Below are 57,671 nucleotides of genomic sequence, written 5' to 3'. Positions count from 1 at the left end.
TCCTCCCGAAATAGTGGTTCAAACTTCTTCAGAAAATATTCCGCCAATTGTCCATAGCCATGAAGTGCAATGATGATTTCCTTTTCATCTCTATTTGGAAGATGGGACATACTGTAATGCCCCCTATGGCGGTAAGTTACGGAGGCTTTCATCAAAGGTGAAGATTATGGAATCTAAACGGCAAAAGTTGCTCGATGCCGTCTGCTTTTAAAACCTCCTCCTTCCCGTTTAGCATCAGGATCTCAATTTTCCCACCGAATTTCACTTCATATTCATTGATAGTTTGCCGGCACATGCCACAAGGCGTCACGTATGCATAACCTTTTTCATTCATCCTCCTTGCGGCAATGGCTATCTTGAGCGGTTTCAAATTGGGAAAATTACCCATCACATAACTTAGGACGGCCCTTTCGGCACATATTCCAACAGGAAAAGATACATTTTCTTGGTTGTTTGCCACGAAAATTTCACCGTCTTCAAGCAATACTGCGGCACCCACCATGAATTTGGAATATGGGGCATGTGCGGATTCCAAAATTTCTTTTGCGCTAGCGATAAGCTTTGATTCCAACTCCGTCAATAGCCCAATGGGAATCACTTCAAGTGAGGCTGTCACTTCTATTTTTCTATTCATTAATTCGTTTAAAAAGGAATGGAATTAACAAAAAAAAAATGGAAATCCCGCTATTTATCTATTTTACACCATTTGATTTTTAGCCTTCAACCTTTTTTTACAATTTACGCCACCGTTAATCTATCCATTCCATTATGCAGAGCATTTTGATTTTAGGCGCAGGAAAATCATCGACCTATCTGATTGATTTTTTATTGGAAAGTGCCGGACCAAAACAAAGGACAGTAACCGTAGCTGACGTATCAGAAAAAATTGCTGCCGAAAAAGTCAAATCCAACCCTTTTGCATCCGCAGTGGCCATTGATATTGACAATGTTCAAGCCAGACAATCCCTGATCCAAAAATCCGATTTGGTTGTATCTATGTTGCCTGCATTTCTGCATCCGATCATTGCCAAAGACTGCCTTGATTTGGGCAAGCACTTTTTTACAGCCTCGTACGAATCCGAAGAACTCAGAAAATTAGGATCTGATATCAAAGCCAAAAACTTACTTTTTTTGAATGAATGCGGGTTGGATCCGGGGATTGACCACATGTCTGCGATGAGAATCATTGAGCAGGAAAAAAAAGAAGGCAATGAAATCCTTTCTTTCAAATCCTATTGCGGTGGTGTCCTTGCGCCTGAAAGTGAAGACAATCCATGGAAATACAAGTTTACCTGGAACCCACGAAATGTTGTACTTGCAGGACAGGGAGTTTCGAAGTATATCCAAAACGGCCAAAACAAATTTATACCTTATCACAAATTATTTGAAAGAATTGAAAAAGTGAGTTTCGGGAAAGTCGGAGATTTTGATGGATATGCCAATAGAGATTCCCTGAGGTATAGGTCCATCTATGGTCTGGAAAGTATTCCGACCATGTTGAGAGGGACGCTCCGCAGGTCAGGTTTTTGTCAGGCATGGAATGTTTTTGTCCAATTGGGGATGACGGACGATTCATTTGAATCGGACTTTCCGGAGGATATTACTTATAGCGGATTTCTGAATTCATTCTTGCCTTTTCACCCCTCAAAAACCACCGTCGAAAAACTCAGGGAGTACCTTCCAGGTATAGATCAAGAAGTAATGTCAAAGATTGAGTGGCTAGGATTGTTTTCAAACAACAAACTTCCTTTGACCAAAGGAAGCCCTGCTGCTATTCTTCAGAAAATATTGGAAGCAAAGTGGCAACTCAACCTTACAGACAAGGACATGGTGGTCCTGCAACATCAATTTGAAGTCAAAGGAAGTTTTGGCACCAAAGAAATTATTTCCAGCCTGGTTTGCAAAGGTGAAAACCAAGAATATACCTCCATGGCCAAAACTGTAGGACTTCCTCTTGCCATTGCGATTGATTTGTTTTTGGATGGAAAAATCAAATATAGAGGACTACAGATTCCTGTACAGAAAGAATTTTATGAACCCATATTGAATTCCCTTGAAGAGAAAGGAATTGTTTTCGAGGAAATCGAAAAACCCAAAAAACCGTGAATCATTACCAAAGTAACCATTGACACCTCCCGAAAAAAATTGCTGATAGGTATCAAAAAAAAAAGGCAAGGAACCAAATCCATGCCTTTCAGAATTTCTTTCAAAACCAATCAGTTATCCGGATTCCAACCTGCCGGAGGATCCAAGGTGGCCCCTCTCACGGTTAAGCAATCATCGGGAATAATTTTTGGAGTCTGACGTACTTCAAGATTGTTTCGCTGGATATATACCTCTTTTTTTGAAACAGAAGCAGCGATAAAAAACCCAAGAACGGTTTCATCAGGGTTATCAAGGCTGATTATATTCCCGCGTATATTGGCCGGAGGCTGGTCAAAAACACTTCCTGTAAGGTTTATTTGTTGGTCAATCAATCTCAGAAACCGATGTGCTTCCCTTGAAACTGACATTTGCTGTATTTCTGCCCGATACATACTCTTAAATCTCAACCCATCATCTTCAATGAATGCAACCGGTAGATTTTGACTCAACCCATTAAAATCCTGGTCCGAAGCCACAGAAAAAGTCTGAAGTCTGGACTGTTCCTGGAGATAACATGTAGCGCAACAATCCTTTGGCGCAGGACCTCTTGGGTTGGTAGGATGGTCAGGAGGCAAAGTGAATAATTCCGGATTGGCCACCAAGACATAAGAACCCCTTCCCTGTCTCCAATAGTAAAAATTGGTCTGATCACTTGGGTCCCTGAACTGGGTGAAAATCTGCACTCCTACTCTATTTTGGAGTCTGTTTGAAGTTTGGATTTCGATGGCCCTGTAAGATAAAGATTCGATTTCAGGAACCGAATTCACCATTTCAGGTAATGAAGTATAAGACTTCCCATTCTGCAGCTCAATGAGAAGAGAATAGGAAATTCCCACTCTAGCCCGAAAATCGGCCGGAGTTTCATAAACTCCCCTTTCCTCAGTTTCGGCAAGGAAAACCACATTCCCCTCGCTGTCCCTGACAGCAACACTAGCTTGGGATACAGGCCGGATCAGTCCTTCAAACACACTGCCATAGGTGTCACTTCTGGTCAATCTGATCGAATGCGGACCAGGCTCGGTCGTCACAAATCCATCTACGGTAAGCAGCTGCTCTCCCTCAGGAAGCTCTACTTTGTAGGGTTCAATACATGAAACCGTAATCAGGAATAAAATATATACCAATCTTTTTAACATCACTGTCAGAATTTAAGCGAATAACTCAAAGTAGGGAAAGGCACACCAAGGATTGCCAAAATGTAAGACTGGGGTGGCGATCCGGTTTGGTCTGCAAAGAAAACGGAAAATGGGTTCTTTCTTCCATAGACGTTCATCACTGCGAATGTCCAATCCCCATCGTAGAACTTGGTGTTTCCTTTTAGTTTAAAATTCAATGAAAGGTCCAGCCTGTGAAAATCAGGTATCCTCTGGGTATTTCTTTCATTGAAAAATGCGAGAGAGTTTCCGGCAAAATCAAATTTGGCCTCCGGAAATGAAACCGGCCTACCAGTGCTGTAGGAGAATGTTGCCGAAATTGACGCATTGGTTGCCAATTTGTAATTACCGATCAATGTCAGGTCGTGAGGTTTGTCAAAATTGGCAGGAAACCATTCTCCATCATTGATAATTTCTTCTTCAAAGGGAGTAATAACCCTTCTGAGGGTCCTGGAATAAGTATAACTTGCCCACCCGGTGGTTCTTCCAAGGTTCTTCTTGACATATACTTCCACCCCATAGGCTTGTCCCTGACCGGGAACAACCTCTGTTTCAAGATTTTGCTGAAGCAGTAGCCGTGCCCCGTCTTTGTATTCCAACACGTTTTGGATATCCTTATAGTATACCTCTACAGATGTTTCAAATATATTTCCTTTTAAGTTTTTATAAATCCCTAAGGAATATTGGTCAACAATCTGAGGCTTAAAAAACTGATCACTCAACTTCCACACATCTGTAGGCGCAATGGTAGCGGTATTAGAAATCAGGTGGATAAATTGATACATTTTGTTGTAACCTGCTTTTATTGAAGTTTTGGAATCCAAAGAATACCTCAAGGAAGCCCTTGGACCCCATCCATCATAGGTCTTAATCGTTTCACCCGCTGCATAGGTTCTTTCTCCAATAACATTTCCTTCATTCAGAGGCAGGTTGGGAGCATATTCACGCACTGTCCTTGGTCCAAAATATTGGTACATATCATACCTGATTCCGTATGAAACCCCGATTTTTTCACCGAATTCAAGCTCATGCTGCAAATAAAACCCTGATTCCCTTCCAAATTCATCTTGTACTTTTTTGGGTAAAACACTCGATTCACCCTCCGAAATTCCAGGAATAAGCTCACCCGGCCTAATGGTAATTTCTTTGGTATCACCCCCAAAAGAAATCCTGTTATTCTCTCCAAGCGCATAGGTGAAATTCAGCCTCAATCCGATATCTGTTATTCCGGATTCCAGATCAAAATTGTTTATTCCGGATTTATTGAAAATGGTAAAATCATACTTTGAATAATACCCTACGACATCTGCCGCCAACCTTTCAGAAAATTTCCCTTGGTATCTGACCGTATGGCTCATATTGGTCCATGATATCGTGGTATCTGAAGCAAGGGCAAAATCATCATAACTCCTATAAAAACTATAGGTTACATTGTGGTTTTCATTGATTTCTCCATAAACTATTCCGTTCACATCATTGAAATTGGCCTGACTGGAACGTAGGTCAGGGTTGTTCATAGCTCCCAAAAGCCAGTTGATGTAAGATCCCCTAAACCCAATTTTAGCAGAAACTTTATTTTTGATGATGGGGCCGTTCAATGATAATTTACCTGATACCGTACCCACCATCATATCTCCGCCGTACTCGGTGAGACTTCCTGACTTGGGGGTGATATCCAAAATCGAAGATCCCCTTCCGCCAAACTTCGTCGGAATGATCGCTTTGTACAAAACAAAATCATTGACTACATCAGGATTGAAAGCTGTAAACAATCCGAAAAGGTGGGAAGGATTATAAATGGGTGCTCCTGCAAACAAAATAAGGTTTTGGTCAGCCCCACCGCCCCTAACATTGAGACCGGAGGAAGCTTCACCCACCTGGCTTACACCCGGAAGGGTAGCAAGTGACCTGATGATATCCACTTCACCAAGGAAAGGAGGGAGTTCCTTCAGGGTATTCATACTCACACTGATGGCTCCCATGTCAGTGCTCCTGATGTTTTTTTCTGGGTCCCGACCGTAAATTACAACGTCATCCAGCGTAAAATCTTCCTGAATCATGGTGAGGCTTATCCTCCCATCACCAACTGCCACAAAAGGATAGATGACTGTTTCGTATCCCACATACCTGATCTCAAGAATATATTCGGCCCTGTCAAGAACCAAATTGAAACTACCATTTGAATTGGTGATTTCGGTTTTATTGAGCTCCTTAACAGTAACAGTCGCTCCCACAAGAGGCTCTCCGGAGATTTGATCAATTAGCCTCCCGCTGATTTTGATGTCTTTCAATTGGCCGATATCCCTGCCAACAATATTTTTTTGTTGAGCTAAAAGCTCTCCGGAAACAAGGAGGAGAAATAAGAAAATATAGGGTAAAGTTTTTTTCATACATCAATAATTAAAGGCCAAACGGATCTAGTACCCAAAATTCCATCGGTCCAGGCACTTGGACCTCCCCACTTCTAAGTATATATATCAAATTATCATGGACAAATGTTGCAGCATTCCTTGCGATTGGATTTCCAGGGAAGGAATTTTTGCGTACCCAAATTCCTGTGGAAATGTTCAGTTCCCAAATCTCCTGTGACCTATTGGCCATGCCGGTAATCACCCGGTCACCTAAAGTCACGCCAAATGCGGAACCGGAATTGATGTCTCCGGGGTAGATTCCAAAAAATGACCAGGTCTCTGTAGATCCATCTATAGAATATATTTCCTTTGAGACCGGATTTACTAAATATTGCTTATTCCCATGCTGAAAATTTAAGACAGTACGGTTGACCGCAAAAGGTATGTTTCCTATTTTTTGCCATTGGCCTGTGGCAATGGTATACCTGAAGGCGTCAGTTCCGGATCCGGAGGCACCACCCATGACAAACAATTTGCCGTTCAATTCAAAAGAAACTGCATCTGTTGCAGGGAAAGTCAAATCAGGAAGCTTGACAAAACCATTATTCTCAAATTTCCAAAAATCGCTAGACGGAGACGATTGGCCATTTTGGCTGATAACCCTTGCGCCTCCTCCAAAAAAACTTCCCGCACTAAAAGCCTTCCAAAGGCCCGTACCGGGAAACACAACCTGTGTCCAGTTTTTGGTCGCCAAACTATACTTCCAGATTTGTGAATTAACTGATTGCCCATTATTGGCTCCCAAACCGGCGAAAAATTCTTCCCCACTTTGAAAATAGATATTGTCAAATAACTTGAGACCTGTAGGAAAATTTGACAGCTGGGTAAATTTTCCTGTGGTATATTCAAACTTATCGTCCAAAAGAATCTCCTGATTCTGAACTACCACCTTCACTTCCTCCAAAGCGACTGTCCCACTCGCAGGCACTATTGCTGTGATTGAAGATTCAAAATCTATTTTGAGTACCTGTGCTTGGCGATCTCCCACAAATACTTTGGTGTCAGATGTGAAATTTTTACCCAATATGGTTATTGTGGTTCCTACCGGTCCATTTTGGGGAGAAAAACCAAAAGCATCAGGTGATAGTGTAGTGATTTCCAGGATATTGCCAAATTGGATTCCATCGGGCAATGAAATGAAAGACTTTACATAATATCTTTTTTGTATATTCAATCCGCTGGTTTCACCGATGAATCTACCCGGCGCTACTCTTTCCCCCAAGGAAACAATTATCGGCTGTGAAAAAGCCTCATTTTCTGAAATATAGAAACCGTGATCACTTGCTTCCACATTTTGGGTGGTAATGATCCTACCCAAAATCCTGGCTCTTTCCCCACTGAGGTAGATGACTTCTTCGGTTATCAGGGAGGTGGTCACAGAAGTTTCCTCTTCACAAGAAGAGAAAAACCCAATAATCACCACAAGCAATGAAATGATACCAATTTTACTTTTATCCATGTAATCTAAACTTAATGCAGGGCTAAAAATACACCAATATTGGATTTAAAAAAAGATTCAGACGGGATGTGGATATTTATTAAACTAAAAAACAATCAGAAATTCTTTCAATAATTCAGAATAATCATTTGAAAAATAACCATTTTCATCCTTGATAAATATGTCCTTTTCATTTACAGTTCGACTATAAAATGAAAATCTATAAATTTTCCTAAGAATATTTTTTGAAGGTTTGTCTTTTACTGCTATTTTCCAAATTGCATTTAGCCCTAATGACAAAAGAATTTTTTCTAGTTCTCCCATTTGGTCAGGTGGCAGGATAACCCAAAACTCTCCTTCAGAATGAAGCAGGGCCAAAACACCTTTTGCCAAATCATGAAATGGAAGGGCTTCGGCATGCAATGCCAAATTCCTTTTGGGATCGGGAGATTTCAGGTAATTGGAAAAATACGGAGGGTTACTGACGATCAAATCAAATTTGGTCAGGTCTTGATGACAATATTCCTGAAAGGATTTATTAAAAAAATCAATTCGTCCATTCCATGGACTTTTTTGGGCGTTTTCGGTAGCCTGTTGCCATGCTGCATGGTCGATTTCTACTCCTTGGATTTTGGCTTCGGAAAATCTCTGCGCCATCATCAATGAAACCACTCCTGAACCTACTCCTATTTCAAGGATATTATGTGGAGATCCCGACCCGGCAATTGCTCCTAATAAAACGCCATCTGTACCCACCTTCATGGCGGTCCGGTCATGGTGTACAGAAAATTGCTTGAAGCGAAATGGAGTGTCAGCCATCGGGTTTAGGGGAGAAAAAGTCTGGAATTCAGGATTTCACCGAATTGGAATCATTGCTCTCCCTTTTCGTAAACCTCATCCGGGGGAAGGTTTGGTCCCTCAGCCGCAGCAACAGCCAACTGGTCACAACGCTCATTTTCAGGATGACCGGCATGGCCTTTGACCCAGACAAATTTTGGTTTATATCTTGTATGCAAAGGAATATAAATCCTCCACAAATCGGGATTTTTTTTATCCTTGAAGCCTTTTTTTTGCCAACCCCAAAGCCAACCTTTTTCGATAGCATCGACTACATACTTACTGTCCGAATAAATCGTGACAGGAATATCCCTGACTTTCAATTCCTGAAGTGCACGGATGACCGCCAAAAGTTCCATTCTGTTATTGGTAGTGAACCGAAAACCTTCAGAAAGTTCCTTTCGGTGTTGGTTATACTTCATCACTACCCCATAACCTCCCGGCCCGGGATTGCCTTTGGCTGCACCATCTGTAAATATTGTAATCATTTTTAATAAATCTCAGCTAAACTTAGGCCAATATCAATGAAAGGCCTTTTCATGGAAATTAGAAATCAATCCAACTCACCGGTAAATAAGGCTCCTTTGAAAATCTTAATGGCAATTGATAAAAGGATAATTCCAAAGATTCTTCTCAAAACGTCCAAACCTGTTTTTCCCAATTTCCTTTCCAACCAATTGGTGCTTTTCAAAACAGCATATACAATCCCAAGGTTGATGATCATCCCCACGGCAATATTCGCTTGGGTATATTCTGCTTTTAAGGTCAAAATCGTCGTCAGAGTTCCTGCTCCTGCAATCAGAGGAAATGCGATGGGTACTATAGAAGCACTTGTGGTTGAAGCTTCCGGGTCTGGTTTGAAAAGCTCAATCCCCAAAATCATTTCTGCTCCGATGGCAAAAATGATCAAAGCACCTGCAATGGCAAAGTCATCGACTCCGATACCAAACAATTTCAAGATAGATTCCCCAAAAAATAAAAAAAGGATCATCAGAAATCCTGCAGCTATGGTTGCTTTGCCTGATTGGATGTGGCCCACTTTTTTTCTGAGATTGATGACGATGGGAATTGACCCCAAAATATCAATCACAGAAAAAAGGATTAAGGTAACTGAGAAAATCTCTTTGAGACTGAACATTGGGTCAATATTTCTTTAGAAATTCCACCAACTTTGAAAATTCGGACTCATTGATGGCCGGGAAATTGGCAATTCTGAAGCTGGTCGGCTTCAGGGGACCATATCCACTTCCCAACTGCATTCCTTCCTTTTCTGCTGCTTTTTTGATTTCTGAGATGAATTCCTCCTTTCCTGAAATAGCCAAAACTGTACTGCTTCGGGCTTCGGGATTTTGGATAAGCATCCTCAGCTTTGAAGTATTTGCAATAGTATCTTCCAATTTCCTCATCCGGTCCCGGGTCTGTTGGTCGGTTTGCTGGATTTCAGGCATATCCTGCAGCACACGGTAAAGCAGGTATATTCCAAAAACATTTGGTGTGTAATGGGTCTGGTAGATTTCTGCATTTTCTAACATGAAATTCAGGCTGTTGTACCTGCCTTTTTCCCCTTTATCTTTTGCTTTGGCAATGGCTTTTGGAGAAACAATCAAAATCCCCAATCCTGCAGGAAGACCAAAGCATTTTTGAACTGAAGCATACCAAATATCAGCCAAAGTAAAATCGAGCTCGATCCCTGCCATGGAAGAAGTCGTATCTACAGCGATCATTTTTTCGGGATACTTGTTGGCAATCGCAGCGATTGTCTCATTCGTCACCTGGGTGGCATTAGAGGTCTCATTTTGGGTAATGGCGATCAGGTCAAATTCCTCTCCGATTTGTAATGATTCCACGTCGACAGTTTTGTCTGCATCAAGCTTGTGGGCAAATGTTTTGGGTTCGATATACTTGGCATATTCGTACCATTTTTTGCCAAAAGAACCAGAGAATATATGGTAACCCGCAGACTGCACAATGGATTGGGAAATTATCTCCCAATTTTCTGTAGCAGATGAAGTGAAAAGCAACTTATAATCTTGGGGCATGTGCAGCTTTTCTCTCATCAGGGTTTCTGTCTCCTGATAGAGGTTCATAAATACTGCCGAGCGGTGGTTGGCGCTCAAAATACCTTTTTCGAATGCTTCCTGCATGTATTTCGGAAGACTATCATAGACTTTGGAAGGTCCGGGAGCAAATGTTACCATGGTCAATTAATTGTTGAGAAAATAACGGATAGCCAATTCATAGCCTTTGAGTCCAAGGCCTGAAATCATGCCCACACATTCTTTGGTGATAATACTCTTGTGGCGGAACTCCTCCCGTTTATAAATATTTGAAATATGTACCTCCAAGACCGGAGTCTTTACTCCCGCTATCGCATCAGAAATGGCCACCGAAGTATGCGTATACCCACCGGCATTGAGCAAAATCGCATCATATGAAAAGCCCACCTCATGGATCTTGTCAATAATTTCTCCCTCAATATTACTTTGGAAATAGGAGAGATCGATTTCGGAAAATTTGGTTTTGAGTGTGTCAAAGAATTCTTCGAAAGAAGTGCTCCCGTAAATCTCAGGTTCTCTTTTACCCAAGAGATTGAGGTTGGGACCGTTGATGATGATGATTTTCAAGGCAAAATAGGTTTAGTGGTTATCTGAGTTCAAAGTTAAGGAAGGATTTGTTTTTAATGGATAAACCTTTTGATTTAAATAATTCTTATCAAATATTCATTACCGGTAAATCAATGTGTATAAAATTTGATATTTTTGTGTATAAATATCCAAACAAAATGAGAACAAATATTGAAATAGATGAAAAATTGATGGATGAAATTCTTCAAAAAACATCCATCAAAACAAAAAAAGAGGCCGTAGACACTGCGCTTAGGGAATTTCTAAGAAAGATCAAGTTGAAGGAATTGGCCGACCTTAAGGGAAAAATAAAATGGGAAGGAAACCTTGAAGAAATGAGATCAATGTAGAATATGGAAATTCTTGTAGATACTTCCAAGTGGATTTCTTTCCTGAATAATCCAGATGATAAAGATTCTGAATTGTTTCAAAGCCAACTAGTTGAGGACAAGATTTGTATTTGTCCACCAATTTTCCAAGAACTCCTCCAGGGTTGTAGGAATAAAAAAGAATTCGATCTTTTGGAGGATAAGCTTTCAGGTCTATTGCAGTTGGTTTCTGATCCATATCTTGCAGCAGTGGGAGCCGGCAAACTATACCTCGAAATGAGACAAAAAGGAGCTACGATCAGAAAAAGCAATGACTGTTTGATCGCTTGGTTTGCAATTGAATATAATTTACCGGTTTGGCATCTAGACAGGGATTTTGATACCATTTCAAAACATTCAAATCTTAAGATCTTTGGATGAATTTTTCCAATTAAATTCAAATATCATTTGATCCAATATCATGTCCAATCATTGGGATTCATCCCTTCGTCAGTTTCAACATTACCTTAAGCTAGAGCGCTCCCTAAGCCCAAACTCCATCCTAGCCTACCAACAGGATATGGAAAAACTGAGCCGTTATATGGTGAAGAATTTTCCGGACACCAAACCAACCGAAGTCAAATTACAGCATCTCCGCTATTTTGTCAATGGACTCGCAGAACTCGAAATCTCAGAATATACACAGGCGAGGATAATATCGGGGATAAAGGCATTTTTCCGATTCCTGATGTACGAGGACCGCATATCCGAAGATCCAGCCCAACTTTTGGAAGCTCCAAAGCTGGGCCGAAAACTTCCCGACATACTCAGTTATATCGAAATCACCCAAATTCTTGAAAGCATTCCACTTGGCGAGCAAGAAGGTCACCGCAACAGGGCTATGTTGGAGGTGCTGTACAGTTCGGGATTGAGGGTATCGGAATTGACTGACCTGAAGATTGGAAATGTCTATGCAGATGTCGGTTTTCTCAGGGTGATAGGAAAGGGCAATAAAGAGCGTCTTGTTCCCATAGGAAGGGATGCCTTGAAGTACCTGAAACTTTATGTCGAAGAGAAAAGAAAAGAGGTCGAACCGGTCAAAGGTCATGAACAATATGTTTTTCTAAACCGCCGCGGCAAAAAACTTAGCCGCGTGATGATTTTTCTCATCATCAAAAAACAGGTCGAGGCTATCGGGCTCAATAAAAATGTTAGCCCCCATACTTTTCGACATAGTTTTGCGACCCACCTGATCGAAGGCGGCGCCGATCTCCGTGCTGTCCAGGAAATGCTCGGCCATGAAAGCATCACAACCACAGAGATTTACACCCATTTGGACAGGGATTATCTGAGACAGGTACTCAATGAGTTTCATCCAAGGAAATAAGCCGTATTTTCTTCCGTTTTCCCGAGCAATTCCCTTAATTTAGCGAATTGAAAAAACCCCGATCATTGTGTATAAATCTTTGCTAAAACCAATACTTTTTGTCAAAAACCCGGAAGACGCGCATTATTTTACTTTTTCTTGGATAAAAAAAACATTCAATCTACCCCTCATCAAAAACATCATTGAGGGCATTTTTGATTACCAAAATCCTATTTTGGAAAGAGAGGTATTTGGACTTCACTTCAAAAATCCTGTCGGTCTTGCTGCAGGCTTTGATAAAGATGCCAAATTGATTGATGAAATGGCCATGTTGGGGTTTGGGTTTATCGAAATCGGAACCTTAACTCCAAAACCCCAGGAAGGCAATCCTCAGCCGCGGTTATTCAGGTTGCCAGAAGATGAGTCCCTGATCAATAGAATGGGATTTAATAACGGAGGCGTGGAAGAAGCCATCAAAAGACTCCAAGATGTAAAAACCGATGTCCTCATCGGAGGGAACATCGGAAAAAACAAATTGACTCCAAACGAAAAAGCAGCCGACGATTACCTTTATTGTCTCCATGCTTTGCATCCTTATGTGGATTATTTTGTAGTCAATGTAAGTTCACCAAATACGCCAAATCTGCGGGAACTTCAAGAAAAAGAGCCTTTAAAAAAACTTCTTATCGCTGTCAAAGAGGCGAATTCCAGAAAATCAAGACCAAAACCCATACTCCTAAAAATTGCCCCGGACCTCACCGTAGGCCAATTGGATGATATCATCGAGATCGTCATCGAAACCAAAATAGATGGCGTCATAGCGACCAATACCACCATTGACAGGTCACAATTAAAAACTGGCACTTCTAAGGTGGAGGCCATGGGTGCAGGTGGCGTAAGTGGAAAAGTTCTTGCCAAAAGAAGTACTGAAGTTATAAGATACCTTTCCAGTCAATCCAATAAAGCATTCCCCATTATTGGGGTAGGTGGTATTTTCTCTGCCCAAGATGCCATCGATAAATTGGAGGCCGGCGCTTCACTCGTTCAGGTTTACACCGGAATGATATATGAGGGACCAGGATTGATCAAAAATATTAATAAAGGATTGGTCAAATATTTGCAGGGCAAATCAAAATAATTCTCCCTGATTTTAAATACATCAAAGTTAATTCTTTACAATTGGTTTAAGGAATTTGTAAAACTCCTAGTTTTGAAATCTGTATATTTCGCGCATCTTCCGTTATTTGGAGATTGACAGTAAAAACTAAATATGGCTTCGGATACCCCAAAAACAAATACTTTCAGAAAAAAAGGTGATACCAAACCCAAAGCCCTGGAATCTTCTTCAGGAAAGTTCTCTATGGCCTTTGCAAAGGATAAAAGGATACCACTTGCCATCGGAATCATTCTGATGTCTTTTTCTGTTTTTTTGTTTTTTGCGTTTTTGAGTTACATTTTTTCAGGCAAAGCGGACCAAAGTCTTGTAGTGTCTGAAATGGAGGAAGGGATCAGGACCACGGCATCTGAAGCAAGGAATTGGCTTGGCCTTTTTGGAGCCAAAATGTCTGATATCTTTATCAGGAGGTGGTTTGGATTGGCGGCATTCTTACTTCCCCCATACTTGTTTTTCCTGGGTTTCAAAATGGCATTCAAGAAATCCCTTGTTTCTCTCTCCAGATACAGTGGCTTTGCGTTGTTTTTTGCATTTTGGATCGGGCTTGTAACAGGGTATTTTGTTCAGTTAGCAGATGGGTTCAGCACATTGGGGTACATAAGCGGTGGTTTTGGATTTGAACTCGGACTTTTGGCAGATGAATTTTTGGGATGGGGAACCATTATCTTGATTATAGGTTCCATCTTGGTTTTCATCATATTTTACTTCAATATCAATCAACTTGATTGGGCTTCGAACCCGATTTTTAACAGATCAAAATCAAAAGTTAACGAGCCTGAACCGGAAATTGACTTTAGGGATGAATTGGAAGAAACCAAAGATGAAATCGGTTTTGAAGATGACCTAGAGGAGATAGACCTGGAGGAAGAGGCAAGTTCATGGACAATCAAGTTTGAGGAAAAAGATAAAGTACTCCCCCCGGCAAAAGGACCAATTTTCAATATCCAAGGGGATGATGACTTGGAAGACGAACCGGTTATTGAAAAGATAGAGGAAAAGAAATTTGCGATCAACAAACCCAAAGAAGAAAAGACAGCGCTTGAGGTAGAAAACCTTGATCCCTATGACCCGACTTTGGATCTGCCGCATTATAAATACCCGACGTTGGATCTGCTCAATGAATATGACGTCCAAAAAGTGACCGTATCAAGACAAGAACTTGAGGAAAACAAAAACAAGATTGTCGAGACCCTCGTCAACTTTAAAATTGGAATCCAAGAAATCAAAGCCACCATCGGCCCGACTGTCACCCTATATGAAATCATCCCTGACCCTGGAGTAAAGATTTCCAAAATCAAAAACCTGGAAGATGATATTGCCTTGAGTTTGGCGGCACTCGGAATACGGATCATCGCCCCGATGCCCGGAAAAGGCACTATCGGGATTGAAGTTCCAAACAAAAACAGGGAATTGGTTCCGGCCAAAGCCGTTTTGGGAACAGAGAAATTTTTGCACAGCGACAAGGACCTGCCTGTCGCATTGGGTAAAACCATTTCCAATGAAGTATTTGTCATGGACTTGGCAAAAATGCCTCACCTGCTGATGGCAGGAGCGACAGGTCAGGGAAAATCAGTTGGTCTGAATATGATTTTGGCTTCTTTGGTGTATAAAAAGCATCCCTCCCAATTGAAGTTTGTACTCGTCGATCCCAAAAAAGTAGAACTGACTCTTTTCAATAAAATTGAAAGACATTTTCTTGCAAAACTTCCCGGAACGGATGAAGCCATCATTACTGACACCAAAAAAGTAATCTATACCCTTAATTCCTTGTGTATAGAAATGGATAACCGCTACGACCTGCTCAAAGATGCGGGTTGTAGAAATCTGAAAGAGTACAATGCTAAATTTGTAGCCAGAAAACTCAGTCCTGAAAAAGGGCACAAGTTTATGCCATACATAGTCTTGGTGATAGATGAGTTGGCTGACTTGATGATGACAGCCGGTAAGGAAATTGAAGCACCTATAGCCAGACTCGCACAACTTGCGAGAGCGATCGGTATCCACTTGGTAGTTGCTACTCAGCGACCATCAGTCAATGTCATCACAGGTATCATCAAGGCCAATTTTCCTGCAAGACTTTCGTTCAGAGTTACTTCCAAAATTGATAGCCGTACCATTCTAGATGCAGGTGGTGCCGAGCAATTGATCGGTATGGGAGACATGTTGCTTTCCCAAGGCTCGGATGTGACACGGATCCAATGCGCATTCCTGGATACACCCGAGGTCGATTCTATATGCGATTGGATCGGAGCCCAAAAAGGCTATCCCGACGCCTATTTATTACCTGAGTTTGCAGGTGAAGAAGGCGAAGGAAGTCTCTCTGATGTGGATTTGTCGGACAGGGATCCGCTTTTTGATGATGCTGCAAGACTGATTGTTTTGCATCAGCAGGGAAGTACTTCATTGATCCAAAGAAAACTGAAACTTGGCTATAACCGGGCCGGCAGAATAGTGGATCAGATGGAAGCCGCGGGAATTGTCGGTGCATTCGAAGGAAGCAAAGCCAGAGAGGTATTGATTCAGGATGAGGCGAGTTTGGAACGGTTATTGAACAATCTGTAAAAATCCGGATTAAAATGCCAGAAAAAATATATTCCTACTAACCAAAATGAAACAAATCGCATTCTCCTTCATTCTTTTCTTTTTCATCCTCTCTGTTGGCTTTTCTCAGACCAAAGATCCAAAAGCCAAAGCTGTATTGGATGGCGTAAGCCAAAAGTATGCTTCTATCAAAGGCCTAAAAGCAAGCTTCGATTTTTCTTATTCGGATGTTTCAGACAGCCGCGTCCAAAACCAAAGCGGGGAAATCGCCATCAAAGGGAACAAGTACCATCTCAAATTACCCGAGCAGGAGATTTTCAACAATGGGAAAACCGTTTGGACCTACATCGTATCCGACAATTACAAAGAGGTGACGATCAACAATGCCTCTGATATGGAGAATGAACTGACACCTTCTTCAGTTTATAACATTTACCAAAAAGGATTCAATTACCGATTGGTCGGTGAAAAAACAGAAGGCGGTATTGTCATTCAAGAAATTGAACTGACTGCTGAAAAATCAAACGCGCCTTTTAAGCGGGTAAAACTTTTTGTTGATAAAAACAAAAAAGACCTCATCAGTTGGGAAATCTATGATGACCAAGGAGGGATTTTCAAGTATAAATTCAAATCAGTCAATACCAATGTGGAACTGACAGATGACTATTTCACATTCAATCCGCAGAAATACGGTAAGGTAGAAATAATCGATCTCCGCTGATTTTGATTTTTATCCCTACTTTTGGGAAAAATATTTCAAAATGACCCGACAGGAACTATTTGAACAAATCAAAATCAAGCAATCCTTTTTGTGCGTAGGTCTTGACACGGACCTCAATAAAATCCCTAGCCATCTTCAAAAAGAAGCTGATCCCATTTTTGAATTCAACAAGCAGATCATTGATCAAACCGCAGATTTTGCTGTAGCCTACAAACCCAACATTGCATTCTATGAGGCATTGGGGCCAAAAGGATGGGAAAGTCTGCAGAAGACATTGGATTATATCCCTAAAAATATTTTTAGCATAGCAGATGCCAAACGTGGCGATATCGGAAATACCTCCGGCCTTTACGCCAAGGCATTTTTTGAAACCCTGAATTTTGATTCCATCACCGTCGCGCCATATATGGGCATTGATAGCGTGAGTCCTTTTCTTTCTTACGAAAGCAAATGGGTCATATTATTGGCTTTGACTTCCAATGAAGGTAGTTTGGATTTTCAGTTTTCGGAATTAAAAAACGGAAAACCTGTCTACCAGGAAGTATTAGAAAAAAGCAGTAAATGGGGAAATCCTGACAACATGATGTACGTGGTCGGAGCGACACGTGGGGAAAAAATCGGTGAGGTAAGAAAAATTGTCCCTGAGCATTTCTTTCTTGTCCCGGGAGTTGGGGCACAAGGTGGAAGTCTGGAAGATGTAGCCAAATATGGAATGAACAGCAGCTGCGGACTATTGGTCAACTCTTCGAGAGGAATCATTTATGCAGGAAAAGGTGCTGATTTTGGAACCGAAGCCAGAAAAGAAGCTAAAAAGCTGCAACAGGAAATGGAAGTTCTTTTAAATCAATATTGCTTCTAAGACCCAATTAAACCATAAAAAAGCCATGGAAACATCAAAAAGTTTCCATGGCTTTTTTTCTTTTCAACCAGTGAAGATTATTTCTCAGCCATCACTTTTTTGATATAGGCCACACTTTGCGGGATTTGTTGAACAGACCTTGAAGACTCATCTTCAATAATCAGGTATTTCGTTCCTGACTTTTGGGCTTGTTTGATCAGTCCTTTGATATCGATGTCTCCCGTTCCGAGTACCACGTTAGACTCAACATCTCCTTTTCCATCAGAACTTCCCGGGGTTCCTTTTGCCCTGTCCTTCAAGTGGAGCAAAGGGAATTTATCAGGGTATTTTTTCATGATTGCCAAAGGATCGCCTCCACCCATCTGCACCCAAAAGACATCCATATTGAAATCGAAGTTTTTGGCATTCTTGAGCATTTCATCGAATAAAACACCTTTGCCATGGGCAGTAAACTCATAGCCATGTGGATGATAACACAAAGTAATTCCGGCATCCTTCAGGATTTTTCCTGCTTTGTTGAATAGCTCCACGGCTTCCTGTGTCTCCTTGATGCTGAATTTTCCGGAAGTATGGGGGATCCAAGTGCAGGTAGCGTATTTTGCTCCAAAAGCTTTTGCATTGTCGATTATCGCCTGCGGATTTTCCTGCAATTGCTTATAATCTGCCCCAACAGCAACTACTGAAAGCCCAAGTCCTGAAATAAAGGTCTTGTATTCATCCTTACTCATGCCATAAGTTCCACCACCTTCAAGGAAATTAATTCCCATTTTAGGGATAAGTGCGTGGGTGCCTTTGACATCGGTTTTCATTTCATTGCGCAAACTGTACAACTGCAATGCAATCTCCTGCGCTTGTACCTGTGCTGATACCAAAATCGCAATTGCAAAAGAAAATAATTTAATAAAGAGGTTTTTCATAGGCCTTATTGGGTTTGTTTGATTGAAGATAGTGAATCCGATTAAAATTGCCATCCAAGAATGTGACTGATGGAATTTTTCCCATACTTAAAAAACAAAATGTGATTTTTGCGATACTTTGCTAAATTACTTGTCCAAAACATAATAACCCATGAAAGATTTTTCAAGACGACAATTTATCAAGCAATCCGCCTTGGCAGGCGCCACAATGGCGATAGCTCCTTCTATTTCTTTTGCAACACAACCTGACACCATCATTGGTCACGGGGATTTTAAATATAAAGTAAATACCTCTTGGGGAAATCTTGATCCTGCCAAATATCCGGTTGTCAATTGCCACGAAATGGTCATGGACAAAAAAGGCAGACTGCTGATGGTAACCGATGAGGCTAAAAACAACATCATTATCTATGACCAATCCGGAAAGTACCTCGATTCGTGGACTTTGGGATTGGGATCTGCGCATGGCCTGAGCCTCGTCAATGAAGGTGGTGAAGAATTTTTATGGATTGTAGACAATGGCGGCAGGGTTATCAAAACTGATCTGAAAGGAAAGATAATCACAGAAATACCTAAGCCGACAAGTCAGGGAATCTATAAAGAAGGGATGCGCTACACCCCAACCGAAACGGTCGTCGCGCCAAACGGTGACCTGTATATTACTGATGGTTATGGTTCACAATATGTGCTGCAATATGACAGCAAAGGAAATTTTATCAGGATGTTTGGCGGTGACGGGCATGGTGATGCCCAATTCAAAACTGTCCATGGAATAGCCGTAGACCAAAGAAAAGGAGGAACTCCTACCCTACTTTGTACTTCCCGTGGTCATAATTCATTCAAAAGATTTACTATGGAAGGGGAATACCTGGAAACACTTTTTCTTCCGGGGGCTTTTGTTTGCCGTCCTGTTATTCATGGTAAAAATCTCTATGCAGGGGTATGCTGGTCCAGAGCCAAATACCTGGAGCAAATGGACAATTCTGGTTTTGTAACCATTTTGGATGAAAACAATAAAGTAGTCTCCAATCCTGGTGGTACCCAACCAAAATACATCGATGGAGAGCTCCAATTGATGATCCAAAAAGAACCAATTTTCAAGCATTGCCACGATGTATGCATAGATCAGGACGAGAATATCTATGTCTGTCAGTGGAATGCCTCAAAAAGTTATCCCATCAAACTTACGCGGGTATAATCTTTCAGGCCTTTTAATTTCCAGAGGTCAAAAGAGGGGCGATTTGTTCTGCTGATATGACTCCTGAAGGCAATTCGGTAATTTTCAGGTTTCTGAAATGAATCGGAGCGCCTTCAGATTCCAGACAGATATATCCTTTCTTTTGGCTAGCTTGGCTGATGCCATTGACAAATTTTCCGTTTACAGAGAGTTTGATGACGCCATCTACACAAATGACCACATAAGTATTCCACTCCCCTCTTCCCAAGCATCTGTTTTCAATGGATTTGCTCCGGGTTCCACGTGGGTTATCAGGTACAGTAGTCACTCCGCCCACACCAAACAATTCGCCATGGACATAAGCGATTGGAGGCAAGACGCCGTCTTTTTTATTTTGGTTGACCCAGTCCAATTCCAGCATCTGCACCTCGACACCATCGGGCAGCCTCTGCTCTCCGGGGACAGCACTGCTCCAAACAAAAGTCCCTGAGTTTCCTCCAAGTTCCATGTGCTTCCATTCAATGTGCATGATGAAGTTTTCATATTGCTTTTCGGATCGGATCACTCCGATAGGCAATCCCCTACATACCAGTTCCTGCCCTTCAAAATACCAGGTGTCTTTTTCTGTATTGACATTATACCATTTTAATGAAGTTTCTTTTGGTGACTTATCGGAAACGAGGGCTTCTAACCCCCTTGATTTCCCAAACTCAAAAAGATATTCCTGACAAAAACTTGGGGAATTTGCCAGTAGAAATAGAAGAAAGCCGATGGATAATGGTCTCAGGATTTTCATTTGGAGTAAATTTTTTGGAAAGGATTTTTAGAAAGGAAATCTACCGAGGATGGAAATATTGATCAAAAAAACTTGGTTTTCCCTGGGATGGCCACCTCAGGAACAGGCCATTTCAGATCCCAATCATATTCTTCCAATTTAGGTCCTAAGGATTGAGTGGAATTGAGCGCTTCTTGCCATCCGATAGTTTGCCCGGTATAGCCGACCATTCTCCCTAAAACCGCCAACATAGTACTGTTTGCCATCAGGTCACCTTCATTGATAGACTTCCCTGACCTTATAGCCGCAAACAATTCCTCATGTTGGGTTTCATAGGGATTGTTTTTTTCACCCTCATAATTCCATGGATTTTGTCCTTCTATTCGATGGATTTGCCTTCCGATGTCTACGATGGCATTTCCATTTCTTCCCATGATTTCCGCTTTATTGATATTGGAAGCCCCTTGTTGTTGTCTACTGAAATGGATTCCTTTTGCGCCTTTTTCATATTCATATTCTATGGCAAAATGGTCATAGATATTCCCGTATTTTTCTTCGGTTCTGGATTGTCTGCCACCTGACCCTGTGGCTTTGACAGGAAGTTTGTCGCCAAAAGCCCATGACATCATGTCAAGGCTATGGACCATCATCTCTACGATATAATCACCCGAAAGCCAATCATAGTAATACCAGTTTCTCAATTGGTATTCCATTTCTTTCCACTCAGGTTTCCTGTCTTTATACCACAATCCTCCACCATTTCTTACTGTAAGCACGGAAGCTACTTCACCTATGTCCCCATTGTTGATTCTTTCAAAAAGAGCCCTTTTGGGAAAATCATACCGAAATGTAAATCCTGAAACCACGGAAAGGTTTTTGGACTTGGCTAGTTTGGCAGTTTCCAAAACACTCCGAACACCGGGAGCATCCACAGCGACGGGCTTTTCGCAAAAAACATGTTTTCCGGCCTCAATAGCAGCTTTGAAATGACTAGGCCGGAATGCAGGAGGTGTAGTAAGGATAACCACATCCACGTCCGATTCTATGACTTTTTTGTACGCATCAAATCCAACAAAACGGTTTTCTTTACCCACTTTGACTTGATTGGGATTTGCTTCGAATAATGCTTGGTAAGATTCATCCAGATAATCGGAAAAAATATCTCCCATACAGGTCAGAACTGCGTCAGAATCTGCTTTTAGAGCCTGCAGTGCCGCTCCGGTTCCCCTACCTCCACATCCAATCAAGCCCACTTTGAGGGTATTGTTCTTCATTGCAAAAGCAGGATTGACCTGAAATACAAAAGGGAGAGCGGCACTTCCAATCAAAGCAGTACCGGCGGATTTTAGGAATTCCCTCCTGTCTTTTTTTTCGGGCGAATAAATTTTATCTGACATATAAATGCTGTTTTATTTTGGGTCTGTAAATGGAAATATATTTTAATCTTTCCAATCTATTAATTATCAGTAAAATACAATATCTATCCACTAATTCAAAAAAATCGGTTTTTTTGGTTGAGTTCCCCCAATAAATCCTTCAATAAAGAATAACTCACTGGACACTTAGGTTGGTAGAAGTTGAAAAATGAAAAATGGCTTTTGACCAATTAAGCTGCCATTGAAACAAAGGTGAAAGTTGGGAATTACATGAAATAACCTGTCCCGTAAAAAATCTTTATCTGCGAAGTATTAATCAATATATTGTAAATGATGGAGAAATAATTCCCGAGTCATTTCTTCAAAAATCACTTTAACCCACCACTACATAACATGACAACTTCCAAAGATTCCAGGAGAGATTTTCTCAAAAAATCCATCGCAAGTACTGCGGTATTTTCGATTGGAGGAGTACTTCCTGCCTTCAGTCCAAAAAGCTACGGAAAAATCCTTGGAGCCAATGAAAGAATCAAGGTTTCAGTTATGGGAGTGAACAGCCGCGGAAATGCCTTGGCCCAAAATTTTGCAAACCAACCAAATGCAGAGGTCATCCATATCTGCGACGTGGATCAATTGGCCGCAGAAAAATGCATCAATGCAGTAGCTAAAATCCAAAACTCCATTCCAAAAGCAACTCCGGATTTTAGAAAAAGCCTGGAGGACAAGGATGTAGACGTGTTGGTAATTGCAGCTCCTGACCATTGGCACGCACCCGCAGCCATTCTTGCATGCAAAGCTGGAAAGGATGTTTACTTGGAAAAACCTTCCAGCCATAATCCCAACGAAGGGGAAATATTGCTCCAAGTTGCTGCCAGATACAAAAGACTGATCCAAATGGGTAACCAAAGAAGGTCATGGCCCAACGTGGCTGCAGCCATCAAAGAAGTCCATGACGGTACTATCGGAAGACCATATTATGCCAAAACCTGGTATACCAACAACCGCGGGCCTATTGGAATCGGTAAAAAAACGGCAGTCCCTACCCATTTGGATTATGACTTATGGCAAGGTCCGGCTCCAAGAGAAGACTTTAGAGACAATGTCATCCATTACAATTGGCATTGGTTCTGGAATTGGGGAACAGGCGAAGCATTGAACAATGGTACCCACATGGTCGATCTGGCACGATGGGGATTGGGTGTGGAATTCCCGACTAAAGTTACTTCCGCGGGAGGAAGGTACCGCTATCAGGACGATTGGGAAACCCCGGATACCCAAATGATCAATATGGAATTTGAAAACAAAAGTATGATCAGTTGGGAAGGAAGAAGCTGCAACGGTATCAACAATGAAGGATCGAGTGTAGGCCTGATTTTCTACGGGGAAGAGGGTTCTGTGAATATTGGAGGTGGCAATGCTTACTCCATTTATGATTTAAAAAACAAACTCGTCAAAGAAGTGAAATACGACCGACCCGTGGATGCGAGAAATCTTTCCGACCCAACCCAGGAACTTGACGCCATCCATATCCAAAACATGTTTGATGGAATCAAAAAAGGAACTCCACTAGCAGCTGAAATTATCGGGGGACAGACGAGTACACTCTTGGTCCAATTGGGAAATATTGCACAAAGGACAGGTGAGACACTGAACGTGGATCCTAAAAACGGCCACATTATCGGCAGCAAAGAGGCGATGAAATATTGGAGAAGGGATTACCAACCTGGGTGGGAACCAAAAGTGTAAACCCAATTTCCCACTCCTCCTCCACCTGACCATGAAGCTCACCTCTTTTGACCTGATTGTAATCACCGCTTTTTTTCTCCTGATGTTGGTGATCGGGGTTTACTCCTATTTCCGAAATAAAAACGCTGACGATTATTTTGTCGCAGGAGGAAACTTACCTTGGTGGCTTTCAGGAATATCCCACCACGTCTCGGGATATAGTGGGGCAGTTTTCGTTGCTTATGCCGCAATTGCGTATACCCATGGATTTACAATATATGTTTGGTGGGCATTTACTATCGGCTTGACAATTTTGGCCAGTGCCAAAATATTTCCAGTGCGATGGGTTAGGCTTCGAAAAAAATTCCATATCCAATCCCCCCTTGAATTCCTTGCCCGACGCTACAATATCCTCACCCAACAGATCATGGCTTGGAGCGGTGTGCTGTTAAAACTATTCGATATCGGAGCCAAATGGGCCTCTATTGCCATTTTGCTCAATGTTTTTACCGGCATCAGTCTTCCAATCGGTATTTTGATATCAGGAGGAATCTCTCTTTTGTACATCACCTTTGGAGGATTGTGGGCGGTGGTGATGACTGATTTTGCGCAATTTATCATTCAACTTTTGGGAGGATTTGTTATGTTCTTTGCTGTGCTTTACAATCTTGATGGACCGGAAAGCATTTTTACTATGTGGGAAAAATTGCCTTCAGCCAACAGCCAACCATTTAATGATCCCTATGGTGTAGGTTTTGCCCTTGCATTTTTGTTTATAAATTCCCTCTCTTATAATGGTGGTCAATGGAATCTTGCCACCCGTTATATTTCTTCCCCTTCAGAATCTCAGGCTACCAAAGCAGCAAGGCTATCAGGTTGGCTATATTTGATTTGGCCTTTAATTTTGTTTTTCCCGATGTGGGCTGCACCTATTTTGCTTCCTGATTTGGCAGATCCAAGTCAGTCTTATGGTCAACTGACCCTTTTGCTTTTGCCTTCAGGTTTGGTTGGACTGGTGATTGCCTCTCTTTTTGCCAATACGATGTCCATGACTTCCTCGGATATCAATACCATTTCTGCCGTGATCACAAGAGATATTCTTCCAAACGTTTCCAAAAAATTCAGCTTAGATAAAATTTCGTTGCTCACAGCGAGGGTTACGACTTTCATATTTACCCTGCTGACTATAATTGTCGCCCTTCAATATGAATATTTTGGTGGAATTCTCGGCTTGATCATTACCTGGTTTGGGGCTTTGGTAGGACCTATTGCCGTTCCTATGCTTTTTGGGGTTATTCCAGCCTTCAAATCTTGCGGTCCGGTCGCTGCCATCAGCTCCATTTTTGCAGGCCTCCTCACCTTCATTATCACCAAGAATATTGAAATCAGCAGCTTGGCCTTACAAGTTAGCCTTCCCCTGATCGTATCTGCATTGGTATATGTTTTCATTGGACTTGTCCAAATCCGAACTGTTCCCGACAAAGTAAAAGCAATGCTTCAGGACATCAGTAAAGAATAAAAAACCCATCAGAAATCATGGAAATCAATGTATTCGATTCAAGAAAAGAAATGGGCGAGGCTGCTGCAAAAGCAGTAGAAGAAAGAATATTGAAGGTTTTGGAAGAAAAAGAAAACGTGAGAATTGTTTTTGCAGCGGCTCCGTCACAAAATGAATTTTTAGCAGCTTTACGCACTTCTTCAAAAATACCTTGGGAAAAAGTGACCGCATTTCATATGGATGAATATGTGGGTCTAAGCAAGGATTCACCTGCCCTTTTTTCAAATTTTCTTAAAGAAAAACTGTTTGACAAGTTGCCTTTCGGGAAAATAAATCTCATTGATGGCAATAAAAATCCGGAAGAAGAATGCGACCGCTATGCCTCTTTGTTGCGTCAAGCTCCAATTGACTTGGTCTGCATGGGAATCGGTGAAAACGGACACATTGCCTTCAATGATCCTCCTGTGGCAGATTTCAATGATTCCAAAACAGTGAAAATGGTAGCGCTAGACCGGGTCTGCAGGCAGCAACAGATCAATGATGGTTGCTTTTCAGCTTTGGAAGAAGTACCGAGCCATGCTTTGACACTGACAATTACCGCCCTTCTTGACACAGCTTATATCTGCTGTGTAGTGCCCGGCAAAAACAAAAGACATGCTGTCACCGACACCATTTCAGGTCCGACCGAAACGCAATGCCCGGCATCGATTTTGAGAATCCACGCCAATTGCCATCTCTTTTTGGATATCCAATCCTATCTTGAAATTTTGGAGCCAAATGATAAAAATGAATCTATTGGAATTGATTGCCTGTCCGGAAAGCTGTGTGTTTTCAATTCAAGTGGGAATTTTATAACCACAAGCGTCAAACCATCCAAAAAACAATTGAATGATCATTTTTTTATTGGGCCCGGATTGGTGGATTTGCAAATAAACGGCGTAAATGGGATTGATTTCAATGATCCAAAACTCTCTGTGTCGGATATCGAAAGTGCTACACACTTTTTGTTGAGCAAAGGCGTCACCACCTTTTTTCCAACCCTGATTACCAACGAAGATCAAGTCATCATCTCCATTTTTTCTACCTTCAAAGAAGCCTGTGATAATAATCCCTTGATTGCTGCATGCATCGGAGGGATTCACTTAGAAGGTCCTTTTATTTCTTCAGAAGAGGGGGCGAAAGGAGCCCATAATTCTAAATATATCCAAAAGCCCAATTGGGATTTGTTAAGCAAATTTCAGGATGCATCTGGTGGAAGAATAAAGCTCATCACCATGGCTCCTGAGTTGGATAATGCATTTTCATTCATCAAAAAATGTTGCGCCAATGGAATAAAAGTAGCCTTTGGGCATAGCAATGCTGCTATGGAGGATTTGGAAAAAGGAATAGATGCAGGCGCAAGCCTTTCTACCCATCTTGGAAATGCCGTTCCGCTGATGCTTCAGCGTCATCCCAATATCCTTTGGGATCAACTCTCCTTGGACCAGCTTCATGCGAGCTTGATAGCAGATGGATTTCATGTGCCGGATTCATTTTTGAAAGTGGTTTTGAAGGTTAAAGGAGAAAAAGCTTTTTTGGTAAGTGATGCAACAAAGTTTTGCGGAATGCCTCCCGGAGAATACAACACCCATATTGGAGATGAAGTAATCCTCTCACCAAATGGAAAATTATCCTTGAAAAACGGTAATGGATTATTGGCAGGAGCAAGTAAAACACTCCTTGAAGGCATGGAATACCTGATAGAAAAAAAGCTAGCAGACCTTTCGATGGCTTGGAAAATGGCCTCGGTCATACCGGCGGCTTATTTAGGAATCGGTTTTCAAATACCAAATACCAATACCGACCTCGTATTTTTCAAACTCCGAGACAGCGGAAAAATTAAAATCCACAAAGTCGTTAAGAACGGAGAGGTTTTCAAAATTTGACGTAAAACAGAGATTTTGCGACAAAATGATTTAATTCGCGACAAAAAAATGTCGCGAATTAAGAAAAAATTGTCTTAAATATTAAATTCACGACAAAAAAATACATAAATTTGTCGCGAATAGAAAGAGATGAAAATTCCAAAAACCAAAGAATTAAATGCCATCAAGGAAATTTTGGTAAAATTTCCTGAAGGAATCACTTTGGAAGAAATCAAAGAAAATCTTGATTTTGAAATAGAGCTAAGAACATTACAGAGAAGACTTAAAATCCTAAAAGAAAACGGGGGACTTTATGTAAGCGGAGGATCAAAAGCTACAAAATACCATCCGGTCTATGAAAGAAATGTGGTCAGAGAAAGTGATCCGCCAAAGTATATCTTGGAAAAAAAGGAAGAAATTCCAATTTCCAAAGAAGGAAAAAAGATCAAAGATGCATTAGCCAAACCATTGATCAGCAGACCAAAAGTAGGGTACGACAGGCAGTTCTTGGAATCCTACCGGCCCAATGTAGACCAATACCTCTCAGAAAAAGAAATTAAAACACTGACAGAATTGGGTAAAACCGGAAATCAAAACCAACCAGCAGGAACCCATGCCAAAGAGGTCTTAAGCAGGTTGCTGATAGACTTGAGTTGGAATTCCAGTAGATTGGAAGGAAATACCTATTCTTTGTTGGATACACAAAGGTTGGTGAATTTTGGTGAATCTGCCGATGGAAAATCCATCGAAGAATCCCAAATGATCCTCAACCATAAAGAGGCTATAGAATTTTTGGTACAGTTGGGAGATGATTTGGAATTCAATTCCTATATCATTCTAAATCTTCATGCGCTATTGGCTGATAACCTTCTGCAGGACCAGAATTCCATAGGCCGCCTGAGGTCCATTCCGGTAGGAATCCATAAATCCGCCTATACACCATTGTCAATTCCGCAACTGATAGCAGACCAATTTGAGTTGATCTTGCAAAAAGTCAAGGAGATTCAGAATCCATTTGAGCAGGCCTTCTTCATTATGGTGCATTTCCCTTATTTGCAGCCATTTGATGATGTCAACAAACGGACCTCGAGACTTGCTGCAAATATTCCCTTCTTCAAACATAACCTGTCCCCTCTTTCGTTTGTGGATGTCCCAAATGAGGTTTATGTACAGGCGATTTTGGGGGTTTATGAGCTCAACAGGATTGAATTGTTGAAGGATGTTTTTATATGGGCTTATGAAAGATCAGCAATCCGGTATGCTGCTATCAGACAAACAGTAGGAGAACCTGATGCATTTAGGACCCGATACCGAAATGAAATCAGGGAACTTGTCACTGAGATCATCTCAAATAACCTGAGTCCAAAAGAAGGATCGGACAGGATCAAAAGGAAAGCTAATGAAATACTGAAAACCGATCAGAATAAGTTTATTGAATATGTGGAGTCAGAATTGCTCGGTGTCCATGAGGGGAGTTTTGCACGTTTCAGGGTTTCTCCGGCTGAATTCCATATTTGGAAAGAAAACTGGTCAAGGTAAAAATCAAATTTTTACTTTGACCTTACTTTATTTTTTATCCAATAGTTCTCTCACAGAAACAGATTGACCTCCAAGCTTTTTGCTGATATCCGCCGCTTCCATAAAAGCCAAAATTTCAAGGGTTTCTTCAGGCTGCACTGGCACAATGCCCGTATCAAAATATTTTACAATATCCAAAAGCAAAGGTTCATATCCGGCATAAGGGCCTAAAACCACATTTCCGCTTTGGGTAAAAACCGTACCTCCATAATCATGTTTGCCTGTCCGGGTTCCTCTAAAAGTCCCGACTCTTCCATCTTTCCATATCCCGGTGACCACATCTGTATCATTGGTAGATACCCTCACCACAGACTCACATCCTGCACCCATTACGGTAAATAAGGTTTCCACTCCATGTATCCCATACCAGAATAAATCCGGATGCGAAGGTTCCAATTCGGCAGGGCTAAATGTACTGGCGCCGATAACGGTGCTTTTGTCAATTTTTTCAATTCCTGTAATGTATCTCAAAGAAGATGCTGAAAACACCGGGATTTTGTATTGTTTGGAAGCTTCAAAGATGGCCTGGGCATCCTCAAGAGAAGCAGTCATAGGTTTGTCAATGAACATGCGCTTCCCAGCTTTAAATACTTCCATAGCCTGTTCTAGATGAAGTTTCCCATCATTGGTTTCCAACAACACCACATCTACTTTTTGAAGCAAGTCTGCGATAGAACCTACGATTTCAACTCCAATTTTCTGGATTTCTTCAGTGTAACCCGGTATTCTATCCATGCTCGATTTGATATCCTTACTTCCAAAAGGATAAGCAGCGACGACATGGTAACCAAAATACAATTGGTCATCTTTATGTCCATTCAATACTTTGGTAAAAGCGATACTGTGCGAAGTATCCAATCCAATTATTCCGACTTTTTTTCCCTGGAAGTTCTTTACTTGATCTGAAGAAAAACCGAACGAATTTCTATAAACCCCCAGACCGATACCGGCTATTGTGGATGTTTTTATAAATATTCTTCTGGAATTACGGCTTCTTTTTTTCATAAGACTGCTTTTTTGAAATGGTAAATTTTGGATGAATTTATTTAAATTTATTCTTTAAACCCATTACCACTATGAAACATGTAAGCATTGGCTGGTTTGAAATACCAGTCGAAAAAATGGAAAGAGCCATGGCTTTTTACGAAGCAGTCTTTGATTGTAAACTTGATCGTCATCATATGGGCCCAATCGATATGGCATGGTTTCCCTGGGACGAAAGCAGACTCGGTGCAGGAGGAAGTCTGGTCAAAGCTGAAGGATTTTATAAACCGAGTACCGAGGGCACCAAAATTTATTTTTCATCAGAAGACGTAAATGTCGAACTCAGCAGAATTGAAAAAGCCGGCGGAAAAATCATTCAGCCCAAAACCGAAATCTCCCCTGATATTGGATTTATGGCATTGTTTCATGATTCGGAGGGAAATGAAATTGCACTCCATTCAAAGCAATAAGGCTAAAATGAGCTATATGTGGAATTCAATCTGTGGCTCATTTTCCGATTTTTTCCTTAACTATATTTTTGCGCTTATTTTTAAATTCCAAAGGGCTAAAAAGAAGGTGAAAAATGAAGTTGCCTCTTTAATAAACAGGCAATAAAATAACAAATGAAGCCCCTTCCCCATTTTTCTTTTCCAAGAGCAATGAGCCGTTATGCCCGTGCGTTATAATCTCATAACTTAAACTGAGACCCAACCCAGTACCTTCCCCAGTAGGTTTGGTGGTAAAAAAGGGCTCAAAAATTTTCTCTTGATTCTCACTTGGTACTCCCGGTCCATTATCTGAAATTCTGATTCCTACCTTATCCCCGGCCATAAAAGTGGAAATCGAAACCTCAGGTTCAAATCCTTCTGGGTTGTTTTTGGTTTTTCCCCAAACCGCATCAAATGCATTTCCAATAATATTGATAAGAACCTGGCCAATCTCTTGGCCGGAAATTTTGACTTTCTTCAAATTTGGATGGAAATCTTTTTTAACTGCCGTAAAAAAACCCGGATTATGGGCTCCTTTGCTGTTGTAGGTTAGATCGATGTATTTTTCGACAAGATTATTGATTTCAACAATTTCAAAAGTTGATTTCCCCTGACGCGTATGCTGCATCATTGACCTTACAATTGCATCAGCTCTCTTTCCATGTTCCTCAATTAACCCCGCATTGATTTTTATATTTTCCATCAAATAATCAATTTCAACCTGATTATTATCTCTTATTGCCTGAGTCAATTCATCGATTAATTCACCGGAAAGAGCGGCAAAATTGTTGACAAAATTGAGCGGGTTCTTTATTTCATGTGCGATACCTGTGGCAAGTCTTCCCAACGAGGCCATTTTCTCTGCTTGGATGAGCTGGTTTTGGGCGGACTTGAGTTCCTGATAGGCTTTCTCTAATTCCTGTATTTTTTCCAGTTCTATTGCCTTCTTTTCGTTATCTGCCTTAAGGGCCTGGGCTTGGGCTTCTGCCGCCAATGACCTAGCAATCGCCGCATCAGCGTGGAGTTCCGCTTCCCGCAATTTTGCAATTTCCCGTTCTTTTCTTAATACCCGTCTTCTCTGTACTCTGTCTAAAGAAAGAATAACCAAACCGAAAATGAATATTAAGATCAAAAATGCCCACCACCGGAGCCACCATATTGGCTTCACCATAAATGTATATGTCATTGGCTCCGAGGATTCCACTCCACTGTCATTGATAGCTATCACTTCAAGTGTATAGGATTTTGACCAAAAAAAAGCAGGCAAATTGGTATATCTCAGTCGCTTTTGGTTTGTCTCAGGCGACCAATCGTCGTCATAACCGACAAGTCTGGTTTTGTATTTTACCCCAGAAATATTTGAAAAACTAAGGGCTGAATATTCAAATATCGCTTCATTCCGGCCTTCGGTTCTGTATGATATCAAAGCGGAGGTTAGCACCACTACCGGTGGAACGTTATTTTTCCTATCCCACCGTGGGTTATAAATTGAAAAACCCTTGGAGGTTCCATAATAAACCAGGCCCTCATTATCCACTTTGACCGAACCATAAAGCCAAACCTCATCTGCAATCAATCCATCCTGTTTGGTTACTTGGTTGAGAACTTTCCCACTTTCCATATCAACTTCTGCAAGACCGCTATTAGTGCCTACCCAGAGATTTTGGGTATTAGGTGCCACAGCAAAACTAACCGCATTGTTCGCAGGCAATCCACTTTCTTTGGTGATATGTTTCAAAATGGCACCTTTGTCTTGTTCTAGTAGAAGAAGGCCTTCTTGGGTACCAACCCACATTTTACCGTTATTTCGCAATAATTTTTCGATGTGATTTGTTGGAGCGCCATCTTGGGTGGACCAGAACTGCTCAAAAAGTCTATTCCTACCGGTAAAAACTGCTTTTTCAGAAAGATATTCTTTTGTGATTTTTTTGGTACTTCTATAAATTCCTTTGTCCACGGTACCAACCCAAAGGTGACCATTTCCATCAAAAGCTATCGATTTATTTAATCCCGGAGGAAGTCCCGATTCAATACCAAAGACATAGATTTTTCCTGAAACGATTCCAACTATACTCCTTAATCCAGCGAACCAAATTGAGGTTATATCTTCTGTCTCGGCGGGACCTTTAATGATCAATTTTTCGGAAGCAATTATGGGTGGACTGTTGGGTATGGTAAACAGAATTCCTGTTTTCCCATTTATTGTAATGGTTTTGCGTTCAACTGCCTCTTTTAAAACCAATTTCTTATCAAATACCAACCCATTTAAGCCTTGTGTGGTGGCTATCCAAATCCTTCCTTCGATATCCATTTCCAGACCATTTACCCAATCTCCAGTAAGCCCATCTGCTTGTGTAATATAGGTGGAAGTCCCGTCTTCGGAGATACATGAGACTCCACCCTCGGTTCCAGCCAAAACCCGAAAAGGGTATGAACCGGTAGGAACCATAAGTAAAGTATTTACTTTAGCGGAAGGTAAAATTGGCTTTTCACCAGCTATAGAGCGAGTGCTAAAATTTTCAAAAGCATTGAAATTAAACCTTAGCTTTGAAGTCCCTCCCGATTGGGCAACCCATACGTTTCCTTCCCTGTCTTTGCTTACATTAAAAACATTATCGCTCAATAACCCATTTGATCTGGTGAAATGACCCATTATTTCCCCAGATTGATCATTGAATCTGGTAATCCCGTTAACTCCACTCACTGCCCATACACTGCCTTCAGTCACAGTGGCAAGACTGGCAATATTGGATTGCTTTAATTGAGCAATTTTTAAAGGATTGCTTAATTCATTTTTGAAAAGTAGGACTTCTCCGTTTTGCCTATATGCCCAAATTTTCCCTTTCTCATCTTCCAGCAGGGAAGCAAAATTTTGATCTTCAGAGTTTTTGTCAGAAGAATAAATCAATTGGATTTTATTGCCTGATATCCGGACAAGTTGGCCTCCCCCTATCCCTGCCAATATTCCTGTCTTCCCTGAAAAAAGTGTGGTAATCTGTTGGGGTGTTTTGCCTTTCTTTTCGATATTTAAAATATCTACTTCTAAATTGTTTTTTTCATTTATATGGTATTTCAAAAATCCTTTCGCAACAGTACCCACCCAAACTATCCCACTGCTATCCACCGCTATTTGATTGAGATTGACGATTTCGGAGTAAAGGGATTTTCCCTTAAATTCTGAGGTAAAAGATAACCTCCTCCCATTTTTATAATTAGATACAGGTTCTTTTGATACCACCAACCCAGAATTAGATGTTACCCATAGGTACCCTAATTTATCTTCTACAACCTGCCAGACCCCAAGGTCTTTGACACCATCTTTTTGCCCATAAAGATCCATCTTGGTTCCATCAAAACGAACCAAACCAGAAGAATGAACTGCCATCCATATGAATCCCTCACTGTCTTGAAAAACATTTGTAGCCATTGCTGACGGCAATGGATTCAATTCACTGTCAGGTGTATAATGAACAAAGGGCAGCTCTTGGGCTGCCACTTTGAAACTATACATGAATAAAAAAGAAATGGCTAGTGAAAAACGGAGATTCATCGAATGAATATAATCAATTACATTAATTAATTCCTGATTCCTCCGGTTCCATTAAATGCACGAAGCGTATTTGTGGTGTCAACCAACCTTGTATTCATTGTTCTTGAACCTGCATTTTGGGTATTGGATTTTCTGTCATTGATGTCTTCCGAGCAAGTACCAAGCTCTTCACATCCGATGGCTTCAGAATGAATCAATAATGCCAGGTTATAATTATCCCATATTACTAAAACCCCATTAACATCTTTAAGTGCACCTCTTTGGCTGACTACGTTAAGTTCTGCTGTAAGCAATTCTTTAAGGAACATTTCTATGTCAGTCTTTCCTGTTGGTTGCAGAATTTCCAATGCTGTTTTGATTTTTTTGCTTCCAAACTGAAAAGGTTCAGTCAACAAGAGTTTCTCGATTTGCTTGAGAAATTCTAAAATTTCAGCCTCAGTATAATCACCCTTAGATGATCCACAATATTTTAACTGATCGACCCAATAATCGGTGCATTCCGCCGTCCCTTCAATAATTCCTTCTAACAATTCACGGGTTGTTTTTTCCGAATCTATTTCGAATCCAAAATTGATGCAAGAACCATCTGTCTCATCAGTGCAAAAGTGCACGCTCGATGGTGTCGTTGCATTATAACTGAGTTTGAGCAACTCGTCGGTGGTTTCGACGTTGTATTCACCTTCCAAAACTTGGAAAGAAAAAGACCCATCTTCAAGGGTCAATACTGATCCTAAAATTTTATTTGTTGTTTTGTCCCTCAAAAATATTTCAATTTCAGGAATACCTGATTCAGAGTTTTGTTTGATTCCGTCTGCATTGGCATCAATAAAAATGCTTCCACAAATATCTGTCACGCCTTCGCAGGGGCCCATTATTGTACATTTTTCTCTTTTGCCATTCCTAGTGATACTGCTTTCGATAACCCCAAGAGGCACATCGCCAGGGAAAGTCATAGAAAAGCTTTTACTTTCATCTTTTCCGATTGTTGTATTCCAAGTGATCCCTTTTGAATCCAATTTAGAAGATTGGAGCGGTTCCCAAGAGGTAGGAACGCCGGCACATGAAGGTACCTGAAGAAAAAATTTCTCTAAATCTGAAGATTTTCCGGTGCCGCTTACTTTATAGTGGAATGTGGTACTTGTAACTCCGTCTATTTTTTCCACATTTCTTCCCACAAATTCCACATCGTAGTTATTGATCCTTTCTTTTTCAAATTCTCCAAGCTGATCTGCAAAGTATCCCGGCAGTTCAGCCCTGAAATCCTCGACATTTACTTTTCTAAATTCTGCATCAATTTTTTCAATAACCACCTCTTGATTGGAAAACTGACAGCTTGCCAAGAATAAAATTGAGATGGATAACAGGAGCGAAGAATTAAGGGCTTTTTTCATAATTTATATTTCTAATTGGTCAAAAATCAAACATTTCACTTTAGGAGTTTAAAAGAAAGAGACTTCTTTTTTTACTTAAATTATCAAATAATCACATCCAGATGTTTGGAACAAAAACTCCCCCATAAAACAATTAAAAAGCTTATGAATGACACTTTTATCGGGATGTAATTCAATTTTTTTGGAAATTACATATTTTTTTTGAAAAAGTAGCAAAATTCCCAACCTTAATATCGTAAAAAGTACTTATTGAGAAATTTAATTTGCAATTAAAATTAATTAATTGATTTATTTGAATTAAAAAATTACAAAATTTAATTTTTATAATAAAAATTTTAAATTTTGTAATAATTAATTTTAATTATCATTCACATTAATATTTTGTTTCCAATAACTTTTAGTATCAAAACATGAACTGATCAAATTGATCAGTTCTGCCAAATACCTCAATCGAAATTAAATCTCAGTTCATCAAATCCTCTATTTCCTCAGGTTCAATTGGAATATTCCTCATCAGGTCAAAATATCCGTTATCCAAAACAACAATGTTATTTTCAAGCCTGATACCCATTTGTTCCTCAGGAATATAAATCCCCGGCTCTACTGTAAAGACCATCCCTGCAGTGATCGGTTCGTGCATCGTGCCTACATCATGGACATCCAATCCCAAATGATGCGATGTGCCATGCATAAAAAACTTTTTGAATGCGGGCCATTTTGGGTCCTGATTTTTGATATCGGTCTGATCAATCAGTCCCAATCCCAATAACTCGGATTGCATTATCAGCCCCACTTCTTTGTGGTAATCCTGTATGTTGATTCCCGGACTTAACATTTTGGACGCTTGATTTTTTACTCTTAGCACTGCATCATATACAGCTCTCTGTCTTTTGGTAAATCTTCCATTGACAGGAATAGTCCGGGTCATGTCCGCATTATAATTGCCGTATTCTGCCCCAACATCCAAAAGGATCAAATCTCCGTCTTTGCAAACTTCTTTGTTTTCGATATAATGGAGCACGCATGCATTGCCACCGGAAGCAATGATGGGTTCATAGGCAAATCCTTTGCTTCTGTTTTTGATAAATTCATGGATAAACTCCGCCTCAATCTCATATTCAGTCACTCCGGGCTTTACAAAGGCAAGTATCCGCCGGAAACCTTTCTCGGTGATATCACAGGCAATCTGCATTTGGTCGATTTCTTCTTTTTCTTTTACCGACCTAAGCTGATGCATCAATGGCGCCACGCGATGGTATTGGTGAAGGGGATATCTCTCTTTACAGGTTTTGACAAAACGCGCGTCCCTTGTTTCGACGATAACCGATGCACGGAGATGTTCATTGGCATTCAAAAAAACATGATTACTCAATGCCATCAATGAATTAAGCACATTGTCAAAGTTGGAAACCCATTGGATATTATGAATACCCGATACCGCAAACGCTTCCTCCTTGGTGTATTTATGACCTTCCCAGATAGCGATATGTTCATTTGTTTCACGGAGAAAAAGTATCTCCCTTTGGTTGGGATCCGGAAAATCCGGACAAATGACCAAGATGGATTCTTCCTGATCGATTCCTGTCAAATAAAACAAATCATTGTTTTGCCTAAATCTCATCGTTCCATCAGCATTGGTGGGCATGATGTCGTTGGAATTGAGGACAACAATGGACTTTGCAGGCAATTTTGATTTGAGCTTTTGCCTGTTTCGGATATAGAGAGATTGGGAAAGTGGGGTATATTTCATAAATGGGAATTTCTTGCCGGCAAATTCGGGATTTAAAATTGAACCAAAAATACCTTTTATCCATTGGCTAAAAAAAGACTTCAAAAAGTCTTTTATTTTTGTACTTTGAGCTTGGGAAAATAAAATAATGCAATACAATCTGAAAGAGTTGCCTAACGGCATCAGAATCGTCCATCAAGAAGTCAACCATACCAGGCTAGTACATTGTGGGTTTGTGCTCAATATCGGCAGCCGTGATGAATCAAAAGAACAAGAAGGTTTGGCCCATTTTTGGGAACATATGGCTTTCAAAGGCACCAAAAAACGAAAAGCATACCACATCATCAATAGACTTGAAACTTTGGGAGGGGAACTCAATGCTTACACTACCAAAGAAAAAATCTGTTTTTACGCCAGTACATTGAAGGAACACTTCGATAAGGCGGCAGAACTGCTTTGCGACATCACGTTCAATAGTACCTTTCCCAAAAAACAAATAGACAAAGAGCGCCAGGTAATTTTGGAGGAAATGGCGATGTACCGTGACTCTCCGGATGACTCCATACAAGATGATTTTGATGAAATTATTTTCGAAGGCCATGCCTTGGGGAGAAACATCCTAGGCACAGAAGACACTGTAAAGACCTTCAGTCAAGAAGATTTCTTTGGTTTTTTGTCCTCAAAATTTGATACAACCCAGATGGTCTTTTCAGTAGTCGGTAATGTCACTTTCAAAAAAGTGCTGCAGGAAGTTGAAGGTTATCTTTCCCAAATCCCTGTAAAGAGGAGATTATATGTGAGAAGCAGCTTCTCCAATTATACACCTAAGTCCAAAACCGTAGAAAAAGAAATCACCCAGTCCCATTGTGCTATCGGGCAGCCGGCCTATTCAATGTATGACCCGAGACGGTTCAAGCTTTATTTATTGAACAATATTCTTGGCGGACCGAGTATGAACTCAAGGCTGAACCTTGCACTCCGGGAAAAGTATGGATATGTCTACAGCGTCGAATCCCATTACCAAACCTATTCAGACACAGGGTTTATCGGAGTATATTTTGCTACAGAACAAAACAAGGCTAACCGTGCCAGAAAGTCAGTTCTGAACGAAATGGAGAAGTTGCGTACCAAAAAACTTGGAACCATGCAGCTTCATATGGCCAAAGAACAGGCTATCGGACAGATGGCCATGTCAGAGGAAAATTATGCTGCATTGATGCTGGTTTTTGGTAAAAACTTATTGGATAAAGGCAAAATTGACTCTTTGGACACTATCTTTGGAATCATGAGAGAAACAACCGCTGAGGAATTAATCGACATTGCCAATGAAGTCTTTGATCCAAAACAGCTCAGTTTTCTAAATTACATTCCAGTCTGATATGGAATTTATCGCACCTGAATTATTGGATTATTGTGAGCAACACAGCAGTGTGGAAGACGATCTTCTGCAGTATATCAAAAGGGAAACCTTTGCTAAAGTACTGATGCCAAGAATGCTTTCAGGACATCTTCAAGGCAAAACTTTGGAGCTTTTGGTCAAAATGCTGAACCCAAAAACCATCCTTGAAATCGGTACTTACACCGGCTATTCCGGGATTTGCATGGCTAGAGGATTGGGGAAGAACGGCAGACTCATCACTTTGGATATCAATGATGAGCTGGAAACAATGGTGCGGGGATTTTTTGAAAAGTCAGGAATGTCCCACAAAATCGACTACAGACTTGGCAATGCTTTGGATATCATCCCGACACTTGAAGGGAATTTTGATATGGTTTTTATAGATGCTGATAAGGCCAATTATATCAAATACTATGAGCTTGTCGTTGAGAGGGTTAATTCCGGAGGTATTATCATTGCAGACAATGTCCTTTGGTCAGGAAAAATTCTGGTAGAAGAGGGGAAAAAAATCGATAAAGACACCCAAGTAATTTTGGATTACAACCGGATGGTGCAGAATGATCCCCGAGTAGAAAATGTATTACTTCCCATAAGAGATGGATTGATGCTGGCAAGAAAACTATGAAAAAATATAGCAGTAATTTATTCAGATTCACTTTTTCACTTGTTTTGGCATTTTTTTCAGCTTTCTGGGCAATTGCCCAAGTACCACAAGTTCCATCCGAACTCAGATTTGCCGACCTTACTATCAAAATTAATGAACAGGCAAGGAGAGAAATCCAAAGTGATGTGGATGCGCTCTATCGCAATCCAACTTATTTCAGGGTAAAAGCAGAAAGAGTCAATCTTTATCTTCCAATAGTGGAAAGAGAATTGAGAAATGCCGGTGTACCGACAGATTTCAAATACTTGGTCATCCAGGAAAGCAGTCTGGTAGCAGATGCCGTCTCTACTTCAAATGCGGTAGGTTTTTGGCAATTCAAGCAAGGCACGGCAGAAGAGGTCTTTCTTAGGGTTGATGGACAGATTGACGAAAGGAAAAACATTGTCGCTTCCAGTCAGGGTGCTGCGAGATATTTAAAGAAAAACAATGCGCCTTTTGACAATTGGATGTGCGCTCTGGTGGCCTATCAGATGGGTCTCGGGGGTGCAAAATCATACTTTGGCACAACCTACAACGGAAAAAAAACAGTGGAAGTAGACAGGAATTTCCATTGGTATTTCAAGAAATTTCTGGCTCACAAGATTGCTTTCGAGGCCCCAACTGTTATGCTAGCGAGCAATAACAGCGTCTTGGAAGAAGTAGCGGTTCAGGGTCCAACCTCCCTAAAAGCCTTAGCACCTAGGCTTGGCGTCACTGAAGCCCACCTCAAAGAATATAACAAATGGACAGCAAAAGGAATTATCCCTGATGACAGACCTTATTCTGTATTATATCTTAGGGATAATACGCCAAGGCCAAGACAAACAGTCACTCAAACCCAACCTACCGAAAATCCTATTCCGCCTGTGACAGTGGCTGAGGTGAAAAAAACAGATTTTCCAAAAATCACCGGAAATCCCCAGCAGGCCACTCAACCCAATCAGATCAAAGTCAATGACATCGATGGGGTGAAAGCAGCCGTAACTACTTCACAGGATAATTTTACCAATCAGATCGGAGTGAAAGAAGCAAAATTCCGAAGGATCAATGACTTGGAAAAAGAAGAAAAAGTAGAAGCCGGACAATATTACTACACAAAACCGAAGAAAACCAAAGCAGATGCGGAGACACATATCGTTCTCCCCGGAGAGACACTTTGGTCTATTTCCCAAATGTATGGCATCAAGCTTTCTGCCCTGAAATCAAAAAACAGAATCAATAACGAACGGGAATTGAAAGCCGGAATGATTCTTAACCTGCGGGATTTCCGACCGAGAGGGGAAGCCATTCCAACAAAACCAGCTACTGAATACAGGAAAATCATTGCAAATCCTGGAAAAAATAACGTTCCTTCATCACCAGAAACCTCCCAACCCGGCAAATCGGACAATAATACCAATTTTCCTTCGTCAAATCAGGGACCATCAAGCCAAAAAATCACACACACTGTAGGAACAGGAGAAAATCTATTTAGAATCAGCCAAAAGTATGGTGTGACGGTGGATGAAATCAAAAAATGGAATAACCTTCCTGATAACAATATCAAGGTGGGCCAAAAGCTTATTATCAACAAACCTTAAAACCAGGATTAAGGTATATTGGACCATGCAAAGAAGATTATCTACATTGTTTTTTTTGTTTTTTTGCTCCTTTGGCATTTTAAAAGCCCAGGACAGGCTTCAATTGGCTGACACGCTATTGATAGATGGGGATACTATTGTCATGTTGGGCGATTCTATTATTTTCAAACAACAAGTCAAACCCGTCTATTGGGAAAAGGGTGGGAATTTCAACCTAAGCATCCAACAAGTGAGTTTATCCAATTGGAATGCGGGTGGATCAAGCAACCTTGCCTGGAATACTGCGCTGACCTTATTTGCCAATTACAAAAAAAATGTGATCATTTGGGACACCAAGCTGAATGTCAACGCAGGATTCAACAGACAGGCAGGACGAAGTTATCCCACACGAAAGACCAATGATAACTTTATATTTTTAAGCAAATATGGGCGAGAATTGACTAAATTTTGGTTTTTGTCAACACAAATTGATGCTCGGACCCAATTATTGGAAGGTTACCGTTATTTCAGACCAGCTGGTGCGGAGGTAGACTCCAGATCCAAACTTTCGGATTTCCTTGCTCCTGCATATTTACAATCTTCGACAGGTTTGAATTACCGAAGAGAATTCAAAAACAAAGACAGGATTTCCCTGATTGCATCCCCATTTACAGGCAGGTTTACCATTGTCATGGATGACTCCCTGAGCAACGCCGGAGCATTCGGGGTCATACCCGGAGAATCAGTCCGCCCCGAAGCGGGTCTTTCATTTGGTTCCACGACTGACATCCAATTGTATGAAAATATCCGATGGAGAGCGGATTTAAACCTTTTTACCAATTTTGAAAGCTTGGGAAATTTTGTGGTCAACCTCAACTCTGTGATTTCCCTTAGGGTCAATAAGTTCATCACCACAAGGATTGAAACCATTCTGATTTATGACGAAAAAGTGCTGATCCAACAGGATTCTGGTCCGCCAAAACAGGCAATACAACTTCAAAATATGTTCAATTTTGGAATTGGGCTCGATTTCTAAAAATCTGTTTCTAAGCCAAACCTTCGCTTCAAATCTCCCAAAGCGGGAGATTTTTCCAACAGGTGATTCAACTTATCCGTACTTGTATAAAGTTTTCTTTTTCCGTTAGGTTCTTCTTCTTTGATCACAGCATCAAGATGGATGCTGTAATTATTGAGTTTTCTCCTGAGAATCTGGAGAATTTCAGGCTTGATTTTTTGAAAAATTCCCTCTTGAATTTCCCCATTGAGTTGAAAGGTGATAGTTTCCCCTTCTAAAATTGCCGGTTGTTTCAGGACCGTCATTTCAAGACTCCGATGATGAACCTTGTAATCCTCAATGATTTCATTGATTTCAGACTTTACCTTGGCAAGGTCAAAAATTTCTGCAAGTTGGTTGGATTGCTTTGCCGACTCTAGTTCAGGTTTTTCGACTTCAAGCATCACTGCCGTTGAGTTTTGCTCTATAGTTACTTTAGCAGAACTTATACTAGTGGGAATTGAAAGTGTCTTTTGAACAGGTGATTTTTTAGCAGCAAAAGAATTTGCTTCTTTAAAAAGAGGCGTTTCCGAATTTTTTAAACTTTCCTGAGATGCCTCAATCAGGCTTTTTTTTTTGAATCCTCTTGGGCTAAAACTGCCAAAGAAAGGGCCTGAGGCAGTTTTGACATTTTCATCAAAGCCAATTCCACATGCAGCCTTTGATTTTTGCTGGACTTATATTGGATATCACATTGATTGCAGATGGTCAATGCTGACAATAGAAAAGAAATACTTGATTGTTGGGATTGGACAAGATACCTGTCCCTTGCAGAATCAGAAACCTGGATTAAGTCAATAGTTGCAGGATCCTTGCACACCATCAGGTCCCTCAAATGCTCAGAAAGTCCCACAATAAAATTATGCCCGTCAAAACCTTTTTTCAGAATTTCATCAAAAATCAACAGCACATTGGAAATGCTCCCTGCCAATAATGAATCTACGACCTTGAAATAATAATCATAATCAAGGATGTGAAGATTACTGATGGTCTCCAAATATGTCAACCTATTGCCTGAAGAATAGGTCACAATCAGATCAAACATAGAAAGTGCATCTCGGAGTGCGCCATCGGCCTTGGTGGCTATCAGCCTCAGCGCTTCAGCCTCTGCCTCAATTTTTTCCTGCTCCGCAATGTACTTGAGGTGCTCGGCAATGTCATTGATCTGAATCCTATTGAAATCAAAAATCTGACAACGTGATAATATGGTAGGGATGACCTTGTGTTTTTCTGTAGTGGCTAATATGAAAATGGCATATTTGGGCGGCTCCTCCAATGTCTTCAAAAATGCATTGAAAGCTGCATTGGAGAGCATGTGCACTTCATCGATGATGTATACTTTATAGAGTCCTTGCTGCGGGGCATACCGAACTTGCTCTACGAGATTTCGGATATCATCTACAGAGTTGTTGGAGGCTGCATCCAGTTCATGGACATTGAATGAGGCGTTGTTATTGAAAGCCAAACAGGAATCACAAGTATTGCAGGCTTCAAAATCAGCTGTGCGGTGTTGGCAGTTGATGGTTTTGGCTAATATCCTGGCACAGGTAGTCTTACCAACTCCCCTAGGACCACAAAAAAGAAAAGCTTGGGCTAGGTGGTTGTTCTTAATCGCATTTTTAAGCGTAGTCGTAATATGCTGCTGCCCTACGACACTCTTAAAATCCGCAGGCCTGTATTTTCTGGCAGATACGACAAAATTTTCCATCGCCGCAAGATATAAAATAATTGTAATTCAGACCTTGACTGCCGAAGTGTTATTTGCGGTTTATTTCATAAAATATTCATTCTGTAGGGGTTAATTTTAGAATTGGAAAATTGGTAAAATTGGAAAATTGAAAAATTACAAATTCCATGATAGGCAGCTTTCATGATAATAATGACTTCTAATACCAGTTACGGGGAGCAAATATCTTAAAGGTCACTGTCATAGTTCTCGTTTCTTGATACTTGGTACTTGGTTCTTGATACTTGGTTGTTGATACTTAAAAAATTCCCTCCTTGGAACCATTTTTACACTATATTTGTCACCCATTCAGAAAAATGGGGCTGACCGGTTTTGACAGTAGGTGTAAGGACTGGGCTCGCATGCAGGCCGGAGTATGTACGGCCTTGAATAATTCATACGAACATAACTGGCGAAACTTCTTACGCCATGGCTGCATAATCTAACCCTTCGGGGACAAGATAACGCTTAAAGGGTTGAGTTTCGATAGAAGTTCCCCGGCCACATCCCGCAACCCCCCGTCCTTTCGGGGTTGAATCTGGGGTGTCGAAATGATTGGACTAGTGCCGGTGATGATGCTAAGCCGGTGCGAAGCTCAAGTATCTAAGCAGTGGATAGGTGTGTCATCCAGCAGTACACTGACGAAAACCCAACAGATGACTAAGCATGTAGACGGTACGGTGTTTCCCTATCTGGACGCGGGTTCGAATCCCGCCAGCTCCACAAAAAAAAGAAGCCTTCCTCTGACCTCTTTCGAGGATTGGAGGAAGGCTTTTTGAATTATTCTCTGAACAACAAAGAAAATGGAAGTTAAAAAAATCACCCACTAAGGCTTATATTTTAAAACAACAGAGCGCTTTTGATTCCCTGTGCCAATTTTGTACTGAAAGAACTATAAAGTTCCTTTTTCTGATCTTTTTGAATGGAAAGAAAAGAAGTCCTGTTTCGGATTACTTCCCAAGCATTGTCTTTTGCTTCTCTTTCGCTACCTGCTAAGGTCTGGATTTGAAACTCAATTCCATTGATTTCCAATTTGATTACATACTTTACCATTTTGTCCAAATTTTAATGTTATACCTAAAAACTTACTGATTCTTTTGACAGTCTTCCAACTGTACCTTTAACTTGCGATTGATTCTTGTAAAGCGATTATGTTGATACAAATTACATTTTTATATATTTAAAAAACAAATATTTGTAAAAAAATATTTTTGAATATTTTAAAAAAATCAAAAAAAGCCTCCAGAAATCGAATGGACAGTGAATTACCTTCCTCCGCAGGGAACAAAAAAAGCGGGTTCGAACAGGGAAACTATTCCCTTTTCAAACCCGCAAAAGCATGATTAGAATGGATTATACTCCGAAATAAGTATTCAATTCTTCTGACATGAGCGATTTTTCATTCAAGTCTTTGATGACTTTCCCCTTTTCAAGCAAAACTATCCTGTCACAGATTTCCGTTACATGGTTCAAATCGTGGCTAGAAATCAAAAAAGTTATTTTGGAGTTTTCTTTTGATTGCAGGATCAGCTTTTTTAACCTGTTCTGAGAACTGGGATCAAGATTTTCAAAAGGTTCATCAAGAAGGACTGCTTCAGGATGGCCCATCATCGCTGCAGCTATTCCTACTTTCTTAAGGTTCCCTTTGGAAAGATCTCGGATGTATTTCTTTTTCCCCAATATCTCGTCATTGAATAGCTCCTTGAAATTTTCAAGATGAAGTTTTAGATCTTCTTCAGAAAGGCGATAGATCTTTCTCAAAGTTTCAAAATATTCATCAGGAGTCAGGTAAGAAAGTAACATATGTTCGTCGAGATATGCCCCGACCCTGTTCTTCCATTCTTCGGTTTTGCTCACATCATTGCCTTCAATCATTACTTTTCCTGATGATGCGCGCACAAGGTCAAGCATGATTCGGAAGAGGGTTGTTTTTCCGGCCCCATTATTACCTACCAATCCAAAACATTCGGATTTTGGAATCTCTAAAGACTCCACATCAAGCACTACTGCTTCTTTATATTGTTTTTTAAGTCCTTCTACCTTGATCATAACTCTTGTCTGAATGAAGATGATATTTCGTATCTGTTTTGTAAAACTTTGTCAATTGAAATTTTGGACAAATATGGAAATGCCAAAATCCCCGCAATTCCTACTATTCCCAAAGCCAATAAGCCCGCATATTGACTGACCAATAGGGCAAAAGGAAGGTAAATGACATAAGGCGCCCCAATCATCGGGATGATCATCAGGAATTGGGCAATGCCAACGCCTTCATAATTGAACATCGCACCCTTATTGAGGTCCATAGGTTTTGGTTTCCAAAGGGAAAGGTAAATCACCAAATGCATGATGACACCCATATTGAAAAGGAATGTGGCCACATGAATCAACAAAATGTCCCAACCAAAATAGGCGTATGGAACTGAGGCTAAGAGGCAAAGGCAGGAAGTCACCACAAAAAGCAGGTATTTCCCTTTGACAAGTGCCTCAACTCCTGTTCTTTTTTGGAGGAAAAAATCAAAATTCGCAGAATTCCAACTCAGAAAAAGCTGCCCATATTGAAGCATAAAGATCCCTGTGATGAATGAACCTACAAATACAAACATGTGGCTAAATCCCGTTTCGGATTTGTATGCGGGATTGGTATAGAAAATCAGCCCGTAAAGCAGGAAAAAACCCGCCAACATCAAGTAAGTCCTGCTTTTTTTATGCCTGATGATCAGCTTCCACTCGAGGTTTGCCAATTCGCCGGCAAGTCCGAATCTCGAAAATATTCCTAAATCCTGATTGACAAAGCGGACATTTTCCTCTTGGGTGAGGTCTTCCAAATAGGCGTTTTTATAATAGTAAGCATAGGCCATCCTGTACGTGACCAAAAATACTACCCCAAGCACCGCCACCGGAATCGGAGTAGTCAATGACCCATCGAATACAGGCTTGATCAGACTTCCCAGATTGTACCATCCGTAATAGGTAGAACCCGCACCGATCAATAGCAACGCGAAAACCGCCCCGATCCCGATGAGGCTATCTTCAAATTTTTGCTTGAACCACAGCATCAGCCAATGCAGCGACCAACTTGTAAACAGGATACAAAACAGCCAAGACCAAGCTGCACCGGCCCCAAACCTCGGAGCAACTTCCTGAATTGCAAAAGGAGTAAATAAAAAAGGTGCGATCAAAGTCAAAGGTGACACGAATGACCTTCCCAAGAGAAAATGGATAATGTTACTCTTCTTGATGGGTAGGTGAAGAAACCGCTCCAATTCAATGACAGGTAGCTTTTGTACAAAATACCTGTACATAAATTCGAAAAGGAAAAAGTAAACCAATGCTCCACTCAATGTCGCATATGCATCGGTACTTTCAAAACCTTTCTCTATGATCGGCTTCAGGAACAGCCCGAGCATTACTACATAGGAAAGAAGCAAAAGAGCCATAAATGCCAAGAAAATAGCCACCAAGGCACTTTTGGCAAATGACGTGGACCGGATGGTTTTCAATAACTCCAACCTGATCAGTTCTAAAACCATAATGGATTGAATAAGGGTTAAAAGATAAATAAATGTATTTTTGGTTCTGAATATAGGTAAAAGTAAATAAGCCTATAAACGAACCAAAATTTAATTGACCAAATGAAGGAAAATATACAGGAAATAGGATTTTTCGATATCGTGAAGGAAAGAAGGTCTGTCAGGATTTTTGACCAAGAGACTCCTTTTGACCATCAATCCGTCCAAAAATGCCTGGAGGCAGCCATCCTCGCTCCTAACAGTTCGAATATGCAGCTTTGGGAATTTTACCGAATCCCCGAAACTTCTGCCCTCAAAAACCCTATTTCCCGACTTTGCATGAACCAAAAAGCTGCTACTACAGCAAGGGAACTTGTGGTCGTCGTCACCCGAAGGGACAAGTGGAAAAGCAGGGCAGCCGCCAACCTTTCTTATATCAGGGAAACATATAAAAACTCCCCTGGCAAAAAACAAAAGCAGGCCGAAGCCTATTATGGCAACCTGGTCCCAAAACTGTATTCAAAATATCCTTTGTGGTCAATTACCAAGCAGGTCATCGCATGGGTGATGTCATTGAAAAGACCCATGGTCAGGGAAGTAACCGAATCAGATGTAAGGGTGTCTGTGCACAAAAGCGCAGCACTTGCAGCCATGACCTTTATGTACGCCATGAAAGCGGAAGGATATGACACTTGTCCGATGGAAGGATTCGATTCAGTAAGGGTCAAAAAACTCCTAAACCTTCCAAAAGACTCCGAAATCAATATGATCATTGGCTGTGGAAAAGGATTGCCTGAAGGGGTTTATGGAAAAAGGTTCAGGTTACCCAACGAAGAGGTTATTTTTAAAGTGTGATTTGCCATTCAAACAAAAGAAAAATTGATTTGAGGCTTTTACCACATACCTTTTGAAATTTGATTTGGGAAAGGATCAGGCTATGTTTTTGTCAATATCCATACTTCCCTTTCCACTTTTCCTTCAGGTATTTTCTCAATTCGTTTTCCCGGGCATTATTGCCTGGATCGTAAATTTTTAGGTTTTTGATTTCATCGGGCAAAAATTCCTGCGCCACAAAATTCCCTTCATAGTCATGTGAATACTTGTATTCTTTGCCATAATTGAGATCCTTCATCAGTTTGGTCGGCGCATTGCGGAGATGAAGCGGAACAGATAGGTCCCCTTTTTCCCTGACCAAAGCCTGGGCCTGATTGATGGCAAGGTAAGCAGCATTGCTTTTGGGCGAGCTTGCCAAATAAGTGACACATTGGGAAAGGATAATCCTTGCCTCCGGATAGCCGATGATTTTGACTGCCTCAAAGCAATTGGTTGCCAAAAGAAGTGCATTTGGATTGGCATTGCCGATATCTTCCGAAGCCAAAATCACCAACCTCCTTGCGATAAACTTTACGTCTTCACCGCCTTCGATCATCCGCGCCAACCAATACACGGCCGCATTTGGATCAGAACCACGGATAGACTTGATAAAAGCCGATATGATATCATAATGTTGCTCTCCGGATTTGTCATATAAGGCCACTTTTTGTTGGGCGATCTCAGTGACAATGTCATTGGTGATGATACAGGGATCCTGATTGATCCCATCTATGACTATTTCTAGTAAGTTTAAAAGCTTGCGCCCATCTCCGCCTGAAAGCCTGAGAAGTGCTTCAGTTTCCTTGAGTTCAACGGTTTTCTTTTTGAGGTCAACATCCTTTTCCAAAGCCTGTTTGATCATGGCTTCCAATTCGGGTCTGCCGAGAGGATTGAGGGTAAAAACCTGGCATCTGGATAGGAGCGCTGAATTGACCTCGAACGAAGGGTTTTCAGTCGTGGCACCAATTAGCCGGATGGTCCCTTTCTCGACCGCGCCCAAAAGCGCATCCTGTTGGGACTTGTTGAACCTGTGGATTTCATCAATAAAAAGAACGACCCCAAGTTGGAATTTTGCTTTTTCGATAACCTCACGGATGTCCTTTACTCCCGAACTCACTGCGCTCAGCGTATAAAAAGGCGCTTTGATTTCATTGGCAATGATATTGGCAATGGTGGTTTTGCCGACTCCGGGAGGTCCCCACAAAATCAGGGATGGCACATTTCCGCTCTTGATGGCTTTATGCAAGAAAGAACTTGGTGAGGACAGGTGTTCCTGACCGATCAGGTCTTCTAACCTGTGTGGACGCATGCGTTCGGCGAGGGGTACCTGGTTCATTTTTAAAATAATTTGGATGGTCAATACAAAACTATTGACTTCAAGGAATAAAAATAAGGTTCTTCCAATTAAATAAACTTCATTCAATCGATTGCATTTTCACTTATAAATATTGTAGAAAATACAGCAAAAAATTACTAAAAATATAACTGAGTTTTTATCCCTTTATGGCCTGTTTTGCTTACATTTAATACATATTCAAAGTAATTTTTATGGCTCACACCGATTCTAGAAGAGCGGCATTCCGCCTTTACAAAAAACTCAAATACGGTTGGATTTTGGCTACCACCACCTTTTTAGGAAATTTCATAATCTCTCTTCTTGCGGCTTCTCTTTTCCGTAATCTCGGTTATAATGAAGAGGTGAATTATGTTTTTTTTCTGGCAATTTTGGCAACAGGTCTTTGGATTACAGAAGCAATCCCTCCGTTTGCTGTGGGCATTTTCATATTCACCGGTTTATTGTTGGGATTCGGCACGGATTACATTTTGGAGGATTCCAAAACCCCAGTCGAGATGTATCTTGGGACCTGGACAAGCAGTGTCATCTGGCTTTTGTTGGGAGGTTTTTTTCTTGCAGAAGGCATGAGTATAGTGGGCTTAGACAGGTCTTTGTTTAAATTCACCATTGACAAATTTGGCCAAGAACCTAATAGGTTGCTTTTAGGGATTATGTTGACAACAGCTGTGGTCAGTATGGTCATGTCAAATACTGCGACTACAGCGATGATGATTTCCTCCATATTGCCTGTGGTCCGACTGCTAGGCAAAGATTCCCCTTATTCCAAAGCCCTTTTGGTAGGTATCCCAGCGGCAGCCACTTTGGGAGGTATGGGAACCATCATCGGAAGCACACCCAATGCGATTGCTGTAGGTGCCTTGCAGGAAAAGGGGCTGAATATCACATTCATTGATTGGATGATATTCGGGATTCCCATGGCCTTAGTGTCTCTGTTTATTTTCTGGTTTTTTATGGTCAAAACCCTTCACCTGAAAGACATCAAGCTTGACCTTTCCGACATCACAAGTAAGAGCGGTACGAAAAATGTTTTTGAAAAAAATGCCGTGATTTTCACCCTGTTGGTTACGGTTTCCATGTGGTTGACAGAACCACTTCATGGCTTGCCGATAGCCGCCACTTCTGCTATCCCAATTGTCTTCCTGACATTGTTTCAAGTCATCAAGGCTGAAGATGTGCGGAGATTACCATGGGATACTTTGATGTTGGTGGCAGGTGGTCTTGCTCTGGGGATTGCAATGGTGGATGTCGGATTGACTGACATCATCATGGAGAAAATCTCACAACTCCCTATTTCCATGATCGGTGTTGCTCTCGTATTTTCCTTGGTTGCTGTGACCATTTCGAATATCATGAGCAATACAGCGGCTGCTTCAATTTTGGTTCCTTTGGGACTTGCGTTGCCGGGAATTTGGGGATTTACAGTTCCTTTGATGATTTCATTGAGTTGCTCATCATCTTTGCTGCTTCCTGTCTCCACTCCTGCAAATGCGATTTCGTATTCTACAGGATTAATGGACCAAAAAACCTTCCGACCAGGCGGGATTCTAATGATGGTAATCGGGCCGCTCCTCTCCTTTTTGACCGTAATGCTTTATGGAGTGGTTTTTATGTAATAAATCGTTCTCAAATTAAGCCCATGCTTTTTGGGTGAAAAAAATGAAAAATGACATGACAATATGCTCGTTGTAATCCAAAAACCATATTATCAGGTCATGTAAAATTTAACTAAATCAAATTTCATTTACGAGCTTTTTCATTTTTTCTAGACCTGTCTTAGCAACAGTTAATGCATCTTGTTTCCAATAATCCTGGTTGAAAAGCTCAAGCGAAAGCACCTTATTTCCACCCATATTTTTCAGGTCTGTCAGTATCTCTTTTATCGGGGCAGCACCGTCACCGGGATAAACACGGTCTTTGTCTGCCTGATCTTCTCTTGGAATAGAAGCTACAAAATCATTCATGTGGAAAATTTCGATAGCCGATCCGTTGAGCATTTTCAATCCATTATAACCGGATCCTCCCCTGAAAAGATGGTACACATCGGGTAGAATCCTTGTATCGGGATCATTGGCTACCGCTGCCACCATCAAAACCTGCCCCAAATGATGAAAAAATGGGAATGCTCCCCAAAACTCCAATTGGGGCATGACGCCCGTCTTTCTTCCCAAATCCAAAAGTGCTTTGTAGCGTTCTCCTGCTTTGAAAAGGTCCAAAGGTGCGGTTACCCCCGCGGCCGGCGCAGCTACTCGGGCACATCCCAAAGAAGCCAAAAGCTCCATTTCCTGCTCCATTTGGACCATTCCGGCTTTCCTTTTTTCCTCATCATCAACCATCCAAGGTGCAAAACCGATGGCATTCTCGAATTTCAAACCCGAATCCGAAATATGTTTTCTCAATCCCATCACAGAATTTCCCGCAGCAAGGTATTCCTGAATATCCCTGATCCATAATTCCACTCCATCATATCCTGCCTTGGAAGCAATGTCCAGGTATCCGATCAATCCGGGCTTTTGTCCCATGATCGTACTCGTATTCAAACAATAGCTAAATCGGCTCTCTTTTTTATTTTTTGACGCGGCTTCTAAAACACCCGCAGAGGCAAACAATCCTGTTGTCAATCCCAGAGTTTTAATGGCGTTTCTTCTTGTAGTCATAGGGGTTATATGTTGAATAGGTTTGATTTTTAAACAGGATTTGAAATACAGCAATGAGTGTTAAAAATACTGCAACACAGCTACAAAATTTAACCATCTGTATAAATCCTAAATACTTCTGTTTTCTCCCTGTTTTTTTTATATATATTGATTGCCAATCTCAGTTATTCCCATCAAAACCTATGAAATTCTATTTTTTTTTTCTCGCTCTAAGCGTTTGTACTGTATCAATACTCCAAGCACAGACGTCCAAGGAATTAGAAAATGCCTACACTTCAAATATCCCTCTCCATCAGGAAATCGTAAGCGGAGGATATTATGTCGACCCGCCGCAGGACATTGAGGGATCTCCTTATTTTAAATCCAAAAATTTTGAATACGGCAGCCTTACCATCAATGGACTGACCTATGAAAATGTCCCGCTGCTCTATAATATTTTCTCTGATGAGGTGGTAACATTTCATCCGGTACACAAACAGAAAACTTTGATCAAAACCGAAAAGATCGATGGTTTTATACTTCCAGATAAAATCAGATTTATCAGGATAAAGCAAAATCCTGAATACAGCCACCATGGCAAAGGTTTCTATGAATTGGTGGAGGAAGGTGAGGAAGCCAATCTATTGTGCAAGCATTTTAAAACGACCAAAGCAAAAAGGGAAATGACTCAGTATAGCAGTATTTTTTTAGAAAAGTCTGATTTTTTGATCCAAAAGGGAGATCAAATCATACAGGTCAAAAACAAAGGGCAAGCCATTGATTTTCTTTCTCTTGAAAAGAAACAAATCAATCGCAGTGCCAAAGAAAAAGCCTTGAATTACCGCAACAACCGGAAGGATTATTTGTCTTTTTTGGTAGAATTTTATAACAAGTCTTCACATGAATAGGCTCATCATACTATTGGTTTTTTTCGGGATTTGCGTTATTCCAAAGTCTTGGGCTCAGGAGACCATAAGGGCTGAAGAAAGGATTTCAGGGCTATTTCCCGGTTTGAGTTTCCCCCGTTTTGCGCAACAGATAGAATCTCAGACTTCGTATAAGTTTTATTTTTCAAAAGAGGATGTGGCAGACCTTATTGTAAACATCAGCGCTAAAGACAACACAATCAGACAGGTTCTTGATGGGGTTTTTGACGGAAAAGATCTAAAATATTCAATCGATGAAAAAAACCGGATATTTATTACCAAAGGAAAAGCTTTGGACACATCATTGCCGTTGGATTTTTTTACCCAAGTTTCAGAACTTGAAAAAGACAGCATACTCCGTCAGTCGGATATCAACAGGGCTTTTTCCCGAAACAAGTTATACGTCATCGGTAAGGCCGACAATTCAGGAAAAACTGAGGCAGTTTTACGAGGGAAAGTGACGGGCTTGGAGACGGGAAACCCTGTCTTTGGTGCGGTGATTTTCGAAAAAATCAACTACACAAGAGCCATTGCCAATCAGGATGGTCAATTTGAAATCAAACTCCCAATCGGAAGACATACCATTTTCATCCAAAATCTTGGTGGGTTTGTGGAGCAACGTCAGATAAGCCTCCAAGGCGACGGCGTTTTGGATGTAGCCATCGAAGAGAATATCATTTCCCTTTCTGAAGTCACCATTTCTTCAGAAAAAATGACCAATATCTCCCGTCCGGAGATGGGCGTTCAAAAACTGAATATGGAAACCATGAGGCAGATTCCAGCCATATTGGGAGAGGTGGACATCATCAGGAGCATCTTGACGCTTCCGGGTGTACAGACTGTCGGCGAAGCCAGCGTGGGGTTCAATGTCCGCGGAGGTGCTGCCGACCAAAATCTGATTCTGTTCAATCACGCCACGATTTACAATCCTTCACACTTATTTGGTCTGTTTTCCGCATTCAATCCTGACTTGGTGGAATCTGTCGACCTATACAAAGCAGGAATTCCTGTCCAATATGGCGGAAGGCTTTCCTCAGTTTTGGATGTGCATGCCAAATACGGCAATGATGAAAAAATTACGGTTCGGGGAGGAATAGGATTGCTGACGGGAAGGATTTCGGTAGAAGGCCCGGTTGGGGAAAAAACGACTTTTGCACTTGGGGCGAGATCTACGTACTCTGATTGGCTTTTGGATATTTTGGAAGAAAACACCGATTTCAAAGATGGCAGGGCAAATTTTTATGACTTAAACCTCAATGTTTCGCATAAGCTGAATGACAAAAACATCATCAGGCTGAACACCTATGGCAGCAATGACAGTTTCGGGTTTGACAGGGATACCACTTTCATGTATCAAAACAGAAGCATCAACTTAGGCTGGACCCATTATTTTAGTGACAGATTGGAAGGTGAATTTGTAGCGGGAAGAGACAATTATCAATTTGACATCGAAGGAAGAGACAACCCTACAAACAGCTATGATTTTGGCTTTGGCATCAAACAGGATTTTTTCAAAGCCAATTTCTCTTATGAATATGATCTAAGACACACTTTCACTTTTGGTCTCAACACCATCAGGTATGGTCTGAATCCCGGATTCATCCAGCCTGCAGGACCTGAATCCATTGTCATTCCCGAAGAGGTAAATCCGGAACAGGCCTTGGAAACTTCCATATATATTGGTGATAATTTCGAAGTCACTGATGAATTCTCCATCAATTTCGGTATGCGTTACGCTGTTTACAATTACCTCGGACCCAATACTGTCCGGGAATATAAACCGGGATTGCCAATTTCTCCACCCAACTTAGTCGGCGAGACAACTTTCAACAGTGGGCAAACCATCAAAACTTATAACGGTCCTGAATTCCGAATTTCTGCACGTTATAGTCTCAACAATATATCTTCTATCAAAGCAGGGTATAACACCAACAGGCAGTTTATCCACTTGTTGACAAACAACGCCGCCATCGCACCGACTGACATTTGGAAGCTGAGTGATCCAAATATCCGCCCACAATGGGGAGATCAGGTTTCTATCGGATATTATAGAAATATCAAAGTGGATAAATATGAATTCTCCGTAGAGGCTTATCACCGGAATATGAGAAACCTCATTGACTTCCGCTCCGGAGCCACATTAATTCTGAACAATGCCATTGAGCAAAGTGTCCTCCGTACAGACGGAAGGGCTTACGGTGCAGAATTCTTATTGAGAAAAAATACCGGAAAACTTAACGGTTGGATCAGCTACACTTATTCTAGGTCACTTCTCAGAACCGCCCAAGATGAAATGGCAGAAAAAATCAACGGAGGAGAATGGTATCCCAATAATTTTGACCAACCGCACAACGCTGTTTTGGTAGGGAATTATGCCTTGAGTAAGCGCTTCAGTACTTCCATCAATGCCAATTACAGCACTGGAAGACCTATCACATTGCCGGTTGCCAAATTCAATTATGGAGGTTCTGAGCGGGTATATTTCTCAGATAGAAATGCCTACAGGATTCCGGATTACTTCAGAATTGATTTCTCCATCAATATCGAAGGAAACCATAAAGTCCGAAAACTTGCCCATTCCTCTTGGTCAATAGGCGTCTATAACCTTTTGGGAAGAAGGAATCCTTACTCTGTGTATTTCACTCCTGTAAATGGCGTATTGCAGGGATACCAATTGTCCATATTTGCGGAGCCGATTCCATTCATTACCTATAATTTCCGAATCTGATGGGAAAGAGGATATCCTATGTTGTTGCGGTTTTGTTGCTGTTCCTGTGGGGAAGCTGCCGTGACCCCTTTGAACCTGAAGTGACCAATGCCGATATAGCCCTCCTTGTGGTAGAGGGATATATAGAAACAAATGGTGAAGAATCAACCATCTATTTGAGCAGAACCAACCCGATAAGAAGTGATTCTGCTGCGTTACCCGTGATCGATGCCTCAGTATTTCTGATTTCCAGTACAGGGGAAGAGTGGTCATTCAGCGAAACTGATTCCGGTAGGTATTCTTACACAGGGTTTTTTGAAAGAGAAAATACCTACCAATTAGGAATCAATCTTCCCAATGGCGAACAATACCGCTCCGACCCGATGAAGCCTATTGTCACCCCGGAGATAAATGAGCTGAATTTCTTGAGAGATGAAGCGGGTGTCGAAATATTCATCAGTACCAAAGGCACGGATGAAGCTCAATACTTCCTTTGGGATTATGAAGAGCATTGGATATTCAGACCAGGTGTGATTTCTTTCCTGAAGTTTGAAAATGGATCGGTTTCCAAAAGAGGACCTGATGAAAGAATTGACCTCTGCTGGAACAGTAATATTTTCCCCAAAATAATCCTTCAAAATTCTGCCCGTTTTGCTGACAATACCATCATCCAACGTGAACTTGTCAGAATACCGAACAAGTCTGAAAAATTGACACAGCGGTATAGCATCAAGGTCAGGCAAAGAGCCATAGACCAGGCAACTTATGATTTTTGGGAAATATTAAGGAAAAACTCAGATGACATCGGGGGCATTTTCAGCCCACTTCCTTCCCTCATCGGAGGCAATATCAAGGCTATTTCTCCAGGAACTGACAATGCCATCGGATATGTGAGTATGGGCCAATCGGCCAGTCAGCGGATTTATATCAACTATGCTGACGTTGCCCCGTGGAAAGTATTTATTCCTGAATATGAGTTTTGTTTTGTTTTTGGGGATACTATACCCCCAAATGAAGCAAGCACTGCTTTTAATAACATTGACAGAGTACCTGCGAGGGAATTGGTGTCTCCGGAAGGCGTTTTTTTAGGCTATTTGGGATCCACAAAAAAATGTACCGATTGCACACTGCGGGGAATCAATATAACTCCTGATTTTTGGGAAGATTGAAAGCCTTTTATTAAATAAGTAAAGAAGTTTTAAGTGAAAAGAAAATTAAACCATATCATCAAAAGCCTAGCTTTGGCACTCCTCTTTTTATCAGGATGCAGGGACCCCTTTGAGCCGGAGGTGACCGACCAAGACCTTGCAGTCCTGGTGGTAGAGGGATTTATAGAAACTGGCGGGGAAATTTCAGAAATCACCTTAAGTAGGACTAATCCAATCCGAAGTGGGGAAAGCTTCCGTCCTGAGGGCGGAGCTAGGGTAATTCTTAAGTCGGAATCAGGCGAAGAATGGGCATTTCAGGAATCCCAAAACGGAGTCTATACATTTTCAGAATTTTTGGATCAAGGAATGACATACCAATTGGAAATCACCCTTCCAAATGGCCGACAATATCTTTCAGATGCAATGGCCCCTGTCATCAGCCCTGATATTGAGGAATTGGGATTTATAAAAGACGACGCTGGGGTAGAGATATTCGTAAGTACAAAAGGCAACCAAGAAGCCCAATATTTCCTTTGGGATTATGAAGAAGACTGGATTTTCAGACCGGGAGTAAGGAGTCAGTTTTTTTTCAATCCGGCAACAAAAGATGTGGAATTCAGAAAGGCAGATCAAAAAATCGATCTATGCTGGAAATCAAATTTGTTTCCAAAAATAATTTTACAAAATGCAGCAAGATTTGCGGACAACACTATCCTACAGCGGGAGTTGGTAAGGATACCAAACAGGTCTGAAAAACTAACCGAACGCTATAGCATCAGGGTCCGCCAAAGAGCCGTCAACCAGGAAACATACGATTTTTGGGAAATATTGAGAAAAAACTCAGACGATATAGGAGGAATATTCAGCCCCTTACCTTCCCTCATCAGGGGTAACATCAAATCCGTTGATCCCAATGGAGACAATGTAATCGGAATGGTGAGTATGGGAAAATCAGCCTCCAAAAGAATCTATATCAACGCGCAGGACGTAGCACCTTGGCCATATTTCATTGAGGAATATGAATTTTGTAGACTCGATCAGGACACTGTCCTGATTGCTAATTATGAAAGAGAATTCTCTTCCGGTTCAAGATTACCTGTCATCCCGGTTGTCGTGTTAACCACTACTATCGGATTTAGGGCAGCTACAAGACAATGTACCGATTGTACTTTGAGAGGAACCAATGTCAAACCTGATTTTTGGGAAGATTAATAATGAAAAGATGACTTCAAAAAAACTAATGACTATTCTATTGCTTGCTTTGACGCTGCTTCCAATTGTTGGGTGGAGTCAAAACAAAGTGGAAGAATCGGTATTTGCCCATATATCCAAAAATATAACCGTCACGGGGGAGACTGTCTGGTTTACGATGCAGGCCTTGGATGGGGATCAAAATTTTTATTCAAAAATAGGATATGCTGAGCTTGTTGACAGAAATGGCCAACCTGTCCATCAAGTAATCTA

49 protein-coding genes and 1 other RNA gene (2 of these 50 cut by a window edge) are annotated in these 57,671 nt (G+C 41.1%); 26 read left to right on the top strand and 24 right to left on the bottom strand.

What is annotated here, in order from left to right:
- Positions 1-152, bottom strand: partial view of an alpha/beta hydrolase gene (locus MMU05_RS11605; RefSeq protein ID WP_241141849.1) — the start only. Its footprint begins 487 nt before the window's first position; only the first 152 of its 639 coding nucleotides appear in the window; its start codon is at positions 150-152; the stop codon falls past the left edge of the window.
- Positions 152-634 carry a cytidine deaminase gene (locus MMU05_RS11600; protein WP_241141848.1) on the bottom strand — a complete coding sequence of 161 codons (483 nt, stop codon included), beginning with the start codon at positions 632-634 and terminating at the stop codon, positions 152-154. The genes MMU05_RS11605 and MMU05_RS11600 overlap by 1 nt, the downstream gene beginning before the upstream one ends.
- Before the next feature lie 134 nt (positions 635-768).
- Between MMU05_RS11600 and MMU05_RS11595 the strand changes: the two genes are divergently transcribed.
- The gene (locus tag MMU05_RS11595) at positions 769-2,106 is read left to right on the top strand and encodes a saccharopine dehydrogenase family protein (RefSeq protein ID WP_241141847.1); all 1,338 of its coding nucleotides are present in this window, start codon (positions 769-771) and stop codon (positions 2,104-2,106) included.
- 110 nt (positions 2,107-2,216) lie between these two features.
- On the opposite strand, the gene MMU05_RS11590 is transcribed toward MMU05_RS11595, so the two are convergent.
- The 8 genes from MMU05_RS11590 to aroQ all read right to left on the bottom strand — a co-directional run bounded on the left by MMU05_RS11590 (position 2,217) and on the right by aroQ (position 10,609).
- Positions 2,217-3,281, bottom strand: coding sequence for a DUF4249 domain-containing protein (locus MMU05_RS11590; protein ID WP_241141846.1), 1,065 nt, complete (start codon positions 3,279-3,281; stop codon positions 2,217-2,219).
- Positions 3,282-3,286: 5 nt separating this feature from the next.
- The gene (locus tag MMU05_RS11585; protein WP_241141845.1) at positions 3,287-5,689 is read right to left on the bottom strand and encodes a TonB-dependent receptor; all 2,403 of its coding nucleotides are present in this window, start codon (positions 5,687-5,689) and stop codon (positions 3,287-3,289) included.
- Between the two features lie 10 nt (positions 5,690-5,699).
- Positions 5,700-7,169: an IPT/TIG domain-containing protein gene (locus MMU05_RS11580; protein WP_241141844.1), complete on the bottom strand. Its 1,470-nt coding sequence runs from the start codon at positions 7,167-7,169 to the stop codon at positions 5,700-5,702.
- A gap of 84 nt (positions 7,170-7,253) precedes the next feature.
- Positions 7,254-7,967, bottom strand: a complete 714-nt coding sequence (locus MMU05_RS11575) for a tRNA1(Val) (adenine(37)-N6)-methyltransferase (protein WP_241141843.1) — start codon at positions 7,965-7,967, stop codon at positions 7,254-7,256.
- Between the two features lie 50 nt (positions 7,968-8,017).
- Positions 8,018-8,473, bottom strand: coding sequence for a ribonuclease HI (gene rnhA, locus MMU05_RS11570; RefSeq protein ID WP_241141842.1), 456 nt, complete (start codon positions 8,471-8,473; stop codon positions 8,018-8,020).
- Between the two features lie 65 nt (positions 8,474-8,538).
- Positions 8,539-9,123, bottom strand: a complete 585-nt coding sequence (locus MMU05_RS11565) for a MarC family protein (protein ID WP_113925059.1) — start codon at positions 9,121-9,123, stop codon at positions 8,539-8,541.
- Positions 9,124-9,127: 4 nt separating this feature from the next.
- The gene (locus MMU05_RS11560) at positions 9,128-10,183 is read right to left on the bottom strand and encodes an aminotransferase class V-fold PLP-dependent enzyme (RefSeq protein WP_241141841.1); all 1,056 of its coding nucleotides are present in this window, start codon (positions 10,181-10,183) and stop codon (positions 9,128-9,130) included.
- A gap of 6 nt (positions 10,184-10,189) precedes the next feature.
- A complete protein-coding gene (gene aroQ / locus MMU05_RS11555) occupies positions 10,190-10,609 on the bottom strand; it encodes a type II 3-dehydroquinate dehydratase (RefSeq protein WP_113925061.1) in 420 nt (139 codons plus the stop codon).
- A 158-nt stretch (positions 10,610-10,767) separates the two neighbouring features.
- Here aroQ and MMU05_RS11550 point away from each other — a divergent pair, with 158 nt between their 5' ends.
- From MMU05_RS11550 to pyrF, 7 genes are all read left to right on the top strand, one after another.
- Complete coding sequence (locus tag MMU05_RS11550) at positions 10,768-10,959, top strand: type II toxin-antitoxin system VapB family antitoxin (RefSeq protein WP_241141840.1); 192 nt, start codon at positions 10,768-10,770, stop codon at positions 10,957-10,959.
- Between the two features lie 3 nt (positions 10,960-10,962).
- Complete coding sequence (vapC, locus tag MMU05_RS11545; protein ID WP_241141839.1) at positions 10,963-11,358, top strand: type II toxin-antitoxin system VapC family toxin; 396 nt, start codon at positions 10,963-10,965, stop codon at positions 11,356-11,358.
- Positions 11,359-11,398: 40 nt separating this feature from the next.
- Positions 11,399-12,304 carry a site-specific tyrosine recombinase XerD gene (gene xerD / locus MMU05_RS11540; protein ID WP_241141838.1) on the top strand — a complete coding sequence of 302 codons (906 nt, stop codon included), beginning with the start codon at positions 11,399-11,401 and terminating at the stop codon, positions 12,302-12,304.
- Between the two features lie 67 nt (positions 12,305-12,371).
- Positions 12,372-13,421, top strand: a complete 1,050-nt coding sequence (locus tag MMU05_RS11535; RefSeq protein ID WP_241141837.1) for a quinone-dependent dihydroorotate dehydrogenase — start codon at positions 12,372-12,374, stop codon at positions 13,419-13,421.
- Positions 13,422-13,553: 132 nt separating this feature from the next.
- Positions 13,554-16,019: an FtsK/SpoIIIE family DNA translocase gene (locus tag MMU05_RS11530; RefSeq protein ID WP_241141836.1), complete on the top strand. Its 2,466-nt coding sequence runs from the start codon at positions 13,554-13,556 to the stop codon at positions 16,017-16,019.
- Positions 16,020-16,065: 46 nt separating this feature from the next.
- Entirely contained in the window at positions 16,066-16,719 is a 654-nt protein-coding gene (lolA1, locus tag MMU05_RS11525) for an outer membrane lipoprotein periplasmic chaperone LolA1 (protein WP_241141835.1), read from the top strand.
- Between the two features lie 40 nt (positions 16,720-16,759).
- Positions 16,760-17,578, top strand: coding sequence for an orotidine-5'-phosphate decarboxylase (gene pyrF / locus MMU05_RS11520; RefSeq protein WP_241141834.1), 819 nt, complete (start codon positions 16,760-16,762; stop codon positions 17,576-17,578).
- 77 nt (positions 17,579-17,655) lie between these two features.
- Here pyrF and MMU05_RS11515 read toward each other — a convergent pair whose 3' ends face one another.
- A complete protein-coding gene (locus MMU05_RS11515; protein ID WP_241141833.1) occupies positions 17,656-18,495 on the bottom strand; it encodes a sugar phosphate isomerase/epimerase family protein in 840 nt (279 codons plus the stop codon).
- A gap of 151 nt (positions 18,496-18,646) precedes the next feature.
- Here MMU05_RS11515 and MMU05_RS11510 point away from each other — a divergent pair, with 151 nt between their 5' ends.
- Complete coding sequence (locus MMU05_RS11510; protein WP_241141832.1) at positions 18,647-19,693, top strand: twin-arginine translocation signal domain-containing protein; 1,047 nt, start codon at positions 18,647-18,649, stop codon at positions 19,691-19,693.
- A gap of 13 nt (positions 19,694-19,706) precedes the next feature.
- On the opposite strand, the gene MMU05_RS11505 is transcribed toward MMU05_RS11510, so the two are convergent.
- Together MMU05_RS11505 and MMU05_RS11500 are read right to left on the bottom strand one after the other, a co-directional pair.
- Positions 19,707-20,468 carry a 3-keto-disaccharide hydrolase gene (locus MMU05_RS11505; RefSeq protein WP_241141831.1) on the bottom strand — a complete coding sequence of 254 codons (762 nt, stop codon included), beginning with the start codon at positions 20,466-20,468 and terminating at the stop codon, positions 19,707-19,709.
- Between the two features lie 62 nt (positions 20,469-20,530).
- Positions 20,531-21,844, bottom strand: a complete 1,314-nt coding sequence (locus MMU05_RS11500; protein ID WP_241141830.1) for a Gfo/Idh/MocA family protein — start codon at positions 21,842-21,844, stop codon at positions 20,531-20,533.
- Between the two features lie 372 nt (positions 21,845-22,216).
- On the opposite strand from MMU05_RS11500, the gene MMU05_RS11495 reads away from it, so the two are divergent.
- From MMU05_RS11495 to MMU05_RS11480, 4 genes are all read left to right on the top strand, one after another.
- Complete coding sequence (locus MMU05_RS11495; RefSeq protein ID WP_241141829.1) at positions 22,217-23,569, top strand: Gfo/Idh/MocA family protein; 1,353 nt, start codon at positions 22,217-22,219, stop codon at positions 23,567-23,569.
- Between the two features lie 31 nt (positions 23,570-23,600).
- On the top strand, positions 23,601-25,067 hold the full coding sequence (locus MMU05_RS11490; RefSeq protein ID WP_241141828.1) for a sodium:solute symporter family protein: 1,467 nt from the start codon (positions 23,601-23,603) through the stop codon (positions 25,065-25,067).
- Positions 25,068-25,084: 17 nt separating this feature from the next.
- Entirely contained in the window at positions 25,085-26,971 is a 1,887-nt protein-coding gene (locus tag MMU05_RS11485) for a 6-phosphogluconolactonase (protein WP_241141827.1), read from the top strand.
- A 129-nt stretch (positions 26,972-27,100) separates the two neighbouring features.
- The gene (locus MMU05_RS11480; RefSeq protein ID WP_241141826.1) at positions 27,101-28,489 is read left to right on the top strand and encodes a Fic family protein; all 1,389 of its coding nucleotides are present in this window, start codon (positions 27,101-27,103) and stop codon (positions 28,487-28,489) included.
- A 27-nt stretch (positions 28,490-28,516) separates the two neighbouring features.
- Here the strand turns inward: MMU05_RS11480 and MMU05_RS11475 are convergent, their stop codons facing one another.
- Positions 28,517-29,533, bottom strand: coding sequence for a Gfo/Idh/MocA family protein (locus MMU05_RS11475; RefSeq protein WP_241141825.1), 1,017 nt, complete (start codon positions 29,531-29,533; stop codon positions 28,517-28,519).
- 71 nt (positions 29,534-29,604) lie between these two features.
- Between MMU05_RS11475 and MMU05_RS11470 the strand changes: the two genes are divergently transcribed.
- Entirely contained in the window at positions 29,605-29,982 is a 378-nt protein-coding gene (locus tag MMU05_RS11470; RefSeq protein WP_241141824.1) for a VOC family protein, read from the top strand.
- Between the two features lie 127 nt (positions 29,983-30,109).
- On the opposite strand, the gene MMU05_RS11465 is transcribed toward MMU05_RS11470, so the two are convergent.
- From MMU05_RS11465 to MMU05_RS11455, 3 genes are all read right to left on the bottom strand, one after another.
- The gene (locus MMU05_RS11465; protein ID WP_241141823.1) at positions 30,110-33,511 is read right to left on the bottom strand and encodes a sensor histidine kinase; all 3,402 of its coding nucleotides are present in this window, start codon (positions 33,509-33,511) and stop codon (positions 30,110-30,112) included.
- A 65-nt stretch (positions 33,512-33,576) separates the two neighbouring features.
- Entirely contained in the window at positions 33,577-34,941 is a 1,365-nt protein-coding gene (locus MMU05_RS11460) for an SdrD B-like domain-containing protein (protein ID WP_241141822.1), read from the bottom strand.
- 463 nt (positions 34,942-35,404) lie between these two features.
- A complete protein-coding gene (locus MMU05_RS11455) occupies positions 35,405-36,691 on the bottom strand; it encodes an aminopeptidase P family protein (protein ID WP_241141821.1) in 1,287 nt (428 codons plus the stop codon).
- Between the two features lie 127 nt (positions 36,692-36,818).
- On the opposite strand from MMU05_RS11455, the gene MMU05_RS11450 reads away from it, so the two are divergent.
- From MMU05_RS11450 to MMU05_RS11435, 4 genes are read left to right on the top strand one after another with little or no spacing between them, the layout of a single operon-like run.
- Positions 36,819-38,048, top strand: coding sequence for a M16 family metallopeptidase (locus MMU05_RS11450; RefSeq protein ID WP_241141820.1), 1,230 nt, complete (start codon positions 36,819-36,821; stop codon positions 38,046-38,048).
- A gap of 1 nt (position 38,049) precedes the next feature.
- A complete protein-coding gene (locus tag MMU05_RS11445) occupies positions 38,050-38,694 on the top strand; it encodes an O-methyltransferase (RefSeq protein WP_241141819.1) in 645 nt (214 codons plus the stop codon).
- The gene (locus MMU05_RS11440; protein ID WP_241141818.1) at positions 38,691-40,292 is read left to right on the top strand and encodes a LysM peptidoglycan-binding domain-containing protein; all 1,602 of its coding nucleotides are present in this window, start codon (positions 38,691-38,693) and stop codon (positions 40,290-40,292) included. The genes MMU05_RS11445 and MMU05_RS11440 overlap by 4 nt, the downstream gene beginning before the upstream one ends.
- A 25-nt stretch (positions 40,293-40,317) precedes the next feature.
- Positions 40,318-41,307, top strand: coding sequence for a DUF3078 domain-containing protein (locus MMU05_RS11435; RefSeq protein WP_241141817.1), 990 nt, complete (start codon positions 40,318-40,320; stop codon positions 41,305-41,307).
- On the opposite strand, the gene MMU05_RS11430 is transcribed toward MMU05_RS11435, so the two are convergent.
- Together MMU05_RS11430 and MMU05_RS11425 are read right to left on the bottom strand one after the other, a co-directional pair.
- Positions 41,304-41,729 carry a DNA polymerase III subunit gamma/tau gene (locus MMU05_RS11430; RefSeq protein WP_241141816.1) on the bottom strand — a complete coding sequence of 142 codons (426 nt, stop codon included), beginning with the start codon at positions 41,727-41,729 and terminating at the stop codon, positions 41,304-41,306. The genes MMU05_RS11435 and MMU05_RS11430 overlap by 4 nt on opposite strands.
- Positions 41,730-41,887: 158 nt before the next feature.
- Positions 41,888-43,033: a DNA polymerase III subunit gamma/tau gene (locus tag MMU05_RS11425; RefSeq protein WP_241141815.1), complete on the bottom strand. Its 1,146-nt coding sequence runs from the start codon at positions 43,031-43,033 to the stop codon at positions 41,888-41,890.
- Between the two features lie 337 nt (positions 43,034-43,370).
- Between MMU05_RS11425 and ssrA the strand changes: the two genes are divergently transcribed.
- Positions 43,371-43,777: a transfer-messenger RNA gene (gene ssrA, locus MMU05_RS11420) on the top strand.
- A gap of 114 nt (positions 43,778-43,891) precedes the next feature.
- Here ssrA and MMU05_RS11415 read toward each other — a convergent pair.
- The 3 genes from MMU05_RS11415 to MMU05_RS11405 all read right to left on the bottom strand — a co-directional run bounded on the left by MMU05_RS11415 (position 43,892) and on the right by MMU05_RS11405 (position 46,584).
- Positions 43,892-44,104: a hypothetical protein gene (locus MMU05_RS11415; protein WP_113925085.1), complete on the bottom strand. Its 213-nt coding sequence runs from the start codon at positions 44,102-44,104 to the stop codon at positions 43,892-43,894.
- Between the two features lie 300 nt (positions 44,105-44,404).
- Positions 44,405-45,100: an ABC transporter ATP-binding protein gene (locus MMU05_RS11410; protein WP_241141814.1), complete on the bottom strand. Its 696-nt coding sequence runs from the start codon at positions 45,098-45,100 to the stop codon at positions 44,405-44,407.
- The gene (locus MMU05_RS11405) at positions 45,097-46,584 is read right to left on the bottom strand and encodes a DUF5687 family protein (protein WP_241141813.1); all 1,488 of its coding nucleotides are present in this window, start codon (positions 46,582-46,584) and stop codon (positions 45,097-45,099) included. Before MMU05_RS11405 ends, MMU05_RS11410 begins: the two co-directional genes overlap by 4 nt.
- 102 nt (positions 46,585-46,686) lie before the next feature.
- Between MMU05_RS11405 and MMU05_RS11400 the strand changes: the two genes are divergently transcribed.
- A complete protein-coding gene (locus tag MMU05_RS11400; RefSeq protein WP_241141812.1) occupies positions 46,687-47,418 on the top strand; it encodes a nitroreductase family protein in 732 nt (243 codons plus the stop codon).
- 91 nt (positions 47,419-47,509) lie between these two features.
- Here MMU05_RS11400 and MMU05_RS11395 read toward each other — a convergent pair whose 3' ends face one another.
- On the bottom strand, positions 47,510-48,772 hold the full coding sequence (locus MMU05_RS11395) for a replication-associated recombination protein A (protein ID WP_241141811.1): 1,263 nt from the start codon (positions 48,770-48,772) through the stop codon (positions 47,510-47,512).
- Positions 48,773-48,984: 212 nt separating this feature from the next.
- On the opposite strand from MMU05_RS11395, the gene MMU05_RS11390 reads away from it, so the two are divergent.
- Complete coding sequence (locus MMU05_RS11390; protein WP_241141810.1) at positions 48,985-50,406, top strand: SLC13 family permease; 1,422 nt, start codon at positions 48,985-48,987, stop codon at positions 50,404-50,406.
- A 117-nt stretch (positions 50,407-50,523) separates the two neighbouring features.
- On the opposite strand, the gene MMU05_RS11385 is transcribed toward MMU05_RS11390, so the two are convergent.
- Entirely contained in the window at positions 50,524-51,447 is a 924-nt protein-coding gene (locus MMU05_RS11385) for a sugar phosphate isomerase/epimerase family protein (RefSeq protein ID WP_241141809.1), read from the bottom strand.
- Between the two features lie 182 nt (positions 51,448-51,629).
- On the opposite strand from MMU05_RS11385, the gene MMU05_RS11380 reads away from it, so the two are divergent.
- The 5 genes in view from MMU05_RS11380 to MMU05_RS11360 are tightly spaced (at most 33 nt apart) and all read left to right on the top strand, a layout consistent with a single transcriptional unit that may run on beyond the window.
- Positions 51,630-52,334, top strand: a complete 705-nt coding sequence (locus MMU05_RS11380) for a hypothetical protein (RefSeq protein ID WP_241141808.1) — start codon at positions 51,630-51,632, stop codon at positions 52,332-52,334.
- A complete protein-coding gene (locus MMU05_RS11375; protein ID WP_241141807.1) occupies positions 52,327-55,080 on the top strand; it encodes a carboxypeptidase-like regulatory domain-containing protein in 2,754 nt (917 codons plus the stop codon). Before MMU05_RS11380 ends, MMU05_RS11375 begins: the two co-directional genes overlap by 8 nt.
- Positions 55,080-56,228, top strand: coding sequence for a DUF4249 domain-containing protein (locus tag MMU05_RS11370; RefSeq protein WP_241141806.1), 1,149 nt, complete (start codon positions 55,080-55,082; stop codon positions 56,226-56,228). The genes MMU05_RS11375 and MMU05_RS11370 overlap by 1 nt, the downstream gene beginning before the upstream one ends.
- Before the next feature lie 33 nt (positions 56,229-56,261).
- Entirely contained in the window at positions 56,262-57,419 is a 1,158-nt protein-coding gene (locus MMU05_RS11365) for a DUF4249 domain-containing protein (protein ID WP_241141805.1), read from the top strand.
- Positions 57,420-57,447: 28 nt separating this feature from the next.
- On the top strand, positions 57,448-57,671 hold the beginning of the coding sequence (locus MMU05_RS11360) for a hypothetical protein (protein ID WP_241141804.1). Its footprint extends 1,387 nt past the window's final position; 224 of the gene's 1,611 nt are visible here — the first part of the coding sequence; its start codon is at positions 57,448-57,450; its stop codon lies beyond the right edge, outside the window.

The sequence above is a fragment of the Cognataquiflexum rubidum genome (assembly GCF_022538115.1).
GTDB classification, from domain to species: Bacteria; Bacteroidota; Bacteroidia; order Cytophagales; family Cyclobacteriaceae; genus Cognataquiflexum; species Cognataquiflexum rubidum.
Note: the sequence above shows the minus strand (reverse complement) of the source record. Positions and strands in the feature narration are given on the sequence as shown.

Bases quoted from the DNA above. Each gene is read 5' to 3' on its own strand.
- MMU05_RS11600 (WP_241141848.1), bottom strand. From the start codon at position 634: ATGAATAGAAAAATAGAAGTGACAGCCTCACTTGAAGTGATTCCCATT.
- MMU05_RS11595 (WP_241141847.1), top strand. From the start codon at position 769: ATGCAGAGCATTTTGATTTTAGGCGCAGGAAAATCATCGACCTATCTG.
- MMU05_RS11590 (WP_241141846.1), bottom strand. From the start codon at position 3,281: ATGTTAAAAAGATTGGTATATATTTTATTCCTGATTACGGTTTCATGT.
- MMU05_RS11585 (WP_241141845.1), bottom strand. From the start codon at position 5,689: ATGAAAAAAACTTTACCCTATATTTTCTTATTTCTCCTCCTTGTTTCC.
- MMU05_RS11580 (WP_241141844.1), bottom strand. From the start codon at position 7,169: ATGGATAAAAGTAAAATTGGTATCATTTCATTGCTTGTGGTGATTATT.
- MMU05_RS11575 (WP_241141843.1), bottom strand. From the start codon at position 7,967: ATGGCTGACACTCCATTTCGCTTCAAGCAATTTTCTGTACACCATGAC.
- rnhA (WP_241141842.1), bottom strand. From the start codon at position 8,473: ATGATTACAATATTTACAGATGGTGCAGCCAAAGGCAATCCCGGGCCG.
- MMU05_RS11565 (WP_113925059.1), bottom strand. From the start codon at position 9,123: ATGTTCAGTCTCAAAGAGATTTTCTCAGTTACCTTAATCCTTTTTTCT.
- MMU05_RS11560 (WP_241141841.1), bottom strand. From the start codon at position 10,183: ATGGTAACATTTGCTCCCGGACCTTCCAAAGTCTATGATAGTCTTCCG.
- MMU05_RS11550 (WP_241141840.1), top strand. From the start codon at position 10,768: ATGAGAACAAATATTGAAATAGATGAAAAATTGATGGATGAAATTCTT.
- vapC (WP_241141839.1), top strand. From the start codon at position 10,963: ATGGAAATTCTTGTAGATACTTCCAAGTGGATTTCTTTCCTGAATAAT.
- xerD (WP_241141838.1), top strand. From the start codon at position 11,399: ATGTCCAATCATTGGGATTCATCCCTTCGTCAGTTTCAACATTACCTT.
- MMU05_RS11530 (WP_241141836.1), top strand. From the start codon at position 13,554: ATGGCTTCGGATACCCCAAAAACAAATACTTTCAGAAAAAAAGGTGAT.
- lolA1 (WP_241141835.1), top strand. From the start codon at position 16,066: ATGAAACAAATCGCATTCTCCTTCATTCTTTTCTTTTTCATCCTCTCT.
- pyrF (WP_241141834.1), top strand. From the start codon at position 16,760: ATGACCCGACAGGAACTATTTGAACAAATCAAAATCAAGCAATCCTTT.
- MMU05_RS11515 (WP_241141833.1), bottom strand. From the start codon at position 18,495: ATGAAAAACCTCTTTATTAAATTATTTTCTTTTGCAATTGCGATTTTG.
- MMU05_RS11510 (WP_241141832.1), top strand. From the start codon at position 18,647: ATGAAAGATTTTTCAAGACGACAATTTATCAAGCAATCCGCCTTGGCA.
- MMU05_RS11505 (WP_241141831.1), bottom strand. From the start codon at position 20,468: ATGAAAATCCTGAGACCATTATCCATCGGCTTTCTTCTATTTCTACTG.
- MMU05_RS11500 (WP_241141830.1), bottom strand. From the start codon at position 21,844: ATGTCAGATAAAATTTATTCGCCCGAAAAAAAAGACAGGAGGGAATTC.
- MMU05_RS11495 (WP_241141829.1), top strand. From the start codon at position 22,217: ATGACAACTTCCAAAGATTCCAGGAGAGATTTTCTCAAAAAATCCATC.
- MMU05_RS11490 (WP_241141828.1), top strand. From the start codon at position 23,601: ATGAAGCTCACCTCTTTTGACCTGATTGTAATCACCGCTTTTTTTCTC.
- MMU05_RS11485 (WP_241141827.1), top strand. From the start codon at position 25,085: ATGGAAATCAATGTATTCGATTCAAGAAAAGAAATGGGCGAGGCTGCT.
- MMU05_RS11480 (WP_241141826.1), top strand. From the start codon at position 27,101: ATGAAAATTCCAAAAACCAAAGAATTAAATGCCATCAAGGAAATTTTG.
- MMU05_RS11475 (WP_241141825.1), bottom strand. From the start codon at position 29,533: ATGAAAAAAAGAAGCCGTAATTCCAGAAGAATATTTATAAAAACATCC.
- MMU05_RS11470 (WP_241141824.1), top strand. From the start codon at position 29,605: ATGAAACATGTAAGCATTGGCTGGTTTGAAATACCAGTCGAAAAAATG.
- MMU05_RS11465 (WP_241141823.1), bottom strand. From the start codon at position 33,511: ATGTATAGTTTCAAAGTGGCAGCCCAAGAGCTGCCCTTTGTTCATTAT.
- MMU05_RS11460 (WP_241141822.1), bottom strand. From the start codon at position 34,941: ATGAAAAAAGCCCTTAATTCTTCGCTCCTGTTATCCATCTCAATTTTA.
- MMU05_RS11455 (WP_241141821.1), bottom strand. From the start codon at position 36,691: ATGAAATATACCCCACTTTCCCAATCTCTCTATATCCGAAACAGGCAA.
- MMU05_RS11450 (WP_241141820.1), top strand. From the start codon at position 36,819: ATGCAATACAATCTGAAAGAGTTGCCTAACGGCATCAGAATCGTCCAT.
- MMU05_RS11445 (WP_241141819.1), top strand. From the start codon at position 38,050: ATGGAATTTATCGCACCTGAATTATTGGATTATTGTGAGCAACACAGC.
- MMU05_RS11440 (WP_241141818.1), top strand. From the start codon at position 38,691: ATGAAAAAATATAGCAGTAATTTATTCAGATTCACTTTTTCACTTGTT.
- MMU05_RS11435 (WP_241141817.1), top strand. From the start codon at position 40,318: ATGCAAAGAAGATTATCTACATTGTTTTTTTTGTTTTTTTGCTCCTTT.
- MMU05_RS11430 (WP_241141816.1), bottom strand. From the start codon at position 41,729: ATGCTTGAAGTCGAAAAACCTGAACTAGAGTCGGCAAAGCAATCCAAC.
- MMU05_RS11425 (WP_241141815.1), bottom strand. From the start codon at position 43,033: ATGGAAAATTTTGTCGTATCTGCCAGAAAATACAGGCCTGCGGATTTT.
- MMU05_RS11415 (WP_113925085.1), bottom strand. From the start codon at position 44,104: ATGGTAAAGTATGTAATCAAATTGGAAATCAATGGAATTGAGTTTCAA.
- MMU05_RS11410 (WP_241141814.1), bottom strand. From the start codon at position 45,100: ATGATCAAGGTAGAAGGACTTAAAAAACAATATAAAGAAGCAGTAGTG.
- MMU05_RS11405 (WP_241141813.1), bottom strand. From the start codon at position 46,584: ATGGTTTTAGAACTGATCAGGTTGGAGTTATTGAAAACCATCCGGTCC.
- MMU05_RS11400 (WP_241141812.1), top strand. From the start codon at position 46,687: ATGAAGGAAAATATACAGGAAATAGGATTTTTCGATATCGTGAAGGAA.
- MMU05_RS11395 (WP_241141811.1), bottom strand. From the start codon at position 48,772: ATGAACCAGGTACCCCTCGCCGAACGCATGCGTCCACACAGGTTAGAA.
- MMU05_RS11390 (WP_241141810.1), top strand. From the start codon at position 48,985: ATGGCTCACACCGATTCTAGAAGAGCGGCATTCCGCCTTTACAAAAAA.
- MMU05_RS11385 (WP_241141809.1), bottom strand. From the start codon at position 51,447: ATGACTACAAGAAGAAACGCCATTAAAACTCTGGGATTGACAACAGGA.
- MMU05_RS11380 (WP_241141808.1), top strand. From the start codon at position 51,630: ATGAAATTCTATTTTTTTTTTCTCGCTCTAAGCGTTTGTACTGTATCA.
- MMU05_RS11375 (WP_241141807.1), top strand. From the start codon at position 52,327: ATGAATAGGCTCATCATACTATTGGTTTTTTTCGGGATTTGCGTTATT.
- MMU05_RS11370 (WP_241141806.1), top strand. From the start codon at position 55,080: ATGGGAAAGAGGATATCCTATGTTGTTGCGGTTTTGTTGCTGTTCCTG.